The 57,671-nt window shown below is 68.1% G+C and carries 57 protein-coding genes and 1 pseudogene (1 of these 58 running past the window's edge); 54 read left to right on the top strand and 4 right to left on the bottom strand.

Going from position 1 to position 57,671, the window contains the following annotated elements; genetic code table 11:
- The 16 genes from B4M62_RS10395 to mutM all read left to right on the top strand — a co-directional run.
- A protein-coding gene (locus tag B4M62_RS10395; RefSeq protein WP_290707384.1) for a valine--tRNA ligase crosses the window boundary here: on the top strand, positions 1–1,010 show its final stretch. Its footprint begins 1,687 nt before the window's first position; only the last 1,010 of its 2,697 coding nucleotides appear in the window; its start codon lies beyond the left edge, outside the window; its stop codon occupies positions 1,008–1,010.
- On the top strand, positions 995–2,407 hold the full coding sequence (gene folC / locus B4M62_RS10390) for a bifunctional tetrahydrofolate synthase/dihydrofolate synthase (protein WP_414651822.1): 1,413 nt from the start codon (positions 995–997) through the stop codon (positions 2,405–2,407). The genes B4M62_RS10395 and folC overlap by 16 nt, the downstream gene beginning before the upstream one ends.
- Positions 2,404–2,808: a DUF4233 domain-containing protein gene (locus tag B4M62_RS10385; protein ID WP_290707380.1), complete on the top strand. Its 405-nt coding sequence runs from the start codon at positions 2,404–2,406 to the stop codon at positions 2,806–2,808. Before folC ends, B4M62_RS10385 begins: the two co-directional genes overlap by 4 nt.
- 48 nt (positions 2,809–2,856) lie before the next feature.
- Positions 2,857–3,267 carry a nucleoside-diphosphate kinase gene (gene ndk / locus B4M62_RS10380; RefSeq protein ID WP_290707378.1) on the top strand — a complete coding sequence of 137 codons (411 nt, stop codon included), beginning with the start codon at positions 2,857–2,859 and terminating at the stop codon, positions 3,265–3,267.
- A 395-nt stretch (positions 3,268–3,662) separates the two neighbouring features.
- Entirely contained in the window at positions 3,663–6,593 is a 2,931-nt protein-coding gene (locus B4M62_RS10375; RefSeq protein ID WP_290707376.1) for a translation initiation factor IF-2 N-terminal domain-containing protein, read from the top strand.
- A gap of 135 nt (positions 6,594–6,728) precedes the next feature.
- On the top strand, positions 6,729–7,040 hold the full coding sequence (rplU, locus tag B4M62_RS10370; RefSeq protein WP_290707374.1) for a 50S ribosomal protein L21: 312 nt from the start codon (positions 6,729–6,731) through the stop codon (positions 7,038–7,040).
- Between the two features lie 12 nt (positions 7,041–7,052).
- Positions 7,053–7,316 carry a 50S ribosomal protein L27 gene (gene rpmA, locus B4M62_RS10365; RefSeq protein ID WP_290707372.1) on the top strand — a complete coding sequence of 88 codons (264 nt, stop codon included), beginning with the start codon at positions 7,053–7,055 and terminating at the stop codon, positions 7,314–7,316.
- Between the two features lie 92 nt (positions 7,317–7,408).
- Positions 7,409–8,962, top strand: coding sequence for a GTPase ObgE (gene obgE / locus B4M62_RS10360; RefSeq protein ID WP_290707370.1), 1,554 nt, complete (start codon positions 7,409–7,411; stop codon positions 8,960–8,962).
- Positions 8,959–10,089, top strand: coding sequence for a glutamate 5-kinase (gene proB, locus B4M62_RS10355; protein WP_290707368.1), 1,131 nt, complete (start codon positions 8,959–8,961; stop codon positions 10,087–10,089). Before obgE ends, proB begins: the two co-directional genes overlap by 4 nt.
- Positions 10,089–10,634 carry a 16S rRNA (guanine(966)-N(2))-methyltransferase RsmD gene (gene rsmD / locus B4M62_RS10350; RefSeq protein ID WP_290707366.1) on the top strand — a complete coding sequence of 182 codons (546 nt, stop codon included), beginning with the start codon at positions 10,089–10,091 and terminating at the stop codon, positions 10,632–10,634. Before proB ends, rsmD begins: the two co-directional genes overlap by 1 nt.
- Positions 10,631–11,953, top strand: a complete 1,323-nt coding sequence (locus tag B4M62_RS10345) for a glycoside hydrolase family 125 protein (protein WP_290707363.1) — start codon at positions 10,631–10,633, stop codon at positions 11,951–11,953. The genes rsmD and B4M62_RS10345 overlap by 4 nt, the downstream gene beginning before the upstream one ends.
- Complete coding sequence (coaD, locus tag B4M62_RS10340; RefSeq protein WP_290707360.1) at positions 11,950–12,438, top strand: pantetheine-phosphate adenylyltransferase; 489 nt, start codon at positions 11,950–11,952, stop codon at positions 12,436–12,438. Before B4M62_RS10345 ends, coaD begins: the two co-directional genes overlap by 4 nt.
- 153 nt (positions 12,439–12,591) lie before the next feature.
- Positions 12,592–13,377 (top strand): DivIVA domain-containing protein, encoded by a 786-nt coding sequence (locus tag B4M62_RS10335; protein WP_290707359.1) that lies wholly within the window; start codon positions 12,592–12,594, stop codon positions 13,375–13,377.
- Between the two features lie 46 nt (positions 13,378–13,423).
- Positions 13,424–13,996, top strand: coding sequence for a DUF177 domain-containing protein (locus tag B4M62_RS10330; protein ID WP_344716709.1), 573 nt, complete (start codon positions 13,424–13,426; stop codon positions 13,994–13,996).
- Positions 13,983–14,723, top strand: coding sequence for a ribonuclease III (rnc, locus tag B4M62_RS10325; RefSeq protein WP_290707355.1), 741 nt, complete (start codon positions 13,983–13,985; stop codon positions 14,721–14,723). The genes B4M62_RS10330 and rnc overlap by 14 nt, the downstream gene beginning before the upstream one ends.
- Complete coding sequence (mutM, locus tag B4M62_RS10320) at positions 14,716–15,606, top strand: bifunctional DNA-formamidopyrimidine glycosylase/DNA-(apurinic or apyrimidinic site) lyase (protein WP_290707353.1); 891 nt, start codon at positions 14,716–14,718, stop codon at positions 15,604–15,606. Before rnc ends, mutM begins: the two co-directional genes overlap by 8 nt.
- A gap of 52 nt (positions 15,607–15,658) precedes the next feature.
- Here mutM and B4M62_RS10315 read toward each other — a convergent pair whose 3' ends face one another.
- Positions 15,659–16,657: an HNH endonuclease gene (locus B4M62_RS10315; RefSeq protein ID WP_290707351.1), complete on the bottom strand. Its 999-nt coding sequence runs from the start codon at positions 16,655–16,657 to the stop codon at positions 15,659–15,661.
- A gap of 439 nt (positions 16,658–17,096) precedes the next feature.
- Here B4M62_RS10315 and B4M62_RS10310 point away from each other — a divergent pair.
- The 12 genes and pseudogenes from B4M62_RS10310 to B4M62_RS10255 all read left to right on the top strand — a co-directional run.
- Positions 17,097–17,261 (top strand): annotated as a pseudogene (locus B4M62_RS10310) (zinc finger domain-containing protein); the annotation flags it as partial.
- Positions 17,262–17,511: 250 nt separating this feature from the next.
- On the top strand, positions 17,512–18,165 hold the full coding sequence (locus B4M62_RS10305; protein ID WP_290707349.1) for a hypothetical protein: 654 nt from the start codon (positions 17,512–17,514) through the stop codon (positions 18,163–18,165).
- A gap of 372 nt (positions 18,166–18,537) precedes the next feature.
- Positions 18,538–18,840 (top strand): hypothetical protein, encoded by a 303-nt coding sequence (locus B4M62_RS10300; RefSeq protein ID WP_290707347.1) that lies wholly within the window; start codon positions 18,538–18,540, stop codon positions 18,838–18,840.
- A gap of 175 nt (positions 18,841–19,015) precedes the next feature.
- A complete protein-coding gene (locus tag B4M62_RS10295; RefSeq protein ID WP_290707345.1) occupies positions 19,016–19,423 on the top strand; it encodes an OsmC family protein in 408 nt (135 codons plus the stop codon).
- 7 nt (positions 19,424–19,430) lie between these two features.
- On the top strand, positions 19,431–19,712 hold the full coding sequence (locus B4M62_RS10290) for an acylphosphatase (RefSeq protein WP_290707343.1): 282 nt from the start codon (positions 19,431–19,433) through the stop codon (positions 19,710–19,712).
- A gap of 19 nt (positions 19,713–19,731) precedes the next feature.
- Positions 19,732–23,346: a chromosome segregation protein SMC gene (gene smc, locus B4M62_RS10285; RefSeq protein WP_290707341.1), complete on the top strand. Its 3,615-nt coding sequence runs from the start codon at positions 19,732–19,734 to the stop codon at positions 23,344–23,346.
- Positions 23,347–23,356: 10 nt separating this feature from the next.
- The gene (gene ftsY, locus B4M62_RS10280; protein WP_290707339.1) at positions 23,357–24,610 is read left to right on the top strand and encodes a signal recognition particle-docking protein FtsY; all 1,254 of its coding nucleotides are present in this window, start codon (positions 23,357–23,359) and stop codon (positions 24,608–24,610) included.
- A gap of 258 nt (positions 24,611–24,868) precedes the next feature.
- Positions 24,869–26,209, top strand: a complete 1,341-nt coding sequence (locus tag B4M62_RS10275) for an ammonium transporter (RefSeq protein ID WP_290707455.1) — start codon at positions 24,869–24,871, stop codon at positions 26,207–26,209.
- A 42-nt stretch (positions 26,210–26,251) separates the two neighbouring features.
- Positions 26,252–26,590 carry a P-II family nitrogen regulator gene (locus tag B4M62_RS10270; protein WP_290707337.1) on the top strand — a complete coding sequence of 113 codons (339 nt, stop codon included), beginning with the start codon at positions 26,252–26,254 and terminating at the stop codon, positions 26,588–26,590.
- A gap of 31 nt (positions 26,591–26,621) precedes the next feature.
- Positions 26,622–29,060 carry a [protein-PII] uridylyltransferase gene (locus B4M62_RS10265; RefSeq protein WP_290707335.1) on the top strand — a complete coding sequence of 813 codons (2,439 nt, stop codon included), beginning with the start codon at positions 26,622–26,624 and terminating at the stop codon, positions 29,058–29,060.
- Positions 29,061–29,073: 13 nt separating this feature from the next.
- Positions 29,074–30,636, top strand: coding sequence for a signal recognition particle protein (ffh, locus tag B4M62_RS10260; RefSeq protein ID WP_290707333.1), 1,563 nt, complete (start codon positions 29,074–29,076; stop codon positions 30,634–30,636).
- A gap of 8 nt (positions 30,637–30,644) precedes the next feature.
- Positions 30,645–31,730, top strand: coding sequence for an amidohydrolase family protein (locus tag B4M62_RS10255; protein ID WP_290707331.1), 1,086 nt, complete (start codon positions 30,645–30,647; stop codon positions 31,728–31,730).
- Between the two features lie 15 nt (positions 31,731–31,745).
- Here B4M62_RS10255 and B4M62_RS10250 read toward each other — a convergent pair whose 3' ends face one another.
- Positions 31,746–32,747, bottom strand: a complete 1,002-nt coding sequence (locus B4M62_RS10250; RefSeq protein ID WP_290707329.1) for an AraC family transcriptional regulator — start codon at positions 32,745–32,747, stop codon at positions 31,746–31,748.
- 128 nt (positions 32,748–32,875) lie between these two features.
- Between B4M62_RS10250 and B4M62_RS10245 the strand changes: the two genes are divergently transcribed.
- From B4M62_RS10245 to B4M62_RS10165, 17 genes are all read left to right on the top strand, one after another.
- Complete coding sequence (locus tag B4M62_RS10245) at positions 32,876–35,302, top strand: arylsulfatase (RefSeq protein ID WP_290707453.1); 2,427 nt, start codon at positions 32,876–32,878, stop codon at positions 35,300–35,302.
- Positions 35,303–35,494: 192 nt separating this feature from the next.
- Positions 35,495–36,052, top strand: a complete 558-nt coding sequence (rpsP, locus tag B4M62_RS10240) for a 30S ribosomal protein S16 (protein ID WP_290707327.1) — start codon at positions 35,495–35,497, stop codon at positions 36,050–36,052.
- The gene (locus tag B4M62_RS10235) at positions 36,049–36,294 is read left to right on the top strand and encodes an RNA-binding protein (RefSeq protein ID WP_290707325.1); all 246 of its coding nucleotides are present in this window, start codon (positions 36,049–36,051) and stop codon (positions 36,292–36,294) included. The genes rpsP and B4M62_RS10235 overlap by 4 nt, the downstream gene beginning before the upstream one ends.
- Positions 36,295–36,313: 19 nt before the next feature.
- A complete protein-coding gene (gene rimM, locus B4M62_RS10230; RefSeq protein ID WP_290707323.1) occupies positions 36,314–36,847 on the top strand; it encodes a ribosome maturation factor RimM in 534 nt (177 codons plus the stop codon).
- Between the two features lie 2 nt (positions 36,848–36,849).
- Positions 36,850–37,557, top strand: a complete 708-nt coding sequence (gene trmD / locus B4M62_RS10225) for a tRNA (guanosine(37)-N1)-methyltransferase TrmD (RefSeq protein WP_290707321.1) — start codon at positions 36,850–36,852, stop codon at positions 37,555–37,557.
- Between the two features lie 145 nt (positions 37,558–37,702).
- Positions 37,703–38,044 carry a 50S ribosomal protein L19 gene (rplS, locus tag B4M62_RS10220; protein WP_290707320.1) on the top strand — a complete coding sequence of 114 codons (342 nt, stop codon included), beginning with the start codon at positions 37,703–37,705 and terminating at the stop codon, positions 38,042–38,044.
- Positions 38,045–38,098: 54 nt separating this feature from the next.
- Entirely contained in the window at positions 38,099–38,863 is a 765-nt protein-coding gene (gene lepB / locus B4M62_RS10215; RefSeq protein ID WP_290707318.1) for a signal peptidase I, read from the top strand.
- A gap of 11 nt (positions 38,864–38,874) precedes the next feature.
- Positions 38,875–39,552 (top strand): ribonuclease HII, encoded by a 678-nt coding sequence (locus tag B4M62_RS10210; RefSeq protein ID WP_290707316.1) that lies wholly within the window; start codon positions 38,875–38,877, stop codon positions 39,550–39,552.
- A complete protein-coding gene (locus B4M62_RS10205; RefSeq protein ID WP_290707314.1) occupies positions 39,549–39,854 on the top strand; it encodes a DUF2469 domain-containing protein in 306 nt (101 codons plus the stop codon). The genes B4M62_RS10210 and B4M62_RS10205 overlap by 4 nt, the downstream gene beginning before the upstream one ends.
- 40 nt (positions 39,855–39,894) lie before the next feature.
- The gene (locus B4M62_RS10200; protein WP_290707312.1) at positions 39,895–40,452 is read left to right on the top strand and encodes a TetR/AcrR family transcriptional regulator; all 558 of its coding nucleotides are present in this window, start codon (positions 39,895–39,897) and stop codon (positions 40,450–40,452) included.
- Positions 40,453–40,560: 108 nt separating this feature from the next.
- Positions 40,561–42,153, top strand: a complete 1,593-nt coding sequence (locus tag B4M62_RS10195; protein WP_290707310.1) for a GMC oxidoreductase — start codon at positions 40,561–40,563, stop codon at positions 42,151–42,153.
- Positions 42,154–42,248: 95 nt separating this feature from the next.
- Positions 42,249–42,650, top strand: a complete 402-nt coding sequence (locus B4M62_RS10190) for a YraN family protein (RefSeq protein ID WP_290707308.1) — start codon at positions 42,249–42,251, stop codon at positions 42,648–42,650.
- A complete protein-coding gene (locus B4M62_RS10185) occupies positions 42,650–44,167 on the top strand; it encodes a YifB family Mg chelatase-like AAA ATPase (RefSeq protein WP_290707306.1) in 1,518 nt (505 codons plus the stop codon). Before B4M62_RS10190 ends, B4M62_RS10185 begins: the two co-directional genes overlap by 1 nt.
- Positions 44,164–45,297, top strand: coding sequence for a DNA-processing protein DprA (dprA, locus tag B4M62_RS10180; RefSeq protein ID WP_414651820.1), 1,134 nt, complete (start codon positions 44,164–44,166; stop codon positions 45,295–45,297). The genes B4M62_RS10185 and dprA overlap by 4 nt, the downstream gene beginning before the upstream one ends.
- Positions 45,298–45,340: 43 nt before the next feature.
- A complete protein-coding gene (locus tag B4M62_RS10175) occupies positions 45,341–46,210 on the top strand; it encodes a siderophore-interacting protein (RefSeq protein WP_290707304.1) in 870 nt (289 codons plus the stop codon).
- A gap of 85 nt (positions 46,211–46,295) precedes the next feature.
- Positions 46,296–47,213, top strand: coding sequence for a tyrosine recombinase XerC (locus B4M62_RS10170; RefSeq protein ID WP_290707302.1), 918 nt, complete (start codon positions 46,296–46,298; stop codon positions 47,211–47,213).
- Positions 47,214–47,226: 13 nt separating this feature from the next.
- Positions 47,227–47,895: a M15 family metallopeptidase gene (locus B4M62_RS10165; RefSeq protein ID WP_290707300.1), complete on the top strand. Its 669-nt coding sequence runs from the start codon at positions 47,227–47,229 to the stop codon at positions 47,893–47,895.
- Positions 47,896–47,939: 44 nt separating this feature from the next.
- On the opposite strand, the gene B4M62_RS10160 is transcribed toward B4M62_RS10165, so the two are convergent.
- Positions 47,940–48,431 (bottom strand): M23 family metallopeptidase, encoded by a 492-nt coding sequence (locus tag B4M62_RS10160; protein WP_414651819.1) that lies wholly within the window; start codon positions 48,429–48,431, stop codon positions 47,940–47,942.
- Between the two features lie 270 nt (positions 48,432–48,701).
- Between B4M62_RS10160 and rpsB the strand changes: the two genes are divergently transcribed.
- From rpsB to rlmN, 6 genes are all read left to right on the top strand, one after another.
- A complete protein-coding gene (gene rpsB / locus B4M62_RS10155) occupies positions 48,702–49,547 on the top strand; it encodes a 30S ribosomal protein S2 (protein WP_290707296.1) in 846 nt (281 codons plus the stop codon).
- Between the two features lie 54 nt (positions 49,548–49,601).
- On the top strand, positions 49,602–50,426 hold the full coding sequence (tsf, locus tag B4M62_RS10150) for a translation elongation factor Ts (RefSeq protein ID WP_290707295.1): 825 nt from the start codon (positions 49,602–49,604) through the stop codon (positions 50,424–50,426).
- Between the two features lie 180 nt (positions 50,427–50,606).
- Positions 50,607–51,341 (top strand): UMP kinase, encoded by a 735-nt coding sequence (gene pyrH / locus B4M62_RS10145; RefSeq protein WP_290707293.1) that lies wholly within the window; start codon positions 50,607–50,609, stop codon positions 51,339–51,341.
- Between the two features lie 17 nt (positions 51,342–51,358).
- Positions 51,359–51,916, top strand: a complete 558-nt coding sequence (gene frr, locus B4M62_RS10140; protein WP_290707291.1) for a ribosome recycling factor — start codon at positions 51,359–51,361, stop codon at positions 51,914–51,916.
- Between the two features lie 12 nt (positions 51,917–51,928).
- Entirely contained in the window at positions 51,929–52,792 is an 864-nt protein-coding gene (locus B4M62_RS10135; RefSeq protein WP_290707289.1) for a phosphatidate cytidylyltransferase, read from the top strand.
- A 161-nt stretch (positions 52,793–52,953) separates the two neighbouring features.
- Positions 52,954–54,057, top strand: coding sequence for a 23S rRNA (adenine(2503)-C(2))-methyltransferase RlmN (gene rlmN / locus B4M62_RS10130; RefSeq protein ID WP_290707287.1), 1,104 nt, complete (start codon positions 52,954–52,956; stop codon positions 54,055–54,057).
- A 73-nt stretch (positions 54,058–54,130) separates the two neighbouring features.
- Here the strand turns inward: rlmN and B4M62_RS10125 are convergent, their stop codons facing one another.
- The gene (locus B4M62_RS10125; RefSeq protein ID WP_290707285.1) at positions 54,131–54,391 is read right to left on the bottom strand and encodes a DUF2631 domain-containing protein; all 261 of its coding nucleotides are present in this window, start codon (positions 54,389–54,391) and stop codon (positions 54,131–54,133) included.
- A 68-nt stretch (positions 54,392–54,459) separates the two neighbouring features.
- Here B4M62_RS10125 and dxr point away from each other — a divergent pair, with 68 nt between their 5' ends.
- The 3 genes from dxr to ispG form a co-directional block, all read left to right on the top strand.
- Positions 54,460–55,638 carry a 1-deoxy-D-xylulose-5-phosphate reductoisomerase gene (gene dxr, locus B4M62_RS10120; protein ID WP_414651818.1) on the top strand — a complete coding sequence of 393 codons (1,179 nt, stop codon included), beginning with the start codon at positions 54,460–54,462 and terminating at the stop codon, positions 55,636–55,638.
- A gap of 34 nt (positions 55,639–55,672) precedes the next feature.
- The gene (locus B4M62_RS10115) at positions 55,673–56,893 is read left to right on the top strand and encodes a M50 family metallopeptidase (RefSeq protein ID WP_290707281.1); all 1,221 of its coding nucleotides are present in this window, start codon (positions 55,673–55,675) and stop codon (positions 56,891–56,893) included.
- A gap of 11 nt (positions 56,894–56,904) precedes the next feature.
- Positions 56,905–57,671: flavodoxin-dependent (E)-4-hydroxy-3-methylbut-2-enyl-diphosphate synthase (gene ispG, locus B4M62_RS10110; RefSeq protein WP_290707279.1), on the top strand; the 767-nt coding region annotated here is incomplete at its 3' end.

The following is a 57,671-nucleotide window of genomic DNA, read 5'->3' as shown; positions in this document are numbered from 1 at the left end:
CGCTGGCGCGCGGTGCCAACCCGGGCAGCGACATCTCCGTCGGTGAGGACCACGCGCAGAGTTCGCGAAACTTCGCCACCAAGCTGTTCAACGCCACCAAGTTCGCCCTCCTGAACTCCGCGACCGCGGTGGGCGACCTGCCGCCGCGGGCATCGTTGACCGAGGCCGACCGCTGGATCCTCGACCGGCTCGACGAGGTGCTCGCCGTCGCCGACGAGGGTTTCGAGTCGTACGAGTTCGCCAAGGCATGCGAGGCGCTGTACCACTTCGCCTGGGACGAGGTGTGCGACTGGTATCTGGAACTGGCAAAGGTTCAGTTGGCCGACGACGAGCGCAAGGCGTCGACGGCCCGCGTACTGGGGGCCGTTCTCGACCCGTTGCTGCGCGCCCTGTCGCCGGTGATGCCGTTCGTCACCGAGACGCTCTGGCGTGCGCTCACCGGTGGCGAGTCCGTCGTCGTCGCGCAGTGGCCGGTGTCTTCCGGTGCCGGGACCGACGGCGAGCGGGCCGAAGCGCCTCGGCGGATCGAGCGCGACGACCACGCCGCCACTCATATCGACGACCTGCAGAAGCTCGTCACCGAGGTGCGCCGCTTCCGCAGCGACCAGGGACTGCGCCCGGGCCAGCGGGTGGCCGCCACGCTCAGCGGCCTCGACGCGGCGGGCCTCGCACCCTCGCGCCACTACCTCGATGCGCTTGCCCGGCTCGATCGGGCCGACGACCGTTTCACTGCCACCGCCTCCATTGAGGTTCGGCTGAGCGGGGCCACCGTGACCGTCGACCTCGACACGTCCGGAACGGTTGATGTCGAGGCGGAGAAGCGGCGCGTCGCCAAGGACCTTGCCGTCGCCGAGAAGGAGATGGCGACGACGACGGCGAAACTGGGCAACGAGCAGTTCCTGGGGAAGGCTCCCGACGAAGTGGTCGCGAAGATCCGGGGGCGGCAGGCGGTCGCACGCGAGGAAATCGAACGGCTGGGGGCCAAGCTGGCGGCATTGGGGGGCGCGTGAGCACCCTCGATCCGGCCGATATTGCCGAGCTCGCCGACGTCGAGGCCGAGCTTGATACCCGTTGGCCGGAGACGAAGATCGAGCCGTCGCTGACGCGGATCAGCGCCCTGCTCGATCTGCTCGGCTCGCCGCAGAACTCCTATCCATCGATCCACATCGCCGGCACCAACGGCAAGACGTCGGTTACCCGGATGATCGACGCGCTGCTCACCGCCATGCACCGGCGAACAGGCCGAATCACCAGCCCGCATCTGCAGCTGGCGACCGAGCGGATCTCCGTCGACAACGCGCCCATCAGCCCGCGCGTCTACATCGACGCCTACCGCGAACTCGAACCGTTCATCACGATGGTCGACGACTCGTCGACCGCGGCCGGGGGACCGCGGATGAGCAAGTTCGAGGTGCTGACCGCGATGGCCTACGCGGTGTTCGCCGAGGCGCCGGTCGACGTCGCCGTCGTTGAGACGGGCATGGGGGGGCGCTGGGATGCGACCAACGTCATCGCTTCGCAGGTCGCGGTGATCACGCCGATCGCCATGGACCACGCCGACTATCTGGGCGACACCCTGGCCGCGATTGCGGGCGAGAAGGCCGGAATCATCAAGGGCGCCGACGCCGATCAGATCGTGCCGTTGGATCCGGTGACCATTCTCGCGCGCCAAGAGCCAGAAGTGGCCGACGTTCTGCTGCGCGCCACCGTCGAGGCCGGGACCGTCGTGGCCCGCCAGGACGCTGAATTCGCCGTGCTCGATTCGCGGACCGCCGTGGGCGGACAGCTCCTAGAGCTGCAAGGACTCGGCGGCGTCTATCCGGAGATATTCCTGCCGCTGCACGGCTCCCACCAGGGCGCCAACGCGTCACTGGCGCTGGCCGCCGTTGAAGCGTTCTTCGGTGCCGGGCCGGACCGGCAGCTCGACATCGAAGCGGTGCGCACCGGCTTCGCATCGGTGACCAGCCCGGGCCGGTTGGAGCGGGTGCGCAGTGCGCCGACGGTGTATCTCGACGCGGCCCACAACCCGCACGGTGCCCGGGCCCTGGCCGCCGCACTGCGCGACGAGTTCGATTTCCAGCGGCTGATCGGCGTGGTGGCGGTGTTGGGCGACAAGGATGTCCTGGGTCTGTTGGAGGCCCTGGAACCGGTGCTCGACACGATCGTGTTGACCAACAACGGCTCACCCCGCGCGTTGTCCACCGAACTGCTGGAGGAGGCGGCCACACCGATTTTTGGCGAGGACCGCGTCGTCGTCGCACCGTTTCTGCCCGATGCCGTTGAACAGGCGATCGCCCTGGCAGAGGCGGACGAGGGAGCTCCCTTGTCCGGGGCCGGCGTCGTCATCACCGGCTCGGTGGTCACCGCGGGCGCAGCCCGATCGCTCTTCGGAAAGGACCCGGCATGACCAGCGCCCACCCCGGCTTCACCGCGCCGACGGCAGACCCGTGGAAGGGGTTGCGCGGCGTCATGTCCGGTCTGCTGATCTTGCAGGCCATCGTCGTCGGGTTGGCGTTCCCGGTTGTTGCGAAGATCGGCGGCGGGTTGACGCCATCCAGCGTCGCCTACCTGAGCACCCTGATCGTGGCGCTCGTCCTCGCCTGCGGGTATCAGAGCCGCCGGTGGGCGCTGCCCCTAAATTGCGGGCTGACGCTGCTCACGATCGTCGGCGGTGTGTTCCACTGGTCGATCGCCGTCATCGGCCTCATCTTCGCGCTGGTCTGGGCATACATCATCTACATCAAGCGCGATGTCTCCCAGCGCATGGCCAACGGTCAGCTGCCCGGTCAGGAACCGATCGGGGATTGACGCCCCCGCGCGCGGCGCACCGACGATCGGTGTCGCTACTATTTCCGCGTGACTGAACGCACTCTCGTCCTCATCAAGCCCGACGGCGTCTCCCGCGGACTCATCGGCGAAATCATCCGGCGAATCGAGCGCAAGGGCCTGGCTCTTGTCGCACTCGACTTGCGAAACGCCACGCGTGAGGTGGCGGCCGGCCACTACGCCGAGCACGAGGGCAAGCCGTTCTACGGTGATCTTCTCGATTTCATCACTTCCGGGCCTGTGGTCGCGGCAATCGTCGAGGGTCCGCGTGCCATCGCGGCCTGGCGTCAGATTGCCGGCGGTACCGATCCCGTCGAGAAGGCCACCCCGGGGACCATTCGCGGTGACTTTGCCCTCGAAACCCAGAACAACCTCGTCCACGGTTCGGATTCGCCGGAGTCGGCTGCGCGCGAGATCGCGCTGTGGTTCCCGGGCCGGTAGCCGACACCGGCACCGGGTCGTCGGCGCGGGATTCTCCCTAATCGCGCCCGATGTGGGATACTGACCTGTGTTGCGGCCGACACACTCGTCTCGACCCGCGACACACGGTGACGGTTCACCGCCCGCGATCAGAGAGTTTGGCTGCGCTCGCGAGCAGGGTCTCCCCACGGCGATAGGTCTCCCAGAGATGCGCCGCGGCGTCGAGGTCCGTGGCCACGTTCACCACGAGGCGCGCATCGCATGTCTGGCCGGAACCCCGGTCAGGCGGCGGGCGCACCGAAAGACCAGCCAGGCGGTCGACGCCGGTCCTCCGACGCGACCCACAACCGCATACCGCATGAGCCTCCGAGTGGCCGCGTTGTTGTTCGACGCGCCCGGGGGCGCAAGGAGAATACGTGACCGAGAACGGGTCGCCGGCCGACGCACACGCGTCGACTCCGGCAACAGAACTTCCCGACAAGATGCGCGTCCACGCACTGGCTCGACTGTTGGGGTCGACCAGTCGCGAGGTGCTCAATCATCTTGAGGCCCTGGGCTCTGCCGTGCGCAGTGCCTCGTCCACCATCAACCGCGAAGTCGCCGAGCAAGTCGTGGCACGCGTAGGCGGGCCGGCCGTGGATGCCGTGGCGCCGGCCGTCGACGCGCCCGCTGCGCTGTTCTCTGCCGCATCGGCGACTACCGACACGCCGATTCAGGCAGCCGCTGCGGAAGCGGTTAATCCGCTGTTCCTGCCGCCGCAGGCTCCCGAGCCGACGGCGCGCCCCTCTTCCGGGTCCGACGCCGACTCCGATGAGTCCGCTGCCGGGTCCGCGGGGCAAACAGACTCCGCGGCCGCTGAATCCGGCGACGACGATGAGTCCGCCGATCAGTCGGGTCGTGCACGACGCCGCCGCCGGGGCCGCCGTGGCCGTGGCCGCGGGCGCGGCGAGTCCGACGAAACCGGGACCGATGCGTCGGAGGGGGCGCCCGCGGGTCAACAAGATTCGGACAGTGGCGGCACTGTTGCCGGCAGCGATCAGCAGGGTGGCGGTCACCAGCAGAGCGAGGCCGAAGGAGAGTCCGACGGGGCCGACTCCGATGGGGCCGACTCCGATGGGGCCGACTCCGATGGGGTCGACTCCGATGGGGTCGACTCCGATGGGGCCGACGACGAGGCGAGCGCCACGTCGAAGCGCCGTCGACGCCGTCGGCGCCGCAAGGGCGGCGGCGCGGGGGCCGATGAGGCGTCCGTCGACGATCCGCCGAACACCGTCGTGCACGAGCGGGAGCCGCGCAGCAAACGCGTACGCGACGAGGTGCAGGGCATCTCCGGCTCCACTCGCCTCGAAGCGAAGCGGCAACGTCGCCGCGATGGCCGCGATGCCGGTCGGCGGCGCCCCCCGATCTTGAGTGAATCGGAGTTTCTGGCGCGTCGCGAAGCGGTTGAGCGCGTCATGGTGGTGCGCGAGAAGGTGCACACCGCTGCCGAGCGCGATGCCGGGGCCGCCGAGGACTACACGCAGGTAGCCGTCCTCGAGGATGGTGTGCTGGTGGAGCACTTCGTGACCACGGCCACCTCGACGTCGATGGTCGGCAACATCTATCTCGGCCGCGTGCAGAACGTTCTGCCGGGTATGGAGGCCGCATTCGTCGACATCGGCCGCGGCCGCAACGGCGTGCTCTACGCCGGTGAGGTCAACTGGGAGGCCGCCGGCCTCGATGGCGGTTCGCGCAAAATCGAGCAGGCCCTAAAGCCGGGCGACAACGTTCTGGTTCAGGTGTCCAAGGACCCGGTCGGGCACAAGGGTGCACGGTTGACGACGCAGATCTCGCTGGCCGGCCGCTACCTGGTGTATGTGCCGGGCGGTTCGTCGACCGGCATTAGCCGCAAACTGCCCGATGTCGAGCGCAAGCGACTCAAGTCGATTCTGGGCAAGATCGTTCCCGAGGGCGCCGGTGTGATCATCCGCACCGCGTCTGAAGGCGTCAGCGCCGACGAGCTCGAAGCCGATATCAAGCGACTCGAAGTCCAGTGGACGACTATCGAGTCGGCCGCGCAGGACGCGACAGGCACGTCGGGCAAGGCCAAGTCGGTGGCACCCAAGGCGCTCTACGAAGAGCCGGATCTGCTGGTCCGGGTCGTCCGGGACCTGTTCAATGAGGACTTCTCCAAGCTTGTGGTTGAGGGTCGGGCCGCGTGGAGTCTGGTCGAGGGCTATGTCAACGGGGTCGCGCCCGACCTTCTTGCCCGCGTCGAGCAGTTTGAGAAGACCGGCCCCGACGCACCGGATGCCTTCGTCACCTATCGGATCGACGAACAGCTGGCGAAGGCGCTGGACCGCAAGGTGTGGCTGCCGTCGGGCGGCACGCTGATCATCGAGCACACCGAGGCGATGACGGTCGTCGACGTCAACACCGGCAAGTTCACCGGCTCCGGGGGCAACCTCGAGGAGACTGTGACGCGCAACAATCTTGAGGCCGCCGAGGAAATCGTGCGCCAGATGAGGCTGCGCGATCTTGGCGGCATGATCGTGGTCGACTTCATCGACATGGTCCTCGAGTCCAACCGGGACCTGGTATTGCGTCGCCTCACCGAGGCTCTCGCGCGTGATCGCACGCGGCATCAGGTCTCGGAGGTGACTTCGCTGGGGCTGGTGCAAATGACCCGGAAGCGGTTGGGCACCGGTCTGCTCGAGGCGTTCTCGACTACCTGCACCCAGTGCGCGGGCCGCGGCGTCATCGTCCATGCCGAACCCGTTGAGGTGCGTCCCGGCGACGACTCCGTCCGCGACGGCGCCAAGCGGACCCGGCGCAAGAAGGGCAAGTCCGAGGTTGTCGCGCCTGAGGCCAAGGCGCCCGCGCACGACCCGGCTCAGCACCCGCTGTTCCGGGCGATGCACGCGCATATCCATGAAAACGATGAGGCGGACGTCGTCGAGGTCGACTTGGTCGACGGTGAGCCGGCCGCGGCCGACCCAGCCGCTGTCGAGGTGCCCGCTGTCGAGACGCCTGCCGTCGAGGTGCCTGCTGTCGAGACGCCTGCTGTCGAGGTGCCCGGGGTGGAGAAGGCGGGGGCTGCGGCGGGCGCCGAGCCCGCACCGAAGACCAGGCACCGGCGGGTTCGCCGGGCGCCGGTATCCACCGGGGCGGGCGCCACGATCGTCATCGGTGCGGGTGAGCGAGACGACGCGCGGGCGACGGTGACGGCGACGACCACCGGTCCGGCCTCCGCGCCCTCCGATGGGGTAGTCGTGGGAGTGGTCCGGCGTCCACGTCGACGGGCGGCAAGCCGGCCGTCGGGGGCGCCACAGGCTGGTGCTGATAGCGCACTCCCGGATGATGCGTGAGCCTCCTCACAGTGGGCTTCGGCCTGTCGGTTTGACCGGGGCCAAGGCGCTCCCGTAACCTTGGAAAGTCGCCTACCTGCAGCGCAACGCGGGCGGGCATTTTATTTGTGACAACGAAGATTGAGGGAATACCCGATGACTACGTACGCGATCGTCAAGACCGGCGGTAAGCAGTACAAGGTCGCCGAAGGCGACTTGGTGAAGGTCGAGAAGCTCGACGGTGAGCCCGGCAGCACCGTGGCACTTCCCGTCGCGCTGGTCGTCGACGGTGCCAAGCTGACCACCGAGGCCGCTGATCTGGCCAAGGTGTCGGTCAACGCCGAGGTCGTCGAGCATGTCAAGGGCCCGAAGATCCGGATCCACAAGTTCAAGAACAAGACCGGCTACCACAAGCGCCAGGGTCACCGTCAGCAGCTGACGGTGCTCAAGGTCACCGGAATCAAGTAGGAGTAGCACGACATGGCACATAAGAAGGGCGCATCGAGCTCTCGCAACGGTCGCGATTCCAACGCGCAACGCCTCGGCGTGAAGCGTTTCGGCGGCCAGCAGGTCAGCGCAGGAGAGATCCTGGTCCGTCAGCGTGGCACCCACATCCACCCCGGAGTGAATGTCGGTCGCGGTGGCGACGACACCCTGTTCGCCCTGGCTGCGGGTGCGGTCGAGTTCGGCAGCAAGCGTGGCCGCAAGACCGTCAACATCGTCCCGGAAGCCGCTGCGGTCTGATCCGCGCGCATAAGCTCTACGCAGGGCGGGCGGGGATCACTGATCCCTCACCCCGCCCTGTTTTGTATCCACCGTCCCGGTAGGAGGCGCCGATGTCGCGGTTTGTTGACCAGGTGACGATTCACGTGACCGCCGGTAACGGTGGCCACGGGTGCTCGTCGGTGCACCGGGAGAAGTTCAAGCCACTCGGGGGGCCCGACGGCGGTAACGGTGGACGCGGCGGCGATGTGCGCCTCGTCGTCGATCCGCAGGTCCACACGCTCCTCGACTTTCATTTCCGGCCGCATGCAAATGCCGGCAACGGCAAACCGGGCATGGGCGACAACCGCAGCGGTGCCAATGGGGACGACCTCGAACTCGCCATTCCCGACGGCACGGTGATCCTCGACGAGAACGGCGCCATCGTGGCCGACATGGTCGGCACCGGGACCACCTTCGTGGCGGCCCAGGGCGGCCGCGGCGGGCTGGGCAATGCGGCGCTGGCGTCGAAGGCGCGTAAGGCGCCCGGTTTCGCCCTCCTCGGTGAACCGGGGCAAGAGCGCGAACTCGTTCTCGAACTGAAGTCGGTCGCCGATGTCGGGTTGGTCGGCTTTCCGTCGGCGGGGAAGTCGTCGCTGGTGTCGGTCCTGTCCGCGGCCAAGCCGAAGATTGCCGACTACCCTTTCACGACGCTGGCCCCGAACCTGGGCGTCGTGCAGACCGTGCCGGGGCGCGTCGGCGAACGGCTGGCGGCAATCGACGCGTTCACGATCGCCGACGTGCCCGGTCTGATTCCGGGTGCTTCGGAGGGCCGTGGGCTCGGGTTGGACTTCTTGCGCCACATTGAACGGTGTGCGGTGCTCGCTCACGTCGTCGACTGCGCGACGCTGGAGCCCGATCGGGATCCGGTGGCCGATATCGAGGTGCTGGAGGCGGAGTTGGCCGCCTATCAGCCGGCGCTCGACGACGATCACGGACTCGGCGACCTCGCGCACCGTCCGCGGATCATCATTCTGAACAAGACCGACATTCCCGAGGCGGCCGACCTGGCCGACATCGTCGAAGCAGACCTGGCCGCATTCGGCTGGCCGATCTACCGGGTTTCGGCGGTCAGTCGTGAGGGCCTGCGCGAACTCGCCTTCGCCTTGGCCAAGCAGGTCCGGGAGTACCGCGAAGCCAATCCGAAGCAGGAGGCGCGGCGGGCGGTGATCCGGCCGAAGGCCGTCGATGCCGCGGAGTTCACCGTTGCCCCCGATCCCCAGGTGCCGGGCGGCTTCATTGTGCGCGGCGATCGCCCGGAACGCTGGATCCGGCAGACCCAGTTCGACAACGACGAGGCGGTTGGCTATCTCGCCGACCGGCTGAACCGGCTGGGCGTCGAGGACGAGTTGATGCGACTGGGCGCCGAGCCCGGCGCTCCGGTGACCGTCGGCGACGTGAGTTTCGATTGGGAACCGACGACGCCAACGGGCGATGACGTGCCGGTCACTGGGCGCGGTACCGATATCCGCCTGGACCGTTCGGACCGGATCGGCGCGACCGAGCGCAGGGCGGCCCGCAAACTGCGGCGCGAGCACCACGAGGAATGGGATCACCTCGGCGGCGGCGGCGGCGGTGACGATCGAGCCGATGACGATCACGATGTGGATGGGGAGAGCGGCCGGTGAGTTCGGGCGCGGTCTGGACGTCGCCCACCCGGGACGCGATCGCGGGTGCCCGCAGCGTTGTCGTGAAGATCGGCTCCGCCGCGCTGACCGATCTTGACGACGGACTCAACCTCGCTCGCCTTGATCGGCTCGCCGATGCACTCGAGCATCGGATGCGATCGGGCACCGACGTCATCGTGGTGTCGTCGGGCGCGATCGGCGCCGGCCTCGCGCCCCTGCGACTGCGCAAACGACCGGCGGATCTCGCCACCAAACAGGCGGCCGCGAGCGTCGGCCAGTTGGCTTTGGCGCACGCGTGGGGGACCTCGTTCCGCCGCTATGACCGGGTCGTCGGCCAAGTTCTGCTCACGGCGCACGACATCTCCCGGCGGTCCCACCACGCCAATGCGCAGCGGACGCTGGACCGGCTGCGCTCGTTGGGCGCGGTCGCCGTGGTGAATGAGAACGATGCGGTCGCGACCAACGAGATCCGGTTTGGTGACAATGATCGGCTCGCCGCCCTCGTCGCCCATCTTGCCGGTGCGGAGGCACTCGTTCTGCTATCGGACATCGACGGTCTTTACGACGGCGATCCGCGCAAGGCCACTGCCGGCCAGCCGGCCCGGTTCATTCCGGAGGTCGCCGGGCCCGAGGACCTGGCCGGGGTGATCGCGGGATCGGGCGGATCGTTGGGTACCGGCGGCATGGCCTCGAAACTTGCCTCTGCGCGGCTCGCCGCCGATGGCGGGGTCCCCGTGCTGCTCGCGGCCGCCGCCGACGCGGATGCGGCGCTGCGCGACGCGTCGGTCGGCACCGCTTTCGCACCGAGCGGGGAGCGCCTGTCGGCTAGGCGGTTCTGGCTGCGCCACGCGGCCGAGACACACGGGCGGCTTGTCCTCGACGACGGGGCGGTGGCGGCCGTCGGGCGACGACGGTCACTGCTTGCTGCGGGGATCGTCGCTGTAACCGGCGTGTTCTCGGCCGGCGATGTCGTCGAACTCGTCGACCAGCGCGGTGAATTGTGCGCCCGCGGCGTCGCCGGGTTCGCCACCGACGAGGTGACCCGGATGATCGGCCGCAGCACCGGCGACCTGCCCGCCGACTTGCGCGCGCCCGTCGTCCACGCCGACGACCTCGCGCTGCTCTGATGCCCAGAATCATCGCCGGCGAGTTCGGCGGTCGCCGCCTCGCTGTGGCGTCGGATGCGACCCGCCCGACCTCTGATCGGGTGCGCGAGGCGGTGTTCGCGGCCCTCGACGCACGGGTGGACCTGGCCGGAATGACCGTACTGGACTTGTTCGCGGGCACGGGGGCGCTGGGCCTCGAAGCGGTCTCGCGCGGGGCTGCGTCGGCCGTCTTCGTCGACGACGACGGGCGTGCTGCCGAAGGGCTCAAGCGCAACATCGCCACGTGCGGGGCGGGCCAGCGGGCTAAGGTGGTGCGGCGCGCGGTCGACGACTTCCTGCGCTCGACCACGGATCGGTACGACCTGGTGTTCTGCGATCCGCCCTACGGCATTCCCGATGACGAGCTCGCCGCCGTCCTGGCCCTGGTGGCGCCCCTGCTCGGTGACGGCTACCTGGTTCTCGAACGGGCCAGGCGCACGGCAGACACGAGCTGGCCGCCAACGCTGCGCCCGGTGGTGGCGAAGAGGTACGGCGATACCCGAGTCGAGTGGGCCGAGCCTCGTTGAGCAGCGATACAGGAATGGTCCGGCCCGATCCGGACGAACTCCTGCCGCCGCCCATCGTGCGGCGCTGGACCGAACGGATCGATCGCTTCGCCGGGGCCGAGTGTGCCGACCTGTTCGCGGTGGCGATACGGCGCACGCTGGCCCGGACGCTGCACCGGCTCGACGACGGGACTGTCTTCGTCGTCACCGGCGATATTCCCGCCATGTGGCTGCGTGATGCGGCGACCCAGATGCGGCCCTATCTCGCGCTGCTGGGTGCGACCGGCCCGGGTGAGCTGCCGGGCCTGGCCGAAATGATCGGCGGCGTCGTCCGCCGTCAGTTCGCCTACATCGCCCACGATCCGTACGCGAACGCGTTCAACGCCGCGCCCAACGGCAACTGCCACGAGCCCCGCGACCTCGGGGACGACCCGTGGTTGTGGGAGCGGAAGTATGAGATCGACTCGCTGTGCTTCCCGTTTCAGCTGGCAGATCAGCTGGCCCGGGCCACCGCCGATACGGCGCATTTCACCGCGGCGTTCCGGGCTGCGGCCGGGACGGCCGTCGATACGCTCACCGTCGAACTCGACCACGAGAACCTCTCGTCGTACCGCTTCGTCCGTCCCGACACGATCCCCCAGGACACCCTCCCGCGGGACGGGCGCGGGGCGCCGGTCGCCGTCACCGGGATGACCTGGTCGGCGTTCCGTCCGTCCGATGATGCCTGTGTGCACGGGTACCTGGTGCCGGCGAATCTGATGGCCGCGCACACCCTCGACCTTATTGCCGCCCGGCTGGGGGTGGCCGATGAGTTGGCGGTGCGGGCCCGATCGCTGGCGGCGATTTTGCGCGCCGGGGTCGAGGCGCACGGCGTCGTCGCCCATCCACACCACGGCGAGATCTGGGCCTATGAGGTAGACGGACTCGGGGCGACCCTGCTCGCCGACGACGCGAACATGCCCAGTCTGCTGTCGTTACCGCTGGTGGCGGGGATCGATCCGGCCGACGCGCGCTATGCCCGCACGCGCGGCTTCGTCCTGTCGCCGGACAACCCCTACTTCTACCGCGGTGCGCTCGCGGCAGGGCCGGGCAGTCCGCACACCCCCGTCGACCACGTATGGCCGATCGCGCTCGCCGTCGCCGGGCTGACCACCGCCGACCGTTCGGAGTCGTTGAGGTTGCTGCGCACGATCGCCGCGACCACGGCCGGCACGGGGCACGTGCACGAGAGCTTTCACGTCGACGACGACACGCGATTCACCCGGGACTGGTTCAGCTGGGCCGACTCGATGTACTGCGAGCTCGCGCTGCGGGTGGCCGGGTACCCTCAGGCGCTATGAGCATCGCACTGTGTCCGGGTTCCTTCGATCCGTTCACGCTCGGGCATCGTTTCGTCGTCGAACGTGCCGCGGCCCGGTTCGACGAGGTCATCGTCACCGTCGTTGTCAATCCGAATAAGCAGGGCATGTTCACGGTTGACGAGCGGCTTGACCTCATCGCCGCCAGTTGCGCCGATCTGCCCAACGTCCGGGTGGACCGGTGGCGCGGTTTGCTGGTGGATTATATGCGCAACGAGGGGGTGACCACGATGCTCAAGGGGCTGCGGTCGAGCAGCGACTTCGAGTACGAGGTTCCGATGGCGCAGATGAACCGGGAGCTTGCGGACGTCGAAACGCTCTTCCTGTGGACCGATCCGCGCTACGCACACTTGTCTAGTTCCCTGGTGAAAGAGGTCGCGAGATTGGGCGGTGATGTCCAGCCCTTCCTGCCCCCGGTGGTCTACCGCGCGGTGATGGCGAAGATCAACGGCGAGCTGAGCGCCTAGTTGCCGAGTGGCCGGCCGAGTGGATGGCAACCGAGTGGATGGCGCCGACACGCCGACCAAAAAAGCATCCCCAATCACATCAGTAACATTCGGCACAATGGTCACAGAAGCCACGGAGGTGGTGTTCTGCCACTGCGAGATAGGGGTGTTGCTGTGTACCGCGTATTCGAAGCCCTCGATGAGCTGGTCGCGATCGTGGAGGAGGCGCGCGCCGTTCCGATGACGGCGGGCTGCATGGTTCCGCGCGGTGACGTGCTCGAACTGCTCGACGACATCAAAGGCTCCATCCCCGCCGAACTCGACGATGCCCAGGACGTACTCGATCAGCGCGACGCGCTCGTCGGGAACGCTCGGCAGAATGCCGACTCCACCGTCGCCCAGGCGAGGGGCGACGCCGACGCGATGGTCGCCGCCGCCCAGGCCGAAGCCGACCGACTGGTCGCCGAGGCGCGGGCGGCCGCCGACCGGATGGTCGACGACGCGTCGAACCACAGCCGTTCGATGATCTCCGACGCCACCGAGGAAGCCCACCGGCTCGTCACCAGCGCCGCTCGGGAGCACGAGTCGGTCACCGGCCGCGCGCGGTCCGAGGCGGGGCGGATCATCGAGAACGCCAACGCACACTATGAGCGCTCGGTCGCCGACGGCATCGCCGAACAGCAGCGCCTCGTTGCCGACGACGAGGTCGTGGCGGCCGCCAAATCGGAGGCCCAGCGGGTCATCGACGCGGCACACGCCGAGGCCGACCGTCTGCGCGGCGAGTGCGACATTTACGTCGACAAGAAACTCGCCGATTTCGAGGAGATCCTCACCGGCACACTGCGCTCGGTCGGACGCGGACGTCAGCAACTGCGCACCGGCGCCGGTACGCACGACTATGTCGAGTACCCCCGCGCCGTGGACGAGAAGCAACAGCGCGAGGCTCCGCTCGCGGGATAGCGGCGGGCCGCGTTTGACCGCGGTGCCTCCGGCGTATGGTGACGGTGTGGCCCAAGCAGTTGACGCACCGTTCCGCTATGACATCAGGTCGCTCGGACGCCGACCCGGCAGCATGATCGAGTCGCACCGCACCGTCGTCACCCCCATTCGCATCGGCACCGAAATGGTGGCTATCGAGCCGGGTACCGAGATGGATCTCGACCTGCGGATGGAGTCGGTATCCGAAGGGGTTCTCGTGACGGGCACCGCGTGCGGCGAGACCGCCGGCCAGTGTTCACGCTGCCTCGAGCCCATCGAGGGCACGGTCACGGTCTTCCTCACCGAGTTGTACGCCTACCCCGACAGTGAGACCGACAAGACGACCGCCGACGAAGAGGTCCATCGGGTCGACAACGATTACATCGATCTCGAGCAGGCGCTCATCGACGCGATCGGCTTGGAGTTGCCCATGTCACCACTGTGCCGTGCGGATTGCCAGGGCCTCTGCCCCGATTGTGGCGTGGTCTTGGCCGTGGCGGAGCCCGGCCACTCCCACGAGAAGATCGATCCGCGCTGGGCCGGACTCGCCGACAAGCTGGACGCCATTGGCGACGAGAATCGCGGCGATGGCTCAAGGTAGGCGCGACACCAAGGCGCTCCTCGGCGCACTCGGGGCCGCCCTCGACGACGACCTCCTCACCCTCGCCCTCACCCACCGGTCGTACGCCTATGAGAACGGCGGGCTCCCCACCAATGAGCGACTCGAATTCCTCGGCGATTCGGTACTCGGCGTGGTCATCACCGAGAAGCTCTACCTCGACTATCCCGACCGCCCCGAGGGCGAGCTGGCCAAGATCCGGGCCAGCGTGGTCAACGGACAGGCGCTGGCCCGGCTGGCGCGGACACTGGGAACCGGCGGATTGGGGCGGCACCTGTATCTCGGGCGCGGCGAGGAGATGACCGGCGGGCGTGACAAGGACAGCATCCTGGCCGACGGGATGGAGGCCTTACTGGGCGCGGTCTACCTCGAGCACGGCTTCGCCGGAACCCGGCAGGTGATCCTCGCACTGTTCGACGACGTGGTCGCCGACGCCGGGCGGCTGGGCGCTGGTCTCGACTGGAAGACGTCGTTGCAGGAGCTATCGGCGGCGCGCCTGCTCGGACCGCCGGCCTACCTCATCAGTTCGACCGGCCCCGACCATGACAAAGAGTTCACCGCGACTGCCGTCGTCGGCGGTGAGGAACTCGGCACCGGCATCGGCCGGTCGAAGAAGGAGGCCGAACAGATCGCCGCGCAGGAGGCCTGGCGGGTGCTCGACGACCGGGACGCCGCCACCGGGGAGTCAGCCGAGCGCCCGGGTGCCTGAACTCCCAGAAGTCGAGACCGTCCGGCTCGGTGTCGACAAGCACGTGGTGGGTGCTGCTTTCACCGATGTGTCCGTGCTCCACGACCGTGCGGTGCGCCGACAGGCCGGCGGGGCGGCCGAACTGATCGGGCGGCTGCGTGGCCAGACCGCGGTCGCCGCCCGTCGTCGCGGCAAATACCTGTGGCTCGATTTGGCCGACCGGGCGGGCGTCTCCGACGAGGCGCTGGTCATTCATCTCGGTATGAGTGGGCAACTGCGGATCGTTGACTCCGACGACGCGAACACCACCACCAAGCACCTCCGAATCCGCGCGCGACTCGGCGCTCGCGAGTTCTGGTTCATCGATCAGCGGACCTTCGGTGGCTGGCAGGTCGACGAACTTGTACCAGATCCGCACAATCGGGCCGGCCGGGTTCCCTCGATTGTCGCGCACATCGCACCTGATCCTTTCGACCAAGCCTTTGACGCCGATGCGGTCGCACTGCGGATGGCGGGCAAGCGAACCGAGATCAAGCGGGCACTGCTCGACCAGACGCTGGTGTCGGGGATCGGCAACATCTACGCCGACGAATCGCTGTGGCGAGCCCGGCTGCGCGGCACCCGGCTGACCGATTCGATCTCCCACGCCAAGCTGGTCGAGTTGTTGGGCCATGCGCGCGAGGTCATGGCATCGGCCCTGGCCGTCGGCGGAACATCCTTCGATGAGCTCTATGTCAACGTCAACGGGGAGTCGGGGTACTTTTCCCGATCCCTTGACGTTTATGGCCGGACTGGCGAGCCTTGTAATCGGTGTGAAACGCCGATCGTGCGCGAGCAATTCATGAACCGCAGCTCGCACTTCTGCCCCCGGTGTCAGAGGAGACCATCCACGCCGAGCACCTGACCGGCGAGCGGGGTTCCCCGTCAATGAGGCGCTCGTGCGTGTAGAGGAGAAGTTATGCGGGCATCTTCGCGCCCTTGGTGCGGTTACAGCGCCAACACAGCGTCTGGAGGTTCTCGGGCTCGCTGAGGCCACCTTTGGAGACGGGGATGATGTGATCGACTTCGAGGAGCAGGTTCGGCTCTATAGCGACCGAGACGCCACACCGGGGGTTCTGGCAGGTGTGGTGGTCACGGTCCTTGATCCAGCCGCGCAGCCTGGCGGTCATTAGCGCACGCTGACCGGCAGCCGACTTCGCCCAGCGAATCTTCTGCACGAGCGTCTCAGAGAGCGCGTCGAGCGTCGGGGTGTTCAGATCGATGTTTACGGTCTGTCCGCTGTTGCCGCCGGCGGAGACGTACTGGAACTTGTATTTCGGGTACGGCACCGTGATCGGCGAGAGCTGCACGCCAACGAGGCTCCAGAACTCGTCCGCGTACCGCTGGAGGATGAACGCGGGCGGGTTCATCATCGTGACGATCTCGGCCTCGCGGCGCTGCACATTGGCGACGGCCTCCTCCAGCCGCGAAATGTCCACGGCCACCCGCTGCACGCCGGCCAGCGTCTCCTGGTTTGCGTTGATCCCGAAGTACTTCATCAAGTACTTGATCGGATCCATGCTCGCATTACGCACGACCTGAAGCGATGCGTTATGAACGTGGGGCGCATATTCGGCGACGTTGCGGTCACGCTGGTAGTTCCAGTTCGAGGTGTTCTCGAAGTTCGCGAGGTGCGCGTACTGGCCGGTGGACGACGCGCCCAGCTCGAATGCACCCTGGCCGCGAATCTCCGCGACGTAGTTCACGACCTCGTTGTGCTCGGCGACGACCGATGCGATTTGAGCGCGGAGCCGTTGGAACTCCTCGCTGTTGAAGTACTTGTTCTTCCGGTACGTCCAGATGATCGGGTTCGTGATCAGCACCCCGGCGAGAGCGAGAAAGAACAGGATCGGGTGAATCGCGCCGAAAAGGAGCGGCAGCGCGATGAGCAACGTAACAAAGAGCCACTTGGGCAATGGTCTTCCTCCTGAGTAGAGCTAGGCGGTTTCAACCTGTGAAGTCTATTCGCAGGCTATCGAGCACCCCCGACACAGTGGCGGAGCTGCTCACTCTCGGTAGCCGTGACTTCGGTCGCGCTGAGGCGCGTGCACAGGGCTTCGTTGGGATGCGACATGGTGAGCTTTGTCTGCGCGGCGGTCGTACGGTCTCGCTAAGGCTCAGCTTCCCGACCGGCTGCCCCCTGGCGCGCGAGCTTCGCGTGCTTCCCGCGCGCCCAGTCCGCGAACGCCTCGTGCATCGTGGTGCCGGCCGTCGTCGTAGCTCGGCGGCTGCGGCGCGGTCTCCTGGTCGCGCCGGTCGGGATCAGCCTCTAGGGCGTCGAGCTGGGCGCGGTCATAGGCGATCTTGGCCCGGTCATACTCGGACTATGTCGGATATGAACGCTAGAAACTGTGGCAGTCGGGGTACTTCGCACGAGAGCTCAGTGCGTATGGGCGCGAAGGTCTTCCGTGTCGCCGGTGCGGCACCACAATGCGGCGCGAATCGTTCATGAACCGAAGTTCCTTCTACTGTCCGCAGTGTCAGCGAGCGCCACGGCGGGTGAGCGCTACCGCCCGCTGAGCGCCGGCGGTAGGGCCGCCAACAGAATGACCTCCCCGAACCGATCGAGGAGGGTCACTCATGCCGGCGCCCACCATTCCGCTCACCATCCGCGTCGAGCATCGGGTTTCGTCCTGTTCACGCTTTCCAGAGCGAGCGATCCGAATTGGTCGGGTAAGGCTCGGCGCAACCGGGGCAGGCATGCGATTGGGAAGGTCGTCGATCGGCGTTGCTCCTGTCGGGCTCAACCAGGTGGGAAGGAGTCGGAACCATGACAGCGACGACGGTCCGCGACGCGGCCGAATTGGCCAGCGCCATCATTGAGGGCGCGACGGAGATCGAGGTCGAGGGAGTGATCACCGGCTCGCCGATGATCACGCTGCCGCCCGGGACGACCCTGCGCGGAGGCACCCTGCGGTTCCAGGCCCGCGGCGTCCGGCTGACCTCGGACAACACCCTCGAGGACGTGGTGGTCGAGGTACCCGAGCACGAGACGGCCATCCTCAACGACACCACGGTGGCCGATCTCGGAACGCTGACGCTGCGCAACGTCACCACCCGCGGCCAGATCGCGCTCCTCGCCGAGGACCGGGTGCGCTCCGGTCACATCCAGGCTGAAGCGGTGTACGTCGTCGTCGCTGATGTCTGTGGGCGCTACCACCGCCCCCACGGGTTCGGCGTGGACGCACTCCAGGGTGGGTTCACCCTGTGGAACCGGCAGGCCGACCCGGCGGTGCGGCTCACCGCCGAGCTCCTTGATTTCTCCGCCGGCAGCGCCGAGGAGCCCGTGCGCGGTTCCGGGGTGTTCGTCGGCGGCCACGGGGACTGGAACGGCACGGCGGACGGCGGGACCGTTCACGTCACGCAGCTGCGCACCGGTCAGATCCACACCGACGGCCGCATCCCCGGGGCACCCCGGACCTGATCTCCGGTGGCGTATTCGTGATTGTCGGAGCCGAAGTCGACGAGGTGATTTCCGCGGGCCCGGTCACCACCCGCGGGCCGAACGACATGGTGCTGGACAACTGGGGCACTGTGCGCACCTGGACCGTGACCGCACCGGTGACCTCGCACGGACCCAGCGGCATCGGATTCGTGAACTTCGGCGCCATCGGCCTCCTCGACGTCCAGGCGCCCATCGTCACTACCGGCAAGGGCGCACGGGGGTTCAACCTCTACGACGGTAGCCTGGACGAGGCCCGGTTCGTCAGCATCGCCACCACCGGCGATGGTTCGATGGGCATCCAGGTCAGCAAACCGCTGCGCCGGCTCGTGGTCACCGGTGACGTGACCACCAGTGGCGGGCGAGGGCCTCAGTCTCGTCAAGGGCGTGCAGGTCACGTTGCAGGCCGTCGCCCTGAGCATCAAGGCGGACGGCAACATCGAATCGCTGGAGATCGGGGGCCGACTCGGCACCGAAGGCAGGCACGTCACCACGCTCGAGATCGAGGGCGCCGTGGGGTCCTGCAGAATCGACGGCGGCGTGCGGGCCAGCGGCGAGGGCTCGGACGCGGTGCACCTCATCGGCGACGCCCCGAACCTCGACGGGCTGGCACTCACCGCGGAACACGGCGAACTGATCCGCCGCACCGCCACCTGAACCAGGCGTAGTCTTCGCACGGGAACTCGACCCGTATGGGCGCGAAGGTCTTCCGGGTCGCCGGATCCGGATCCGGGTCCGGCACCAGCGCCTGGACCCAACGCGGCCCCGGTGAGTCCGGCGAGCGCGAGTAGCGGATGAGCCAGTACGCGCCACGGGCGTGTTGAATGGAACCATGACCGAACTTTGGGTACAGCGCACCGGCCCGCGGCGTTACGTCGGGCACAGCTCGCGCGGGGCGAGCGTCCAGGTCGGCTCCGAAGACGTCGAGGGCGTCTTCACGCCGGGCGAGTTGCTGAAGATCGCGCTGGCCGCCTGCAGCGGCATGGCATCGGATGTGCCGCTGGCCCGCCGACTCGGCGACGACTACGACGCGACGGTCCGGGTGAGTGGCACGGCTGACCGCGCGACGGAGACGTACCCGGTTCTCGACGAGACTCTCCAACTCGACCTCTCTGAACTCGATGCCGACGCCGTGCAGCGCCTTCTCGTCGTCGCGCAACGCGCCATCGACCGGAGCTGCACCGTCGGGCGCACCTTGAAGGCCGGCACCCAGGTCAACCTCACCATCGAGACGGATTGATCCGGCCGTGCACCCATCGCCGCAGCGGCTCAGCGCGTTTGTGCACGGTCACGTCCAGGGTGTCGGATTCCGCTGGTCAACACGGGTGCGCGCACTCGAGCTGGGGCTCGTCGGCTACGCGGCGAACCTCGCCGACGGCCGAGTGCACGTCGTGGCCGAGGGCCCGCACGCCGAGCTCGAGCAGCTGCTGGCCTTCCTGCGCGGGCCGGACACCCCCGGTCGCGTCGACACCGTCGTCGAGCGATTCGATCCGGCACGCGGCGAACTCCGCGGATTTGTCGAACGCTAGATAGGTAGTCTGTACGGTCGTGCATCTGAAATCCCTGACTCTGAAAGGGTTCAAGTCGTTCGCGTCGGCCACGACGCTGCGTTTTGAGCCCGGGATCACCTGTGTGGTGGGTCCCAACGGGTCGGGGAAGTCGAATGTCGTCGACGCGCTCGCCTGGGTCATGGGGGAGCAGGGCGCGAAGACGCTGCGCGGCGGCAAGATGGAGGACGTCATCTTCGCCGGGACGTCTGGGCGACCCCCGTTGGGTCGTGCCGAGGTCACGTTGACCATCGACAATTCCGACGGCGCGCTGCCCATCGACTACGCCGAGGTGTCGATCACGCGGCGCATGTTCCGCGACGGTGCCGGCGAGTACGAGATCAACGGCCAATCCTGCCGACTGATGGACGTCCAGGAGTTGCTCAGCGACTCGGGTATCGGCCGTGAGATGCACGTCATCGTCGGGCAGGGACGGCTCGCGGCGATACTCGAGTCGCGCCCGGAGGACCGTCGGGCCTTCATCGAAGAGGCCGCCGGTGTCCTCAAACACCGCAAGCGCAAAGAGAAGGCCGTCCGCAAGCTGGACTCGATGCAGGCGAACCTGGCCAGGCTGACCGACCTCACCTCCGAGCTGCGGCGCCAACTCAAACCGCTGGGCCGGCAGGCCGACGTCGCCCGCCGGGCCGCCACGGTCCAAGCGGACCTGCGTGACGCCCGCCTGCGCCTGGCCGCCGACGACCTGGTGGCGCGTCGAACCGAGATGGCCGAACAGTCTGCGCTGGAGGACACCATTCGCCGCCAGCAGTCCGAGGTGGCCGCGGCCCTCGACGCCGCAACCAGCAGGCTCGCCGGCCGGGACGCACAGCTCGCCGAGATCGAACCAGCGGCGCAGACCGCCGGCCAGGGCTGGTTCCGGTTGTCCGCACTGGCGGAACGGATCGATGCGACGATCCGCGTCGCCGCCGAGCGCAGCAAGCATTTGGCGACCCCGACGACGGTTGCGACCGGCCCCGATCCCGAGGAACTCGAGGCGCAGGCACAACGGGCCGCCGAGCAGGAGGCCGAACTCGCGGCCCGGGTCGAGCAGACCGGCACCGCGCTCGGTGAGGTCAAGGAGCGGCTCGTCGCAGCAGAGACCCACGCCGATGCGGTGGAGCGCGCCCACACGGCCGCCATGGCCGCCGTCGCCGATCGTCGGGAGGGCCTGGCCCGCCTCGAAGGAGAGGTCGCGAATCTGACCACCCGAGCCGATTCGGTCGATGCCGAGACATCCCGGTTGTCCGGGGCGATCGCAGCCGCCGCCGAGCGTGCGGCCAAAGCACAGTCCGAGATGGACGCCGTTTCGGCCTCGGTGGCCGAGTTGGAAGCGGCCGAGCAGGGCCTCGACGAGCACCACGAGCGCTGGACGGCCGCGGCCACCGACGCCGACGAGCGGGTTGAGGCGCTGCGCGGTCAGGAGCGCGAAGCAGAACAACGAATCGCCTCCCTCACCGCCCGGATCGAGGCGTTGGCAGTGGGCTTGGAGCGCAACGACGGCGGGGCGTGGCTGTTGGAGCGCGCTGCCGAAGGACTGCTGGCGCCGGTCTCGGATCTGCTCACCGTCGACGCAGGATTCGAGACCGGCGTTGCGGGCGCCCTGGGGCCGACCGTCGACGCGATCGCGACCGTCGATGCCCTGGCGGCCGCCCGCGCCGTGGAGGCGCTGAAAGCCGGTGACGGTGGTCGGGCGGCACTCCTGGTCGGCGGCTTGCGGCCCCTCCCGCCCCCGGCGGCCGTCGCGCTGCCGACCGGGGCGCGCTGGGCACGCGCCGCCGTCACCTGTCCGGCGTCGATCCGCGGCGCCATCGACACCCTCCTCGACGGCGTTGTCCTCCTCGGCGCCGACGTCGCCGACCCCACCGCAGTGGGTAGCGCGCTGGTCGCCGAGCATCCCGCCCTGTCCGTTGTCACCGCTGCCGGAGACCGCATCACCGCCGCGGCCGTCGAAGGCGGATCGTCGCGGCGAACGTCGAGTCTCGAGGTGCAGTCCGCGATCGACGCGGCAACCGCCGAACTGGCGCAGGCCAGTCGCACCGCCGAAGAGTTGAGCGCGGCGCTATCCGGCGCGCTCACCGAACAGGTCGATCGCCGCGAAGCCGCCGATGAGGCGCTGGCTGCCCTGCACGAGTCGGATTCGTCGCTGGGGGCCGCCTATGAGCACCTCGCACGATTGGGCCAGGACATTCGGGCCGCGCAGGACGAGGCGGACCGTCTCACCCGCCAGCGTCAGCTCGCCGAAGAAGGTCACGCCGACACGGTCGAACGGCTGGCCGCGCTGTCCGAGCGCCTCCGAATCGCCCGCGAAGAACCAACAGCCGAGGGTGGCGCGGCAGTCGACGACGGCCGGCGCACCGCGGCCGGACAGGCGGTCGCCGCCGTCCGGGCGGCCGAGGTGGAGGCCCGGTTGACGCTGCGCACCGCGGAGGAGCGGCTGGCGTCGGTCCGCGGCCGGGCAGACGGTCTGCGGCGCGCCGCCCGCCAAGAGCGCGAGGCCCGCGAGCGGGCGCGCCGCGCCGACGCCGCACGCCGACACTCAGCCACCGTGGCCGCCGCCGTTGCCGAGTCTGGCGCGGCTGTCGCAAGCCGGCTCGCCGGTGCCGTCGAGCGCGCCCAGGCCGCACGCGACCACCTCGAGACGGTCCGCACCGAGCACACCGCCGCCGTTGCCGAACTGAAGACACAGGTCGGCCGATTGACTGCCCAACTCGACGGGCTGCGTGATGCCGTGCATCGCGACGAAATGGCCAAGGCGCAGGCGGCGATGCGCATCGAGCAGCTCGAGGAGCAGATCGCCGAACAGTTCGCGATCAATTCCGACGACCTGATCGCCGAGTACGGGCCGGACGTGCCGATGCCGCCGTCGGCCCTGGAAGTGGCCGAATACGAGGACGCCAAGTCGCGCGGCGAACTCGTCGTCGCGCCGGCCCCGATGCCCTACGACCGCGCCACGCAGGAACGGCGGGCCAAACAGGCGCAGAAGGACCTCACCACGCTCGGCAAGGTGAATCCGCTGGCACTCGAGGAGTTCGCCGCACTCGAGGAGCGCTACAACTTCCTGTCCGCACAGCTCGAAGACGTGAAGGCCGCTCGGGCGGACCTGCTGCAGGTCGTCGAGGATGTCGACGCGCGCATCCTCGAGGTGTTTGCGCAGGCCTACGCCGATGTTGAGCGGGAATTCTCCGGCGTATTCGGCCGGCTGTTCCCCGGCGGCGAGGGCCGGCTGGTGCTGACTGATCCAGCAGACATGCTGGCGACCGGCGTCGAGGTGGAAGCGCGTCCGCCGGGCAAGAAGGTCAAGCGCCTGTCGCTGTTGTCCGGTGGCGAGAAGTCGCTGACCGCCGTTGCCATGCTCGTGGCCATCTTCCGCGCGCGTCCGTCGCCGTTCTACGTCATGGACGAGGTCGAGGCGGCGCTCGACGATACCAACCTGCAGCGGCTCATCGGCCTGTTCGAGGAGCTGCGGGAGCGGTCGCAGCTCATCGTTATCACCCACCAGAAGCCCACGATGGAAGTCGCCGACGCCCTCTACGGTGTCAGTATGCGCGGCGACGGGATCACCCAGGTGATCTCGCAGCGCCTGCGCGGGCAGAACCTGATCAACAGCTCCGCAGATTAAGGGAACAGTCTTGGAAACTCCGGTCATCATCGGAATCGTTGTCGTCGTCGCACTCCTGGCGATCCTCGCGCTCGGCCTGGTCCTTGCGCGCCGTCGCCGCGTCTCGCTCGGGTCTGCGGTGGACAAGGCCGTCGAGTCGTCGCCGGCAGCGGGCGGCTACCAGACCCGGGCCGGCTTCGACTTCGGTTCGGGCGGTGACACTGCCACGCTGGACCGGCCGGCGGACCCGGTCGATGAGCCTGCGACTGCAGCGCCGGTCGCGGTGCCAGTCGATGCTGCCGACCTGAGCACCGGACTCGGCGACCTGGTTGCCGAACCGCCCGCCGAGCGCCAGCTCGATCAGATCGCCCCGACCGCCGGCCGGTTGGGCAGGCTGCGCGGCCGCCTCGCCCGGTCGCAAGGGGCACTGGGCACGAGCGTGCTCGGACTGCTCGGCGGCGGCGACCTCGACGAAGACTCCTGGGAGCAGATCGAGGACACACTGCTGATGGCGGACGTGGGCACCGCGGCCACCATGGCGATCACCGACAAGCTGCGCGGCGAACTCGCGGTCCAGACCGTCCGCGATCCCCAGGCGGCTCGGGCACTACTCAAGCGCGTCCTCACCGAGCAGCTGCACCCCGGGCTCGACCGTGCCGTCAACGCCCTGCCGCACGACGGCCGCCCAGCGGTCGTGCTGGTCGTCGGCGTCAACGGCACCGGCAAGACCACCACCACCGGCAAGCTGGCCCGCGTCCTGGTCGCCGACGGCCGGCGGGTGCTGCTGGGAGCGGCCGATACGTTCCGTGCCGCTGCCGCCGATCAGCTGCAGACCTGGGGGGAGCGCGTCGGAGCGGACACCGTGCGAGGCAAAACCGGCGCCGACCCCGCCTCGGTCGCCTTCGATGCGGTGGCGAGCGGCATCGATACCGGTGTGGACGTCGTCATCGTCGACACCGCCGGGCGCCTGCACACCAAGACCGGCTTGATGGATGAGCTGGACAAGGTCAAGCGCGTCGTGGAGAAGAAGGCCGCCGTCGATGAGGTGCTGCTGGTGCTCGATGCCACCATCGGGCAGAACGGGCTCACCCAGGCCCGGGTGTTCGCCGAAGTCGTCGACATCACCGGCGTCGTGCTGACCAAACTCGACGGCACCGCCAAGGGCGGCATCGTCTTCGCCGTCCAGGAGGAGCTCGGGGTGCCGGTCAAACTGGTCGGCCTCGGCGAGGGCGCCGACGACCTGGCGCCGTTCGACCCGGCAGCCTTTGTCGACGCGCTGCTGTAGCGCCGTTGGCCTTGCCCCGGTGTCACGGGGTTCGTCGTCCGCGACCTGCTCGCTTGGGTGCTGGGGCGATCCGCACCGCCATTCGCGGTTCGGGGGCCTGATCCACGTAACGCGACCGAAACACCACCGATGGCAGCGTTCACCGCGGCGAAACACGGCGGGCACCGCGGCAGAAACAGCGGACTAGCACTCTATGTCTCATCACTGGAACACCCAGCTGAGTGAGAGCAAGGAGGACGGCCCGTGGTGGCACAAACCATGATGGCACTGCCGGACAATGTGTTCGGTACTGCTGATACCGGCGACACGTCGTGGATTCTGATCAGCGCATCCCTGGTGCTGCTGATGACACCCGCGCTGGCCTTCTTCTATGGCGGTCTCTCGCGCGGAAAATCTGTACTGAACATGATGATGATGTCGTTCGGGTCGATCGGCGTGGTCGGCATCATCTACGTGCTGTGGGGCTTCTCGATGTCCTTCGGCAACAAGATCACCGGCGGCTCGGACATCGCCGGGGTGATCGCGAATCCCTTCAGCCTCTTCGGGTCCGATCAACTGATGCAGACCCGGACAGTTGGCGACGCCACCCACACCGTGATGGCCGGCGCGGGCAGTTCCATCCCCGCGATCGTCTTTCTCGCATTCCAGCTGACATTCGCGGTGATCGCGGTCGCGCTGATCAGCGGTGCCCTCGCCGAGCGCGTGTCCTTCGGTACCTGGCTGGTGTTCTCGGCGATCTGGGCGACGCTGGTCTACTTCCCGCTGGCTCACATGGTGTGGGGTGGGGGAGTGCTATCGGATTCGCCCAACGGACTGGCCGCGGCCCTGTTCGGCAAGAATCAGGCCGGGGACGCCGCGGCAGTGGCACCGATCGACTTCGCCGGTGGCACCGTGGTCCACATCAACGCCGGAATGGCCGCCCTCGTCCTCGTCTTGATCATCGGGGCGCGCCGCGGCTTCGGGAAGATGGCCTACCGGCCGCACAACATCCCGTTCGTCATGCTCGGCGCCGCCCTGCTGTGGTTCGGCTGGTTCGGTTTCAACGCGGGATCTGAACTCGCCGCGAACGGCAACGCCGGGCTGGTCTGGGTCAACACGACCGTCGCCACCGCCGCTGCAATGGTCGGCTGGCTCGCGGTGGAATGGATTCGCGACCGCCACCCGACGAGCGTCGGCGCGGCCTCGGGAATCGTGGCGGGTCTCGTCGCCATCACCCCAGCGTGTGCCGCCCTGACTCCGGTCGGCTCGATCGCCCTCGGCGGCGTCGCCGGTGTGCTCTCGGCGCTGGCCATCTCGCTGAAGACCAAACTGGGCTACGACGACTCACTCGACGTCGTCGGCGTTCACCTCGTCTCCGGACTCTGGGGCACCATCGGGATCGGCCTGCTGGCCAAGGAGTCGGGGCTGCTCTACGGCCACGATCTCAAGCAGCTGGCCGTACAGACGGTGATCGCGCTGGCAGCGCTCGTGTTCACCGGCATCATGACGGCGATCATCGCGCTCATCCTCAAGCCGCTGGGCTGGCGGATCAGCCCCGAGGACGAGATGAACGGTATCGACGAATCGTCACACGCCGAGACCGCCTACGACTTGGCATGACCCACAACTAGGCTGAACAGGGACCGAGAGGGACTAACACAGATGAAACTGATTACCGCAATCGTCAAACCATTCACCTTGGAGGACATCAAGGCGGGGCTGGAGCAGTCCGGGATCGTCGGCATGACCGTCAGCGAAGTCCAGGGCTACGGCCGACAGAAGGGGCACACCGAGGTGTACCGCGGCGCGGAGTACTCGGTGGACTTCGTGCCGAAGGTGCGCATCGAGGTCGTCGTCGACGACGCGATCGTCGACTCGGTGGTGGACACCATTGTCGACGCCGCGCGCACCGGAAAGATTGGCGACGGCAAGGTGTGGGTGTCACCGGTGGAATCCGTGGTGCGCGTGCGCACCGGCGAACGCGGACCGGAGGCGCTCTAGCCCTCGGGGCCGGGGCGGCTGGGCGCAAGCGATGAGCGCGGAACCGACCACCAACCCGGCCGCCGCCCTGACCCGGGCGCGGGCAGCGCTGATCGGAAATCCCCGGCTCGGGCCGGACAAACGGCCAGTCCCCGACGCGGCGGCGCTGCGCCGGGCACTGGGCGATCTGTTCGAGTTGTGGCTGATCGGTGCGGCCACCCGGGCAGGGCTGAGCACTGCCGGCGGCTTCGCGGTGGTGGCCGTCGGCGGGCTGGCACGCGGGGAGATGCTGCCGTACTCCGATCTGGACCTGGTCCTACTGCACGACGGGGACCAGGCCGAGCGGGTGCAGACGGTGGCCGACCAGCTGTGGTATCCGATCTGGGATGCCAATATCGGCCTCGACCACAGTGTGCGGACGGTTCCCGATGCGCTCGGCGTCGCCCGGGAGGACCTGTCGGCCGCGCTCGGACTGCTCGACGCCCGGCACATCGCCGGGGACGAGGACCTGTCTGATCTCATGATCGGCGAGATTCGTCAACAGTGGCGCAAGGAGGCGCCGCGACGCCTGCCGCAGCTGATCGAGCACGCGGAGCAGCGCTGGGCGCGGGCCGGCGAGGTCGCCCACCGCAGCGAACCCGATGTCAAGAATGGCCGAGGCGGACTGCGGGACGTCCAGTTGCTCAACGCGCTGGCGCTCGCGCACCTCACCGACGGTTTGCGGCTCGCCGGCGACAGCGCTCCCGGCGGGGGACTGGGCACCGCCTATCGTCGGCTGCTCGACGTCCGAACCGAATTGCACCGGGTGGCCGGCCGGGGACGCGAACAGCTGCGCGCCCAGGACGCCGACGAGATCGCGGTGGCGCTGAACCTGGGTGACCGGTTCGCGCTGTCACGGCTCATCTCCGACGAGGCGCGCACCATCAGCTACGCCGTCGACGTCGGCCTGCGCACCGCCCGCGGCGCCACTCCGCGTCGCGGACTGTCGGTGCGGGCGCTGATCCCGACGCGGCGGCCACTGGACGAAGGGGTCGTCGAGCACGCGGGGGAGGTCGTGTTGGCGCGCGACGCGCTACCCAGTCAGGATGCTGGGCTGGTCCTGCGCGTGGGGGCGGCCGCCGCTCGCTCGGGGTTGCCGATCTCCAGTTCGACGCTGCACCGGCTCGCCGACTATTCCCCCGAAATTCGCGGCACCTGGCCGAGCGCCACCCGCGATAGTCTGCTCGACCTGCTCGCCACCGGACCGGCCATGCTGGCGCCGGTCGAAGCGCTGGACCGGATGGGGCTGTGGGGCCGACTTTTCCCCGAGTGGGACTTCGTGCGAGATCTGCCGCCCCGCGACGCCGTGCACGTCTGGACGGTGGACCGGCACCTGCTCGAGACAGTCGCGCGCGCCGCGCCGCTCACCACTCGCGTGTCGCGGCCCGACCTGCTGCTCCTCGGCGCCCTGGTGCACGACATCGGCAAGGGCCGGGGCGGCGACCACAGCGAGACGGGCGCCCGGATGGCCCGCGTCATCGGGACCCGACTCGGCCTGTGGCCGAGCGAGGTCGACCTGCTCGCAGACATCGTCACCCACCATCTCCTGTTGGCGCGCACCATTGCCCGCCGTGACGTCGATGACCCGCAAACGGCCGACTATGTGGCGGCCAAGGTCGGCGGCAGCCCGGTTCTACTCGAGATCCTCGGCGCGCTCGCGCAGGCAGACGCGCTGGCCACCGGTCCGGGCGTCTGGAGTGACTGGAAACAGACGCTGACGGCCAGGCTCGTCGCCAACACGGCGATGACGATCGCCGGCCTCGACGTCGTCGAACCGGCGCCGCTCTCGGCCGAGGAGGTGGCGCGCTTCAGCGGTGACGAGGTCGTCGTCGAGATCGCACCCACCGATCAGGCTTACCGATTCGAGGTGACGATGGCGGCACCGGATTCGCCGGGCCTGTTGGCCAAGATGGCCGGGGTGCTCGCGTTCTCCAACCTGCGCGTCCTGCAGGCCACGGTCCGCTCGGTCGACGACCGGGCGATTAACACGTTCACCGTCGCACCGTTCTATGGCGACCCGCCGGCGGTCGGCCTGTTGCGCCAGCGCCTGGTCGGCGCGCGGACCGGGGCGATCGACGTTGAGGCCAGGTTGGCGGCGATGCGCTCGGGGCCCCGCCCCGCCGCCGGGCGCGACGGTGTGCCGGGGCAGGCGGTTCTCGCCCCGCCGATCGTCCGCTGGGTGCAGGACGACATCGCAACGATGGAGGTGCGCGCGACGGATCGGCCCGGGCTGCTGTCGGCGGTGTCGTCGGTGATCGAGCGGAACGGCGGATCGATTCGCTGGGCGTCGGTCACCACGCTCGGCGGGACCGTCGTCGACACCTTCGCGCTGACGTGGGAGTCGGCGGTCGACGAGCGGCGCCGCCGGCTCATCGCCGAGCAGGTGGGCGGGGCCTGCGCGCTGCCCGGAGGCGTCGCGCCCGGCGAGGCGGGGACCGCCACCGGAATGTGAAAGACTGGACGCCATGTTTGACTCGCTGTCCGACCGGTTGACCGGTGCGCTCAAAGACCTGCGCGGCAAAGGCCGCCTGACTGATTCCGATATCGACGCGACGGCCCGCGAGATCCGGCTCGCACTCCTGGAAGCCGACGTCGCCCTGCCCGTCGTGCGGACGTTCGTCGACCGCATCAAGACGCGGGCGAAGGGTGCGGAAGTCTCCGGTGCGCTCAATCCGGCGCAACAGGTGGTCAAGATCGTCAATGAGGAGCTCGTCAGCATCCTCGGTGGCGAGACCCGCCGGATCGCACTGGCCAAGACACCGCCCACGGTGATCATGCTTGCCGGCCTGCAGGGTGCCGGTAAGACCACGTTGGCGGGCAAGCTCGCTGCGTGGCTCGGAAAGCAAGGTCACACCCCCCTTCTCGTGGCGTGCGACCTCCAGCGCCCCGGGGCCGTCAATCAGCTGCAAGTCGTCGGCGAACGGGCCGGCGTGCCGGTGTACGCCCCCCAGCCGGGTACCAGTGTGGGCGGCGAAGGGGAGATGGGGGTCTCCGCCGGCGACCCGGTCGAGGTCGCGCGCGGCGGCGTCGAACACGCCCGCGCCAGCCACTTCGACACGGTCATCATCGACACCGCCGGCCGACTCGGCGTCGACGACGAGTTGATGCGGCAGGCCGCGGATGTGCGCGCGGCGACCGATCCCGACGAGGTCCTCTTCGTTGTCGACGCGATGATCGGCCAGGACGCGGTGACCACCGCGCAGGCCTTCGCCGAGGGTGTCGGCTTCACCGGTGTCGTATTGACCAAGCTCGACGGCGATGCCCGCGGCGGTGCCGCGCTCAGCGTCCGGGAGGTGACCGGAGCGCCCATCCTGTTCGCGTCGACCGGTGAGAAGCTCGAGGACTTCGACGTCTTCCACCCCGACCGGATGGCCAGTCGGATCCTCGGCATGGGCGACGTGTTGTCGCTGATCGAGCAGGCCGAGGAGCATTGGGACGCCAAGCAGGCGGAAGAGGCCGCGACCAAGATCATGGGCGGCGAGCTGACGCTGGAGGACTTCCTGCAGCAAATGCTGATGATTCGCAAGATGGGACCCATTGGAAACCTGCTCGGCATGCTGCCCGGTGCGGGACAGATGAAAGATGCCCTCGCGCAGGTCGACGATTCACAGCTCGACCGCGTGCAGGCCATCATCCGCGGCATGACACCGGCCGAACGGGCCGATCCCAAGATCATCAACGGTTCACGACGGCTGCGCATCGCCAACGGCTCGGGGGTGTCGGTCTCGGAGGTCAACCAGCTCGTCGACCGATTCTTCGAGGCGCGCAAGCAGATGGCGGCGATGACCGGCCGGCTGGGCGGCCCCGGCGGCAGCCGCAAGAACACCCGCAAGAAGGGCAAGAAGGGCAAGGGCCGCGGCCGCGGCCCGACGCCGCCGAAGGCCCGCGGCGGATTCCCCGGAATGCCCCCGGGTGGGTTCGGCGGTATGCCCGACCTGTCGTCGATGCCGCCCGGGCTCGACGAGTTGCCGCCGGGCCTCGCCGACATCGACTTCTCCCAATTCGCCCCGCACAGCAAGAAGAAGTAGGCCCAGACGTGGCCGGCGAGGGCGGCGCCCTGCACATCGGTGGGCGCGATGCGCTGACCGGGGAGCGGCTCGACCGCTGGATCGTCGACGGTAGGTTCGTCACCGATTCCGTCCCCAACGCCACATCTGTCGTCGACGACGGCTGGCTGCTTCCCGGACTGGTCGACGCCCACAACCACGTCGGTATCGCGCCCGGGCTCGGTGTCACTATTGAGCAGGCGCGCGCGTTCGCCTATGCCGATGTCGCCGCGGGGACGACGCTGATCCGCGAAGTCGGCTCACCCCTGGACACTCACCGGCTTGACGACGATCCGCGGTGCCCGCAGTTCATCCGGTCGGGCAAACACATCGCGCGCCCCAAGCGCTACCTGCGCGGCTATGGTGTCGACCTCGCCGATCCCGACGAACTCGCCACCGAAGTCGCACGGCAGGCGTCGGCGGGGGACGGCTGGGTCAAGATCGTCGGCGACTGGATCGATCGGGACGCGGGCGATCTCGCCCCGCTGTGGACCCGGACCCAACTTGATACGGCCGTCGCGGCCGCTCACGACGCCGGCGCAAGGATCACCGCGCACGTGTTCGGCTATGACGCACTGCCCGACCTGATCGGTGCCGGTTTCGACTGCATCGAACATGGAACCGGTCTGACCGGCGACCTCATCGACGAGATGGTCCGGCGCGACACGGCGCTGGTTCCGACGATGATCCAGGTGGAGAACTTTCCGGGTATCGCCGACGGTGCCGATCGATTCCCGCGCTATCAGGCGAACATGCTCGGGCTGTATGCGCGTGCCGGTGAGGTGCTGGCGGCAGCGCGCGAGGCGGGGGTGCGGATCTTTGCGGGGACCGACGCGGGCGGCTTTGTCGAGCACGGGCGAATCGTCGACGAAGTCGACGCGCTCGTGGCGCTCGGCATGCCTGCGGGCGCGGCGCTCGACGCCGCCAGCGCCGGTGCGCGGCGCTGGCTGGGTGCCGGGGTGTTCGACGACGGTGATCGGGCCGACGTGCTCGTGCTCGACGCCGATCCGCGCGAGGATCTATCGACGCTGCGTCGCCCGCGCGAGATCATCTGCGCCGGGATCCCGGTGGTATAGCCGCATTTCCCTGCCCTATCCGGTCGTCCGCCGTTTGCGGTATGCGGTCGGCCCGGCGCCAAACCACCGGCGACAGGACCGGGTGAGCACGCTCTGATCGGCATAGCCCAGCTCATGTGCCACCCGCGCCACCGGCATCGTGGTATCGCGCAACAGTCGCCGCGCCGTGTCGCGCCGGATGCCGTCGACCATCGCCGCGAAGGTGAGCCCAGACTCGGCGAGGCGCCGCTGGAGCGTTTTCGGGTGCATTCGCAGCTGGGTGGCGACGAGAACGAGACTCACCCGGCCGGTGGGTAGTAGCTGGCGGATCAGGGCGCGGGTCGCAGTAACCGCACCGGGGTCGGTCGCGAGCAGACTGTGCAGGTAGCCCACCGCGACCCGGTGGGCAACCTCATCCTGGGCCAGCGGGCGCCGCAGGTCGATTTCGCGGATGGTCATGGCGATCACCGGCGCGCTGAAGCGGACCGGGCAGCCGAAATAGTGGACGTAGTCGGATACCGGAACCAGTGGCTCGTGCGGCAGGAGCACCAGTACTGGCCGGTATAGCTCGCTGATCAGCTGGTGGACGACGCGCAGAATGACCCCGAGGGCCAGTTCGGCATGCTGCGGCGTCACCGGCACTTCAGGGTCGACGATCTCGTAGGTCAGCTGGCAGTTACCGGTTGCGGTAGCGCCGCTGACGGTGAAGCCGATACCCGAACTGTGGATCGTGACGAACTCCTCGAAGATCGACAGAGCATCGGCGACGGTGCGGGCTGATTGAGCGGCCACGCCGACGGGTCCAAGGATCTCGATGCCCTGCCGCCGCGCGAGGCGCCGCCCCAAATCGGGTGTGGCCGTCGAGGTGGCGGCGGTCTCCAGCACGGCGACGGCCCGGCCCAGGGGGATGTGTGCGTCGGGGCGGCCGACGAGGGCGGGATCGATCCCGGCCGCCACCAGTAGTTCGTCCGGGTGGCCGCCGGCTTCGCGGACGACTTCGGGAAAGTTCGACAACGCGGTTGCGCGGGCATCCGACATGTTCACGCAGCCTAGGACGATGTCCGCAAATGTCAAGTATGGGCCGCTGAGGGGCGGTGGGACGGTCGTACCATCGGATCTGGATCGTGCGGGACGCCGCTGTGTCAGCGGCGTCGGCTCCGTCGTCCATCGGTCCGGCAGCAACGACGCAGGAGGCTTTTGTGGATCGCAGCAAACTACCCATCGCCGACCCGCCTTTCACAGGCACGATTGGTCGTACCGTGGGCGAATCGTCGCCGGATTGGGGGGCCATCGCGCCCGTCGCGCCGCCCGACGGTGCGCCGAACGTGCTCATCGTCCTCATTGACGACGCCGGCTTCGGCGGGCCGGACACCTTCGGTGGGGCGATCAGCACCCCGACGCTGACTCGGGTGGCGAGCGAGGGGCTGACGTACAACCGGTTCCACGTGACCGCGGTGTGTTCGCCGACTCGGGCGGCGCTGCTGACCGGTCGCAATCACCATCGCTGCGGGTTCGGCTCGATCGCCGAGTACCCGGGACCGTTTCCGGGATATTCGGCGACGTTGCCGCGCAGCTGCGGGCCGCTGCCCCGAGTCCTGAAAGAGAACGGCTACGTTACCGGCGGTTTCGGCAAGTGGCATCTGACCCCCGACGATGTGCAGGGCGCGGCCGGCCCGTTCGACCGGTGGCCGCAGGGCTGGGGATTCGACCACTGGTGGGGCTTCCTGTCCGGCGCGGCCGGCCAGTACGACCCGGTCATCACCCAGGACAATGCGGTGGTCGGGGTGCCGGCGGGTACTGAGGGCAAGCCCTACTACTTCCCGGACGACCTGACCGACAAAGCGGTCGACTGGCTGCACGCGGTGCGGGCCCAGGACGCCGAGAAGCCGTGGATGATGTACTACTCCACCGGCGCGACGCACGCGCCCCACCATGTGTTCCACGAGTGGGCCGACAAGTACGCCGGCAAGTTCGACGGCGGCTGGGACGTCTACCGCGAGCAGACACTGGAGCGCCAGAAGTCGCTCGGCCTCGTGCCGCCGGACACCGAGCTGACCGATCGGCCGGACCTGTTCCCGGCCTGGGATACCTTGACCGACGATGAGAAGGAGCTCTACGCCCGCCAGATGGAGGTCTTCGCCGGGTACTCCGAGAACGCCGACTGGAATGTCGGGCGCCTGCTCGACGCCGTCGACGAACTCGGCGAGCGCGACAACACGCTGGTCGTGTTCATCTGGGGCGACAACGGTGCCTCGATGGAGGGGACGATCACCGGCTCGTTCAACGAGATGACCTTCCTCAACGGCGTCGTACTCGAGCCCGACCAGCAGTTGGCCCTCATCGAGCAGTACGGCGGCGTCGAGGCGCTCGGCAGCGACAAGACCGCCCCGCACTTCGCGGCGGCCTGGGCCCACGCCAACAACACGCCGTTCCAGTGGGGCAAGCAGATGGCCAGCCACCTGGGCGGCACGCGGGACCCGATGGTGATCTCGTGGCCGGCGCGCATCACCCCTGATGCGACGCCCCGGAGCCAGTTCACCCATTGCATCGACGTCGCTCCCACCATTCTGGCGGCCATCGGCCTGCCGGTTCCCGACAGCGTCGACGGCATCGACCAGGAACCGATGGACGGCACCAGCTTCCTGGCGACCTTCACCGACTCTGACGCCCCCGAACTGCACACCGTGCAGTACTTCGAGATGTTCGGCAGCCGGGCGATCTATCGGGACGGTTGGTGGGCCTGCACCCGGCTGGACAAGGCGCCGTGGGACTTTTCACCGGCCACCCTCGCGCGGTATGCGCCCGGGAAGTACGACCCCGACGCCGACGTGTGGGAGTTGTACTACCTGCCCGACGATTTCTCCCAGGCGAACAACGTCGCCGATAAGCACCCTGAGAAGGTCGCCGAGCTGGTCGACCTGTGGTGGAAAGAGGCAGAGCGCAACCGGGCCCTGCCCCTGCTCGGCGGGATGTCGGTGTTCTTCGGGATCGTTCCGCCGATGCCGCCGACGACACGGTTCTCCTTCCGTGGCGGTGTGGAGAACATCCAGCGGGGCATGACTCCACGGATCCAGGGGCGCTCCTATTCGATCGAGGCGCGGCTGACCATCCCCGAGGGCGGCGCCGAGGGGGTTGTTGTGGCGAACGCGGACTTCATCGGCGGCTACGGACTCTGGGTGGACGCCGAGCACCTGCTCCACCACACCTACTCGTTCCTCGGTGTGGAGACGTATCGCCAGGTCGCCACCAAACCGCTGCCCACCGGGGACGTCACCGTCAAGATGCTGTTCGAGAGCGATTCGCCCACACCGGGCTCCGGCGGCACCGTGACGCTGTGGGCCAACGATGAACAGATCGGCGCCGGGCCGATGGCCAAGACGGTGCCGGTGGCGTTCACGTCGTACGCGGGCATGGACATCGGCTGCGACAACGGCCTCGTCGTCGATCGGGCCTACGAGCAGCAGGCGCCCTATCGGTTCACCGGGACCGTGCACGAGGTTGTCTTCGATCTGCACCCGATCGACCCGCAGGCGGAGCAGGCGCTGCACCAGCACGCGGCCATCCAGGCGGTCGCCGACGGCGCTGCCGGCTGATTCCGGCCGGGCGGTCCCGCCGGTCGGTGGGACCGCCCGGTTTGGGTGGGCGTGGCCCACCTGGCACAATGGGGGGTCGGTTCGCCGGACCCGGTTACGCACCGGCCGGCGGTCACACCGAAGCAAACGCAAAACCGGACCCGCGCACCAGGTGGGGGTCGCTGAATTGCGCTGTGACCAACTGAAGGAAACATGGCTGTCAAAATCAAGCTCGCCCGTCTCGGCAAGATCCGCCAACCGCAGTACCGCATCGTCATCGCCGACGCTCGCACGCGCCGCAACGGCCGCGTCATCGAGACCATCGGCAAGTACCACCCGAAGGAAGATCCCTCGTTCATCGAGGTCGACTCCGACCGCGCGCAGTACTGGCTCGGTGTCGGCGCGCAGCCGACCGAGTCGGTGGCCGCGATCCTGAAGATCACCGGTGACTGGCAGAAGTTCAAGGGCCTGCCGGGCACCGAGGGCACCCTGAAGGTCGCTGAGCCGAAGGTGAGCAAGCAGGATCTGTTCAACGCCGCGCTGGCCGCCGCTGACAACGAGCCCGCCGCCGCGGCCACCACACCCAAGAAGAAGGCCGCCGCCAAGAAGAAGGCCGACACGGTCGAGGCCGCGCAGGAAGCGCAGGACGAGGCCACTGCTTCGAAGGCGCCGGAGACCGCTGAGCCCGAGACCGAGGCCGTCAAGGAAGATCTGGCCGCCGACGGCGAGACCGTGCCGGAGGTGCTCGCCGAGTCCGAGGACAAGGCGTGAGTGCCGTAGTCGCCGACGCTGTCGAACACCTGGTGCGCGGTATCGTCGCCAACCCCGACGATGTGCGCGTCGAACTGCTCTCCGGTGGGCGCGGCGGCCGACTGATCGAGGTGCATGTGCACCCCGAGGATCTCGGCAAGGTGATCGGCCGCAACGGCCGCACCGCCACCGCGCTGCGCACCCTCGTCTCCGGTATCGGCGGCCGTGGACTGCGCGTCGACATCGTCGACACCGACCGCTGAACGAAGCTGGGGGATACGCGTGGACCTGGTGATCGGCCGCGTGGCCAAGCCCCACGGAATTCGCGGCGAACTGATCGTCGACGTCCGAACCGACGATCCTGAGCTTCGGTTCGTGCCCGGTACCTCGCTACGCGGTCAGTTGCCGCGTGCCAAGGGAGCCAAGCGCACCGAGGAACGCCGGTTCACCATCACAGCCGCCCGGAATCATTCCGGGCGGCTGTTAGTGTCGCTGGAGGGCGTCGATGACCGCACGGCCGCCGACGATCTACGCGGCCTGCTCTTCCTCATCGATGCCGCCGACGTGGATTCCGGCGACGATCCGGACGCGTTTTATGATCACGAACTCATCGGGTTGCCCGTGCGCACGATTGCTGGTGACGATGTCGGGGTGGTGCGCGACGTGATTCACCTGCCCGGCTCCGACCTGCTTGTCGTCACCGCCGCGGACGATGGACGCGAGATCCTGGTTCCGTTCGTCAGTGAGATCGTCCCAACCATCACGCGGGGCGACAGCGTCCTCATCGATCCGCCCGACGGGTTGTTGGAGGCCTAGGCGTGCGGTTGAGCATCGTGACGATCTTTCCCGACTATGTCGCACCGCTTCGCGAAGCGCTGTTGGGGAAGGCGATCGGGAAGGGCCTCGTCTCCCTCGACGTGCACGATCTGCGCGACTGGACCCGCGATGTGCACCGCAGCGTCGACGACTCCCCGTACGGCGGCGGTCCCGGGATGGTGATGAAGCCCCAGGTGTGGGGCGAGGCGCTCGACGACGTGTGCGGTGTCGATTCCGACCTGGTGAGCGGCCCGATCCTGGTGGTGCCGACGCCGGCCGGTGTCCCGTTCACCCAGGCCACCGCCCAGCGCTGGAGCACCCAGGACCACCTGGTCTTCGCATGCGGCCGCTACGAGGGCATCGACCAGCGCGTCGTCGACGACGCGGCCCGGCGCATGCGCGTCGAAGAGGTGTCGATCGGCGACTTCGTCCTGATCGGGGGAGAGGTTGCGGCCATGGCGATGATCGAGGCCACGGCCCGATTGATCGACGGAGTCCTCGGCAACCCGGTGTCCCATCAAGATGATTCCTTCTCCGACGGCCTGCTCGAGGGGCCCAGCTACACGCGGCCGGTGTCCTGGCGCGGGCTTGAGGTCCCCGAGGTACTGCTGTCGGGAGATCACGCGAAGGTTGCGGCGTGGCGCCGCGATCAAGCGCAGCACCGCACGGCGGAGCGGCGACCCGATTTGCTGCCGCCCGACCGCTCCTGACACAATGGAGCGGTTGCCACGCGGCAGGTCAGGCCCATGCCGGCCCCGCGTCGACACCATAACGCTCGGAGCATGAACCGGTTGATCCAGATAGCTGGCCGCCAGGTTCCTCTACTCACGCACACGCCAGATTGGACGACCGACAATGAACACCCTGGACTCACTCGACAAGCAGTCCCTCCGCGACGACCTGCCCGACTTCGGCCCCGGTGACACCCTCGACGTACACGTCAAGGTCATCGAAGGCTCCAAGGAGCGCGTCCAGGTCTTCAAGGGCGTCGTGATCCGCCGCCAGGGTGGCGGTGTGCGTGAGACCTTCACCGTCCGCAAGGTGTCCTTCGGCGTGGGCGTGGAGCGCACCTTCCCGGTGCACAGCCCCACCATCGCCAAGATCGATGTCGTCACCCGTGGTGACGTCCGTCGGGCAAAGCTCTACTACCTGCGCGACCTGCGCGGCAAGGCTGCCAAGATCAAGGAAAAGCGCTGACGCGGCTTACCGCGTGCGGTGCTTCGGGCGCCCAGACCGGTAGGCTGTGGAGTCGTGTCCGACGATAACGACGATAACGATTCCGATGTCCGTCCCTGGGGTTCTAAGAAGGACGACGAACCTCAGGAGAAGCGCTCATTCTGGCGCGAACTGGCGATCATCATCGGGATCGTACTGCTGATCAGCTGGGTCGGGCAGACCTTCCTATTCCGTCAGTACGTGGTGCCGTCGGAGTCGATGGAATCCACCCTCATCGGCTGCGCGGGCTGCTCCAACGACCGAATCGTCATCGACAAGCTGGTTTATCGCTTCGGCGACCCGAAGCCCGGCGACGTGGTGGTCTTCAAGGCGCCCAGCGAATCCTGGGACAGCGGCGGGGCGCCGCGTTCGTCGGAGGGGCTGCGGGGCAAGTTCCTCGATGTGCTCTCGTGGTTCGGATACGCGCCGCCCAACGAGTACAGCCTGGTCAAGCGCGTTATCGCGACCGGCGGGCAGACCGTCGAATGTCGTGCCGCGGAGAACGTCGGCATCAAAGTCGACGGCAAGGCGCTGCGCGAGCCGTATGTGAACCGTGAGCTGCAGTCCCGCGTCCCCGATGCCGGTCCGTGCCTGGGTCCCGACTTCGGTCCGATCACCGTGCCGGCGGGCAACTACTGGGTGATGGGCGACAACCGGACGTATTCGGCCGACTCACGCTTTCATACCGAGGACGAGTTCCACGGCACAGTTCCCAAATCCGATATCCGCGGCAAGGTTCGATTCGTCATCTGGCCGATCTCGCGCATCGGCGGGGTCGGATCGGAGAATCCGCAGCAGTAGTGGGCCCCACGATGCCGGCTTCACTGCGCTGGCCGCCGCGTTCACCGGTGCGGCGGGCCGCGTCGCTGCGCACCTACGAGTTCGCGCTGCACAACAGCGGGCTGGGCCCGGTCGCCGGAGTCGACGAGGCCGGGCGCGGTGCCTGTGCGGGCCCGCTCGTCGTCGCCGCCTGCGTGCTCAAGCCGAACCAGCTGCGCGCGCTGGCCGATCTGAACGACTCTAAGAAGGTCGCGCCGCCGCGGCGCCGCCGGCTGTACGGCGCGATCCGCAAGTACGCCCAGGCGTATTCGGTGGTGGTCATCGAGGCGGCGGAAGTCGATCGGATCGGCATCCACGTGGCCAATATCGAGGGTATGCGGCGGGCGGTCGCGGCATTGCGCCCGGCGCCCGGTTATGTGTTGTCCGACGGCTTCGTCGTCCCCGGACTGCCGGTGCCGTCATTGCCGATCATCGCCGGCGACGCCAGTGCGGCGTGCATCGCCGCTGCGAGCATCCTCGCCAAAGTGACGCGCGACGACATCATGACCGGCCTCGACGAGGAGATTCCCGGCTATGACTTCGCGGTGCACAAGGGGTACTCGACCGGTCACCACATGGCACGGGTCGCCGAACTCGGGCCGTCGCCCCAGCATCGCATGTCCTATCGCAACGTCGCCGCACATGCGGTGCGCGATACCCTGAATCCATGAGCCCCGACGATCTCGAGAACTATGAAGCCGAGTTGGAGCTGTCGCTGTACCGCGAGTACAAGGACATCGTCGGCCAGTTCACCTACCTGGTGGAGACCGACCGCCGGATGTACCTGGCGAACGGCGTCGATATGGCGCCGCGCAATGCCGATGGTGAGGTCTACTTCGAACTGCGGTTGACCGATGCCTGGGCGTGGGACCTGCACCGTCCGTCGCGCTTCGTCAAGCAGGTCCGGATTATCACGTTCAAGGACGTGAACATCGAGGAGATCGAGCAGCCCGAGCTTCGGCTGCCCGAGTAGCCTCGCCCGTTGGGCCGGCGTCCCGGCGATCAGGGTTTGCGTGGCTGATACTGGCATGGTGCGCTCACGGGGAAAGATCATCGACGCCACCCTCGATCTCATCGCTCGAGATGGCTTCGAGGGTGTCACGATCGCTGCGGCTGCCGGCCTCGCCGGGGTCTCACGGCAAACGGTGCATTCGATCTTCGGTACCCGCGAGGCGTTGGTATCGGAGGCGATGGCCGATCTCACCCGCGCCGCGACGGACGATCTTCGGGCCGCGACCGGTCGAACTGGGAACCCGGTCGACTTCGTTGTCGAGCTGATCGTCGGCGGCGTCGGTTTCGCCCGCAGCACGCCGGCGATCGCCGCCATGATCGGGGTCGGCGGCGGCAATCCACTCTTCGATCCGGGGGTGCTCACCCGTGCCAAGGTGGTGGCCCTGGAGTTTCTTGAGCCGATCGCGAAGGATTTCGACCGCATCGACGAGGTGGCCGAGGTTGCGACGCACTTGAGCTTGACCTTCTTCCTTTTCGGCGAGCCCGATCAGCGGCCGGAGGAATTGCGGGCACTACTTGGGCGCTGGCTCGTTCCGGCCTTGACCGAACTTGCGCGTTAGTCGGCCGCTTCGATAAGCCCAACCGGGAAAACTTGACACATTTACGAGGTGGTGTCAAGGTTTGGATCTCCATCCATCGAGATTCAGCTCACATCCCGGGACGAACATATGCCTGCTCACCCCAGCCTGACTCGCCGAACCTTCGTCGTCGGTGCCGCCGCAACTCTGACGGCTGCCGCCGGCGCACCGTCGCTGGTCCATGCCGCTCCTCGACGGCGAGTGCGAACCGTTCGGGAAGAGCACCGCGTGATCGTCGTCGGGTCGGGCTTCGGCGGTGGGGTCGCGGCGCTGCGGTTGGCTCAAGCCGGTGTGCGGGTGGTGGTACTCGAACGTGGCCGACGATGGCCGACGGGGCCCAACGCCACAACTTTTCCGAGTGCCACCGACCCAGACCGGCGGATGCTGTGGTATCGGTCGGCCGCGGAGATCCTCGGGCGTCCCGTTCGCGTCGACCCGTATCTGGGCTTGGTTGAGTCGGTAGTCGGGGAGAACATGACGGCGCTGTGCCCGGCCGGCGTCGGCGGCGGATCGCTCGTCTATCAGGGCATGTCGCTGCAACCGAGCCGCGAAGTGTTCAACACCCACTTCCCCGAGCAGTTGGACTGGGACCTGATGAACCGCGTCCACTATCGGCGAGTGGCGTCCATGCTGCACCTGGCGACGGCGCCGAACGCGTTGATCAACTCACCGAACTACCGTGCAGCGCGGTGTTTTGCCCGCCAGGTGCGCCAGGCCGGCCTGCCGCTGTCGAAGATTCCGATGCCGATTGACTGGAACTTCGCGCTCGCCGAACTGCGGGGCGAGATGCGGCCGTCGTATACGACCGGTGAGGGTGCGATGGGTGTCAACAACGGCGGAAAGTTCAGCGTCGACGTCACCTACATCAAGGCGGCGGAGGCGACCGGCAAGGCTGCGGTGTGGACCCAGCACAACGTCACCGAGGTGTATCGGACTCCGCGCGGCCAATGGGAACTGCATGTCGACCGGCTAGACGACACCGGTCGCGTTCTGCAGAAAAAGATCCTCACCACGCGCAGCCTGATCATGTCGGCAGGAAGCGTCAACACCACCAAAGTCCTGGTTCGTGCAGGTGCGCTTGGGCACATCGGCGAATTGCCCGATGAGCTCGGTCAAGGGTGGGGGACCAACGCCGATCGAATCTACAACTGGACCGATCCCGAGGCGGACTTCGGGCCGGTGCAGGGCGGACCAGTGGTGTACGGCAGCCTCAACTGGTCCGACCCCGCATCGGCCTTCACCGTGATCCAGGCGTCGATGCCGCCCACTCCCGCGTCCTCCCGGTCGACCATGCTGGTCGGGTATGGCGTCAGCGCCAGTCGGGGCCGGTTCACCTATGACGCGTCGCGAGACGAAGCATCCCTGCATTGGCCGGCGACGGGTGACTCCGTGATCCAGAACCGGTACATCGGTCCGGCGGTGCGCCGGATCGTTGGTCCCCGGTCGACGCTGGTCGACACGAATCGGACCGTGAACTCGACCTGGCATTCGCTCGGTGGGGCAAACATGGGCACGGTCTGTGATCTGGAGGGACGGGTGCGCGGTCAACGCGGCCTCTATGTGATCGACGGTGCCCTGCTGCCCGGAAACTGCGCGGCGTGCAATCCGTCGATGACGATCGCGGCGGTGGCCGAGCGGGCGTTAGATCGGCTCGTCGCCACCGACGTCGGCACCACGCTCTGACCGTCGTATTCCACAGTTCCACCTCATCCCCAGGGTGGCGGCGGTGCGGCGCTGAGTGGGGCCCGGCGGCCGGTGGGTGCGGCACGCTCGCTGTTGTGACTGGGAATCGACAGCGACTCGGAGCGGTGGGCGAAGGCATCGCCGCGGACTACCTGGCGACGCTGGGATGGCATGTCTGCGCCCGCAACTGGCGCACCAGGTACGGGGAACTCGACCTGATCGCGCGGGAGCCCAACCCGTCCGGCGGCGCCGACATCCTGGTCGTCGTCGAGGTTAAGACGCGCCGCAACGGTGCCGTTTACGACGACCCGGTGGCCGCCGTGACCGAGGACAAGCTGGCGCGGATGACGAGACTCGCCTGGATGTGGATCGGTGAACAACGGGAGTTCGGTGAGCTGGAGTACTTCGACTCGCTGCGTTACGACGTCATCTCCATCCGGATGGACGGGGCAGCCGGCGCACCGCTGCTGCGCCACCACCGTGGAGTGGTGGACTGATGGCGCTGGGGCGGGCGTTCTCGGTCGGACTCAATGCCTTCGCTCCGCGCGTGGTCGAGGTTCAGGCAAACACGAGCCGGGGCACCCCCGGCTTCTCGATCACCGGGCTCGCCGATACCGCGCTGCGCGAGGCCCGTGATCGGGTGCGGCCGGCCGTCGTCAACTCCGGCTTCAAGTTTCCGGATCTGAAGGTCGTCGTCGCTCTCGCTCCTGCGAATATGCCAAAGTCTGGGCCGGTCTACGACCTCGCCATGGCGGTGAGCATTGTGCTGGCGGTGCCGGACAACAAAGTCTCCAGCGAGAAGGTGCCGTCGACGGTCTTCCTCGGCGAGCTGGGCCTCGACGGTGCCATCCGGCCGGTGCGCGGTGTGCTGCCGTGCCTGATTGAGGCGCGGCGGGCCGGCTTCGCCCGCGCGGTCGTCCCGATGGCCAACACCGCCGAGGCCGCCCTGGTCGCCGAGATCGAGATCAACGGGGCGAGCACCCTCGGCGAGGTGTGTCGGTGGTTGAACGGTGAGTTCGTGCTCGACACCTCGGCGCCGCTGGTCGACGACACCGGGCCTGTGGTGCCGGATATGACCGACGTCGTGGGGCAGAGTCAGGCGCGCCGGGCCCTGGAGATCGCGGCGGCGGGGAGGCATCACGTGCTGATGACCGGCCCGCCGGGCATCGGCAAGACGATGCTGGCCCGCCGGCTGCCGGGGATACTTCCGTCGCTGGGCTCGGATGATTCGCTGGAGGTCACGGCGATTCACTCAATCGCCGGTACCCTGCCGCCCGCGCGGCCGCTCATCGTCGAACCACCGTTCATCGCGCCACACCACTCGGTGTCGATGACGGCACTGCTCGGTGGTGGGACCGGGATCGCCGGGCCGGGGGTCCTGTCGCTCGCCCATCGGGGGGTGTTGTTTCTCGACGAGTGCGCCGAGATGGGGGCCAAGGCGCTAGACGCCCTGCGACAGCCGTTGGAGGAAGGGGAGGTCCGGGTGTCGCGGCGGGACGGGGTGGCAACCTATCCCGCGCGGATTCAGTTGGTGCTGGCCGCCAACCCGTGTCCCTGTGCGCCCGCGCACGACGTCGACTGCGTGTGCTCGGTGGTCACTCGGCGTCGCTACCTGGGTCGGCTGTCCGGCCCGCTGATGGACCGCATCGACATTCGGGTCCGAATGAACCCGCCGGGCAATGCCGCGCTGCTCACCGAAGCGGGCGAGCCCAGCGCGGCGGTGCGTGCGCGCGTCGTCGCCGCCCGCGCCGCCGCCATCGCACGGTGGGCGCAGCATGGGTGGCGCACCAACGGGGAGGTCCCCGGGCCGGCGTTGCGCGGCGAATTCCGGCTCGTACCGGCCGCGATGCGTCCGGTCGAGCTCTTTCTGCGTGACGGCCGGGTGACGGCCCGGGGCGCGGACCGCGCGCTAAGGCTTAGCTGGACGTTGGCCGACCTACGGGGCGCGGACCACCCGGTCGAGGACGATGTGGCCCAGGCCCTGCTGTACCGCGATCGAGGGGGATTCGCGTGAGCGCCGACGAGGCGACGCTGCGGGCGTGGGCCTATCTGTCTCGCGTGGCCGAGCCCCCGCACACCGGGCTGCGCGAGCTCGTCGAGGCCGAGGGGCCACGTGCGGCGGCGGCCGCCATCCGGGCGCGGCGCCTGCCAGCCGGCTACGTGGGCCTGTTGGGTGCCACCGCGGCCCGGGCCGATTGTGATATCGCGGCTGCCGACCTGGACCGAGCAGCGCAGATCGGGGCTCGGCTGGTGACCCCCGACGACGAGGAGTGGCCAGGGTGGCAGCTGTGGGGCCTGCGGTCGGCCGACACTAGGGAGCGCGGGGGGCCGCCACTGGCGCTGTGGCTCCGGGGGCCCAAGAATCTGGCTGCGGAAGTGGCCACCGGAATCGGCGTCGTCGGGTCGCGCAACTCGACGTCGTACGGGGAGTATGTGACCGGGCAGATCGTCGGCGGGCTCGTCGGGGCGGGCTGGACGGTGATCTCCGGCGGCGCATTCGGCATCGACGGGACCGCCCACCGGGCCTGCTTGGGCAGTGGCGGCGCCACGGTGGCCGTAATGGCGTGTGGAATCGACGTCGACTACCCGGCGTCGCACGCGCAGCTCTTCGCGGCTATCGCCCGTGACGGACTGATTGTCAGCGAGTATCCGCCGGGGACTACGGCCGCCCGGCACCGTTTCCTCACCCGCAACCGGTTGGTCGCGGCCCTTTCCGCGGCGGTCCTCGTCGTCGAAGCCGGCCGGCGCAGCGGGGCGGCGAATACCGCGGCCTGGGCGCACAAGCTCGGCCGACCGTTGGGTGCGGTTCCCGGGCCGGTGACGTCGTCGATGTCGGTGGGGTGCAACCGGATGATCGCCGACGACCAGGCGGCCCTCATTGTCGACGCGCAGGCCCTCATCTCCCTCGCCGCCCCGGACGGTGAAGGCGGGCCCAACCGTGGGCCGGTGCGAAGGGTCGACGCACTGACCGGTGAGCGGCAACTCGTCTACGAGGCGATTCCGGGGTCCGGGACGATCACGGTCGATGAAATTGCTGTCGGGTCGGGGGTGGACGTCGGCCGGGTGTTGGCCGCGCTGGCCGGGCTGGAGGTCGACGGCTTCGTCACCGCGGTCGGCAGTGGATGGGCGCTGATTCCTGGTTAGGCTGATCTGCGTAGGCTGGCGGAACGATCGTGGGAAGGGACAGATGGCCAAGCGGCAGAACACGATGCGGGTGCTGCGGACCGAGCGACTGAGTCCGCATTTCGTCCGCGTGCACCTCGGCGGCGACGGATTCGACGGCTTCGTGCCGGTGCGTGGACACGATGATGTGAGCACCGACTGGGACACCGACATGTACATCAAGATCGTGTTCATGCCCGACGGGTCGCCAGTGCCGGACGACATCGACGCGACCGCCCTGCGCGGTGGTTCGGGCGAACCTGATCGGGCGGTCTTGCGCACCTACACCGTGCGCAGCTACGACCCGGTCAGCCGGGAACTCGCGGTCGACTTCGTCGTCCACGGCGACGAGGGCCTCGCCGGCCCGTGGGCCCTGCGCGCCCAACCGGGGGAGGCCGTGCGATTCGTCGGCCCCGGGAGTGGCTATCGTCCCCGCCCCGACGCGCCGTGGCATCTATTCGCCTGCGACGAGGCCGGCCTGCCCGCCGTCGCGGCGGCCCTGGAGTCCTTGCCAGCCGACGCGCGCGGCCAGGCATTCATCGAGGTCGCTGACGCCGGCGACGAACTGACGCTGACGGCTCCCGCCGGCGTTGAGATCAGCTGGATTCACCGCGGCGGGGGCGCCGGTGAGGTCGGCGACGAGGTGGCCGGAGACAACGCTCCGCTGATTGCCGCGGTCCGTGCCGCGCCCTGGTGGGACGGCGAGCCACAGGTCTTCATCCACGGGGAGGCGCAGGCGGTGATGCACAACCTTCGTGGCTATATCCGGCGGGTGCGCGGAGTGAGCGCCGCTAACGCGTCGATTTCCGGGTATTGGCGCCGCGGCCGAACCGAAGAAGGGTTCCGGCAGTGGAAGGCCGAACTCCGCAAGACCGAAGAGCAGCCCCCCGGCTGATCGGCGCACGACGTCCGGTAACGGTCTGATCGCGGCCGAGCGAGCCGGATTGCACGGTCGCGCCCGGCGGCGTGGACTGGTCGACATGGGTGAGCAGCACGGTGTCATCGACGAGTTCGCGATACACCTGCGCCTGGAGAAGGCGCGCAGCGAACACACCGTCCGCGCCTATACCGGCGATATCCGCGGGCTGGTCGCCTTCGCAGGCGCGCGCGGTGTCGCCGTCGCCGACCTCGACCTCGCGCTGCTGCGGGCGTGGCTGGCCGAACAGACGCGGCGCGGCATCGCCCGCACGACCATCGCCCGGCAGGTGTCGAGCGCGAAGACCTTCGGCGCGTGGGCGGCACGCGAGGGAATCCTCGCCGCCGATCCGGCGGTGCGACTGCAGGCACCGAAGTCGCATCGCATCCTTCCGCACGTCTTGTCGCCGGAGCAGGCACGGGCCGTCGCCCAGGCGCCGGTGGCCGCCGGGGACCAGGCGATCGGCGAACCTCCGTCGGCGATGCAGCAGCGCGACCGCCTCATCGTGGAACTGCTGTACGCCAGTGGGATCCGGGTCGGCGAGTTGTGCGGTCTCGATATCGACGATGTCGACGACTCCCGGTCGGTCATCCGGGTCACCGGGAAGGGCAACAAGCAGCGAACCGTGCCGTATGGCCGCCCGGCCGCGCAAGCGCTCGCCGGCTGGCTGCGCGACGGTCGGCCACAGGTGGCCACCGCGGCCTCGGGGGCGGCGCTGCTTCTCGGCGCCCGGGGCGGGCGGCTTGATCAGCGAATGGCGCGGTCGGTCGTCACCCGGGCCGTCGAGGCGGTCGGCGGACCCGCCATGGGACCGCATGGGCTGCGCCACAGCGCCGCCACCCACCTGCTGGAGGGTGGTGCGGACCTGCGCATCGTGCAAGAGTTGCTCGGGCACTCGTCATTGGCCACGACCCAGCTCTACACCCACGTCAGCGTTGAGCGGCTTCGCGCGGTCCACGCGCAAGCCCACCCCAGGGCATAGGGTGGTCGCCGTGATGAGACCGAGTCTTCGTGCCGCCGTCTTCGCCGCAACCGCGCTCGCCGTGGCGGGGTCCTCCTTCGGCGGCTTGTCCTCGCCGGCACACGCGGTGCCACCGGTCAGCCCGGCCGCCGCGGCTGACGGCCTCGTCGACGTGCGCACGGTGGTTCCTGGCGCGATCGTCGATCTGCGCTATGCGACGAGCGACAACTTCACCAAGACCAGGCTGTATCCGAGTGATGCGCGCTGTCTGGTGCACCGGTCGATGGCGCCAGGGCTGGCCAAGGCGGCTGCCCAGCTCCGAGATAAGGGATTGCGCCTGGTGTTCTGGGACTGCTACCGGCCGCATTCGGCGCAGGTGAAGATGTGGCAGGTCGTGCCCAATCCGGCGTGGGTTGCCAAGCCCGGCGGCAAGGCGACCAGCCACGAAGCGGGGCGATCCGTCGATGTCACACTGGCCGCCCGTGCCGGCCGTCGCCTCGACATGGGTACCGGCTTTGACGACTTCACCCCCGCCTCGCATGCCAACGCCAGTGGGATCAGCGCCGTCGCCCAGCGGAACCGTGCGACGTTGCGCCAAGCTATGGCATCGGGCGGGATCGCGCAGTACGAAGGTGAGTGGTGGCACTACGACGGTCCCGGATCGGGCTCGCCGCGCCCACATCTGCGTGCGCCGGTCAACTAGGACGCGGGGCAGCGGCCCTCGCACCGGCGACGGTTGCCAACTGTTCACGAGACCGGAAAGAGCCGTACGCGCAAGTGTCCCACCAGGCCCAATGGGTTGCGGTAGCCGCCGCCCGCACCGGGACCGGTGCGGGCACCCCAATGCAGGCAGGCACTGACCGGACAGCCCTCATGGCCGGCGTGGACGGCCCCGATGACGTCGCCGCGGCGCACGGTGTCGCCCTCGCGGACCTGCGCTTCCACCGGTTCGTAGGTTGTCCACAGGGTGGCCGAATGCCGAATCGATACCACTGGTCTGCCGCCGACCTGCCCGGCGAAGGTGACTGTGCCGTCGCCGGCCGACGTGACCGGTTGCCCGGCACTGGCTGCCAGATCGACACCGCGGTGGCCGGGCAGCCAGCGCTGCGCGGGCGGGTCATAGCCGGTGACCACTGGTGGTCGCGGCTGCAGGGGCCAGCCGTAGCGAGCCGCCGCATCCGCGTGCGGCGCCACGAAGAGGGCAACGAGCAGACATCCGGGAATTATCGGCGAGCGCATGTGAAGTTGGACGCACCGCGCCGACACGCGGTTCCCGCGAGTGCTCTGAAACGTCGATTTGGTAGCCGCGACCTGCGCCATTAGACTTGACCACGCACTTCATCACGGCTTGTGCCAGATGACGTGACTTCGCATGCTCGCTACCGATCTTCGCTGGTCGGCGCGGCACGGGCAGTCCCGAGAGTTCGGGCCCGTCGCCGTGGCAAGCATCAGGATCATCCGCCAAACCCGGCGGGCGATGACAACTGCAAAAGAATTGGAGTCTCGACCATGGCTGTCGTGACCATGAAGCAGCTGCTGGACAGCGGCGCGCATTTCGGACATCAGACCCGCCGGTGGAACCCGAAGATGAAGCGTTTCATCTTCACCGACCGCAACGGCATCTACATCATCGATCTGCAGCAGACGCTGACCTTCATCGACCGTGCCTACGAGTTCGTCAAGGAGACCGTCGCCCACGGCGGCACCGTCCTTTTCGTCGGCACCAAGAAGCAGGCGCAGGAATCGATCGCCGACGAGGCGACCCGAGTCGGCATGCCGTATGTCAACCAGCGCTGGCTCGGCGGCATGCTCACCAACTTCTCGACCGTTCACAAGCGCCTGCAGCGCATGAAGGAACTCGAGACCATGGAGCAGACCGGCGGCTTCGAGGGACGCACCAAGAAGGAAATCTTGATGCTCACCCGCGAGAAGAACAAGCTTGAGCGCACGCTCGGCGGTATCCGCGACATGGCCAAGGTGCCCTCGGCCATCTGGGTCGTCGACACCAACAAGGAGCACATCGCCGTCGGCGAGGCGCGCAAGCTCAACATCCCGGTCATCGCGATCCTCGACACCAACTGCGACCCGGACCTCGTCGACTACCCGATCCCGGGCAACGACGATGCGATCCGCAGCGCGGCGCTGCTGACCCGGGTGGTCGCCTCGGCCGTTGCCGAAGGCGTGCAGGCCCGGGCCGGACAGTCCGCCGGCGACGACAAGCCGGCCGCCGGCGAGCCGCTTGCCGAGTGGGAGCAGGAACTACTTGCCGAGGCCACTGCTTCGACCGACGCACCTGCTGCCGAGGCAACCGCCGCCACCGAGGCGCCGGCCACCGAGGCACCCGTCGCAGAGTAGTCGCGGCGCGTACGACTATCCATCCAGCCAATCCAACAAGGAGGCTCGCCACCCATGGCGAACTACACCGCAGCCGACGTCAAACGGCTTCGTGAGCTCACCGGCTCGGGCATGCTAGATTGCAAGAACGCCCTGGCCAACAATGACGGCGACTTCGACAAGGCCGTTGAGGAACTGCGCATCAAGGGTGCCAAAGACGTCGGCAAGCGTGCTGAGCGATCGACGGCCGAGGGCCTGGTCGCCGCTCGCGGCGGCGCGATGATCGAGCTCAACAGCGAGACCGACTTCGTCGCCAAGAACGACGAGTTCCAGGCGCTCGCCGATCAGGTCCTCGAGGCCGCGCTGGTGGCACAGACCAGCAACGTCGACGAGCTCCAGGCCGCCAAGCTGGGCGACGGCACTGTCGCCGACGCGATTGCAGCCCTCTCGGCCAAGATCGGCGAGAAGCTCGTATTGCGCCGCGTCGCCTACTACGGTGGCCCGGTCGCGGTCTACCTGCACAAGCGTGCGTCGGATCTGCCTCCGGGCGTCGGCGTGCTGGTGTCCTATGACGGTGACGGCGATGCTGCTGCCGAGGTCGCGCGCGGGGCCGCCATGCAGGTCGCCGCACTCAAGGCCCGCTACGCGAGTCGTGATGAGGTACCCGCGGAGGTTCAGGCCGATGAACGCCGGATCGCCGAGCAGACCGCTCGCGAGGAGGGCAAGCCGGAGCAGGCGCTGGCCAAGATCGTCGAGGGCCGCCTGACCGGTTTCTTCAAGGACGTCGTCTTGATCGACCAGCCGTCGGTCACCGACTCCAAGAAGACCGTCGGCGCGATTCTCGCCGACGCCGGCGTCACGGTGAAAGGCTTCACCCGGTTCGAGGTGGGGCAGTCCTAGCCGGACCGCAACAGCCAACCGCAACAGCCGCTGGGCCCCGCCAATCCGTCCGACCGGTCGGGGGCGGGGCCCAGTGGCGTGCAGCCTAAGATGAGACCAGTGCGCGCTGCCGGTATCCACCGGTACGGGTTCTGGAACAGTCTGAGCCGGCCCAGTCGGGTCGCGGAAGCGAGGAGTCACATGTCGGGGTCGGGAGACAGTACTGCTCGGCACGGATACAAGCGGGTCCTACTGAAGCTGGGCGGGGAGATGTTCGGCGGCGGCAAGGTGGGGCTCGACCCGGATGTGGTCGCCGCGGTCGCCGACCAAATCGCCGCGGTCGTGCGCGACGGTGCCCAGATCGCGGTCGTCATCGGCGGCGGCAACTTCTTTCGCGGCGCCGAACTGCAACAGCGCGGCCTCGACCGGTCCCGCTCGGACTACATGGGCATGTTGGGCACCGTCATGAATTGCCTGGCCCTGCAGGACTTTCTAGAGAAGCGTGGGGTGACCACCCGGGTGCAGACCGCGATCACGATGGGGCAGGTCGCCGAGCCGTACCTGCCGCTGCGCGCCGTCCGCCACCTGGAGAAGGGGCGCGTGGTGATCTTCGGAGCCGGCATGGGAATGCCCTACTTCTCCACCGACACCACCGCCGCGCAGCGTGCAGTGGAGATCAAGGCCGAGGTCGTGCTGATGGCCAAAGCCGTTGACGGCGTGTTCACCGCGGATCCCCGGGATGACCCGGAAGCGACGATGTTCAGCGAGATCAGCCATCGAGAGGTGCTGGAAAAGGAACTCAAAGTCGCCGACGCGACCGCGTTCAGCCTCTGTATGGACAACAAGATGCCGATGTTGGTGTTCAATCTGTTGACTGAGGGCAACATCGCGCGCGCCATCGCGGGCGAGCGCATCGGCACCCTCGTGACGACCTAGGAGAAACGTAGATACCGATGATTGACGACGCGCTGCTCGACGCCGAGGAGAAGATGGAGAAGGCTCTGTCGCGGGCGAAGGACGACATGGGTTCGATCCGAACGGGGCGGGCAAACCCGTCGATGTTCAACCGTGTGGTCATCGACTACTACGGTTCGCCGACGCCGATCACCCAGGTTGCCAGTATCGCGACCCCGGAGGCCCGGCTCGTCGTCATCAAACCCTACGAGCAGTCCTCGCTCGGCGACATCGAGACGGCCATCCGCAATTCCGATCTGGGCGTCAACCCCACCAACGACGGTCACATCATCCGGGTGGCGATTCCGCAGTTGACCGAGGACCGTCGTAAGGAATTGGTCAAACAGGCCAAGACGAAGGGGGAGGACGCCAAGGTTGCGATCCGCAACGTGCGGCGCAAGGCGGCCGAAGAACTCAGGCGCATCCAGAAAGATGGCGAGGCCGGTGAGGACGAGGTTGTGCGCGCCGAGAAGGAACTGGACAAGACGACCTCGACCTACGTCGCGCACGTCGACGAGATCGTCAAACACAAGGAAGGCGAGCTGCTCGAAGTCTGAGCGGACACCTCGATGACCACTACGCCACCGCCGCCCGCCGCCGCCGCCGATAAGAAGCCGTCGAAGGCCGGACGTAACCTGCCCGCCGCGATCGGCTTCGGCGCCTCCCTCGGCGGCCTGTGCATCGCCGTCCTGCTGCTCGCGCCGGCGTGGTGGTACGTCGTGGTTGGCGTCGCCATGGTGATTGCCACGTGGGAGCTCGTCAAGCGGCTGCGGGAGAACGGCTTCGCCGTCCCCGTCGTTCCGTTGCTGGTCGGCTGCGCCGCAATCATCGCATCATCGTGGCAGTGGGGAACCACGGGCGTCCTCGTGGCACTCGTGGCGACAGTGCTGGTCACGATGGTGTGGCGGTTGCTGAGCCAGGGACTGACGGCGGCGCCGGTGAACTACCTGCCAGACCTCTCCGCCTCCGTCCTGGTGTTGCTGTGGATCCCGGTGCTCGCCTCGTTCGGAGCTGCGATGGTGCTGCAGGATCATGGTCCGCAGCGTGTTTTCACACTGATCATCGTCGTCGTGTGCTCCGATGTCGGCGGCTACACCGCCGGTGTGCTGTTCGGCAAGCACCCCATGGTCCCGGCGATCAGCCCGAAGAAGTCGTGGGAGGGGCTCGCCGGTTCGTTGACTTTCGGCGTGGTGGGTGCGATTTGCTGCGTTGTCTTCCTGCTCGACAGTCACTGGTGGATCGGGATGATCCTTGGGGCGGTCCTGGTGTTCTGTGCGACGCTCGGCGACCTCGTCGAATCCCAGGTCAAACGCGACCTGGCGATCAAAGACATGGGCACTTTGCTGCCCGGTCACGGGGGCATCATGGATCGCCTCGATTCACTGCTGCCGTCGGCTTTCATCGTATGGGCGGTGTTGTCCGCGCTGCTCTGACTGGGCCCCGAAGTGCAGTGGATCAGTCACTAGCCGATGACCGTGGCCGACCCGAGGGCGCGCGGTGGGCCGGCGTTCGTCGCCGGGGGCTCGGGTGCGGACGGGAGCCGTCGGGCGCATCGGGTTGGTGTGGCCCGGCTCCGACGTGGGAGAATCGGCCCATGACTTCCTTGCCGCTGGTGTTCGACGCGCCCAAGCGTGGCAAGCCGCCCACCCATTTCGCCGACCTTTCCCCCGACGAGGCTGCAACCGTGGTCGAGCGACTCGGTCTGCCGAAGTTTCGGGCGAAGCAGTTGGCCAACCACTACTACGCGCGACTGTCCGCCGACGTCGCCGAGATGACCGACCTGCCCGCCGCCGTTCGCGACGACGTCGGTGAGCAACTCTTCCCGGCGTTGATGACGCCGGTCCGGGCCATCGACACCGACGACCACACCACGCGCAAGACACTGTGGCGCCTGCACGACGGCACGCTGCTGGAAAGCGTTCTGATGCGCTACCCGGAGCGCAACACGCTGTGCATCTCCTCGCAGGCCGGCTGTGGAATGGCCTGTCCCTTCTGTGCGACCGGGCAGGGCGGGCTCGACCGCAACCTGTCGACCGCCGAGATCGTCGACCAGGTCAGGTCGGCGGCACGCACCCTGCGGGACGGCGAGTTCGGTGCGCCCGGGCGGCTGTCCAACGTCGTCTTCATGGGCATGGGGGAGCCGCTGGCCAACTACCGGCGCGTCGTCGACGCGGTGCGCAAGATCGTGTCACCCATACCCCAGGGTCTGGGCATCTCGGCGCGATCGGTCACCGTGTCGACGGTCGGACTGGCCCCCGCGATCCGGCGGTTGGCCGACGAGGGGCTGGCTGTCACCCTCGCGGTGTCCTTGCACACTCCCGACGACGAGTTGCGCGACACGCTGGTTCCGGTGAACAACCGCTGGTCGGTGGCCGAGGTACTCGATGCGGCCCGTTACTACGCCGACACCACGGGCCGGCGCGTCTCCATCGAGTACGCACTGATCCGCGACGTCAACGATCAGCCGTGGCGAGCGGACCTGCTCGGTGTGAAACTGCGCGATGCGCTGGGCTCGCTGGTTCACGTCAATCTGATTCCGCTCAACCCGACGCCGGGATCAGAATGGGACGCGAGTCCTAAACCGGTAGAGCGGGAGTTCGTGGCGCGGGTGCGTGCGCAGGGCGTTTCCTGCACCGTGCGCGACACGCGTGGTCAAGAGATCGCCGCCGCCTGCGGACAGCTGGCGGCGGAGGGCTAGCTCCAGCGGAGGGCTGGGGCTAGCGGAGGGCTAGCTCCAGCGGAGGGTTGGGCGGGATATTGGGCCGAGTCGACTATCGGCGACTCGGCGCCAGGGTGTTCTTGAGAAGGACGAACGCCAAACCGATGGCGATACATACCAGGAAGACGTCCTCGACCTTGCCGGTGTGATTGCCGATCGTCATGCCGAGCAGGGCGATGACGACCACCCAGCCGGCGATGGCGGCGGTCTTACGGCCGAATCCGTGCCATCCGAAACGCGCCGACGGCGCATCGGCCGGCTCGCGGACCCAACCGGTGTCAACGCTGGGGTGATCGACCTCGGTGCTAGCCACTTGACGACTCCTTCGACGGTACGGACTGTTGGCAGTCATCATAACCGGCGCGCGGTCGCTTTCCATGGATGGGGGAGAATGTCGGAGTGAGCACTCGTGTACTGATTCTCGGCTCGACCGGGTCGATCGGCACCCAGGCATTGGAAGTGATCGCCGAGCATCCGGAGCGCTTCACCGTCGTCGGGCTCGGTGCGGGCGGTGCCAACGCTGCGATGTTGATCACGCAGGCGCGCGACTTCGGCGTGCCGTCGACGGCGATCGCCGTGGCCGACGAGACGGCCGCGGCGCAGGTCGTCGAGGCGGTTGGTCCGGGTGTGCACGCCGGTCCCGCCGCGATGGTCGATCTCGTCGAGGCGGTGCCCGCCGACATCATACTCAACGCCGTCGTCGGCGCGCGCGGCCTGGCGCCGAGTCTGGCGGTACTGGGAGCGGGGGCGCGGCTGGCATTGGCCAACAAGGAGTCCCTGGTGGCCGGCGGGTCACTGGTGATGGACGCCGCGGCGCCCGGGCAGATCGTCCCCGTCGACTCCGAGCACTCGGCCATCGCCCAGTGCCTGCGCGGCGGCAGTGCGGCCGAGGTCGACCGACTGGTCTTGACTGCGTCGGGCGGGCCGTTTCGCGGCTGGAGTGCAGCACAGTTGCGCGATGTCACGCCGGAGCAGGCGGGCAATCATCCGACCTGGTCAATGGGGCCGATGATCACGTTGAACTCGGCCACCCTGGTCAACAAGGCGCTGGAGGTGATCGAAGCGCACCTGCTGTTCGGCGTGCCCTATGACCGGATCGACGTCACGGTCCACCCGCAGTCGATCGTCCACTCGATGGTCACCTTCGTCGATGGCGCGACCATCGCGAAGGCGTCGCCGCCGTCGATGAAACTGCCCATTGCCCTCGCCCTCGGCTGGCCCGATCGAGTACCCGGATCATCGGCTGCCTGCGACTTCGCCACTGCGTCGCAATGGACGTTCGAACCCGTCGACGACGAGGTGTTCCCGGCGATCGCCCTTGCCCGCGCGGCGGGCACGGCCGGGGGGAGTCTGACGGCCGTCTACAACGCCGCCAACGAGATCGCCGCGCAGGCATTCCTCGACGGCCGATTGCGGTTCGACCGCATCGTGCCGACCATCGCCGAAGTGCTCGCCACGGCCGACGAGTGGCGGGCGCAGCCAGGTACTGTGGACGAGGTATATGCCGCCGACCGGTGGGCCCGGGCCCGGGCCGCCGCGGTGTTAGAACAACGGTGCTAAGCGCAGCGGTGGTTAGAGCAACGGAGTCGAACCAGTGAGTTTTGCCCTCGGGGTCGCGGGATTCGCGATCGCATTGGTGCTGTCGGTGGCCTGGCACGAGTGTGGCCACATGTGGGCCGCGCAGGCCACCGGCATGAAGGTTCGCCGCTTCTTCGTCGGATTCGGCCCCACCTTGTGGTCGACCCGTCGCGGCGAGACCGAGTACGGCTTCAAAGCCATTCCCGCCGGTGGGTTCTGCGACATCGCCGGGATGACGCCCTATGACGAACTGACTCCCGACGAGCAGTCGCGCGCGATGTACAAGCAGAAGCCGTGGAAGCGGCTCGTCGTGCTGCTGGCGGGTCCCCTGCAGAACTTCATCCTCGGCTTTGTGCTCATCGTCGTGCTCGCCGTCGGGTGGGGTCTGCCGAACCTCAAGCCCCAACCGACCCCGGCCGTGGTCGCCGCAACGTTCTGTGTGGCACCGCAACTCAACGAGAAGGGCGAGAACGCCGTGCCGTGTACCGGCGCCGGCCCCGCCGCCGAGGCCGGGCTGCGTCCGGGCGACACGATCGTCTCGGTGAATGGGAAGCCCGTCACCAAGGCGGCCGAGGTCACGCCGCTGCTCGGTAGTGCGAGCGGACCGGTCGCACTAGGGGTCGAGCGGGGCGGGCAACTGCTGAATCTGACCGTCACGCCGACACCGGTGACGATCACCGGTCCCGGCCCCAACGGCACGACGACGACCCAGAAGCGCCAGATGGTCGGCCTGAAGTACCCGGCCCCGCCCGTTCCGGAAAAATACGGCCTCGGGTCCGCGATTCCGGCGTCGGTCGTCTTCACCGGGCAGATGTTTGAGGCGACCTGGGACGCCCTGTGGTCGCTTCCGACGAAGATCGGCGCACTCTGGACCGCGGTGACCGGTGGCGAGCGCTCGGCGGACACCCCGATCAGCGTGTGGGGCGCATCGGTGATCGGCGGCGAAGCCGTCGAGCGCGGCGTGTGGGAGTTGTTCCTCGGTCTGCTGATCAGCATCAACTTCTTCCTCGGGCTGTTCAACCTGGTGCCGCTGCTGCCGCTCGACGGTGGGCACATGGCGGTGGCCGCGTACGAGAAGATCCGTGACACCGTGCGGCGCCGGCTCGGCAAGGTCGCCGCCGGCCCGGTCGACTACATGAAGCTGATGCCGCTGACCTATGGCGTCGTCGCCGTGATGGGCGCCTTCATGGTGTTGACCCTCGTTGCCGACATCATCAACCCGATCAAGCTGTTCTGAGGTTTCTGAAAATGACCAGCCCATCCTCGCCCGTTCCCATCGGACTCGGTATGCCCGCCGGCCCGCCGCCCACGCTCGCGCTCCGTCGGCAGACCCGGCAGATCCGCGTCGGCGACGTCGGGGTGGGCAGCGAGAGCCCGATCTCGGTGCAATCGATGACCACGACCAAGACGCACGACGTCAATGCGACGCTGCAGCAGATCGCGGAACTGACCGCGGCGGGCTGCGACATCGTCCGTGTCGCCTGTCCACGGCAGGAGGATGCCGACGCGCTGCCCGAGATCGCCCGGAAAGCCAATATCCCGGTGATCGCCGACATCCACTTCCAGCCGAAGTACATCTTCGCCGCGATCGATGCGGGCTGCGCAGCGGTGCGCGTCAACCCCGGCAACATCAAGGAATTCGACGGTCGGGTCAAAGAAGTCGCGCGCGCGGCCGGTGCCGCGGGTATCCCGATTCGCATCGGCGTCAACGCCGGATCGCTGGACAGCCGGATGATGGCGAAGTACGGGAAGGCCACCCCGGAGGCGCTCGTCGAGTCGGCCCTGTGGGAGGCATCGCTGTTCGAGGAGCACGGCTTCGGCGACATCAAGATTTCGGTCAAGCACAACGACCCCGTCATCATGGTCGAGGCCTACCGCCAGTTGGCTGCCCAGTGCGACTACCCGCTGCACCTCGGGGTGACCGAGGCGGGTCCGGCGTTCCAGGGCACCATCAAATCCGCGGTCGCGTTCGGCGCACTGCTGTCCGAGGGGATCGGCGACACCATCCGCGTCTC

Source organism: Gordonia sp. UBA5067 (assembly GCF_002414845.1).
Lineage (GTDB): Bacteria > Actinomycetota > Actinomycetes > Mycobacteriales > Mycobacteriaceae > Gordonia > Gordonia defluvii.
This window is presented reverse-complemented; position numbering and strand designations above follow the sequence as displayed.

Bases quoted from the DNA above. Each gene is read 5' to 3' on its own strand.
- B4M62_RS10385 (WP_290707380.1), top strand. From the start codon at position 2,404: ATGACCAGCGCCCACCCCGGCTTCACCGCGCCGACGGCAGACCCGTGG.
- rplU (WP_290707374.1), top strand. From the start codon at position 6,729: ATGACTACGTACGCGATCGTCAAGACCGGCGGTAAGCAGTACAAGGTC.
- rpmA (WP_290707372.1), top strand. From the start codon at position 7,053: ATGGCACATAAGAAGGGCGCATCGAGCTCTCGCAACGGTCGCGATTCC.
- obgE (WP_290707370.1), top strand. From the start codon at position 7,409: ATGTCGCGGTTTGTTGACCAGGTGACGATTCACGTGACCGCCGGTAAC.
- rsmD (WP_290707366.1), top strand. From the start codon at position 10,089: ATGCCCAGAATCATCGCCGGCGAGTTCGGCGGTCGCCGCCTCGCTGTG.
- coaD (WP_290707360.1), top strand. From the start codon at position 11,950: ATGAGCATCGCACTGTGTCCGGGTTCCTTCGATCCGTTCACGCTCGGG.
- rnc (WP_290707355.1), top strand. From the start codon at position 13,983: ATGGCTCAAGGTAGGCGCGACACCAAGGCGCTCCTCGGCGCACTCGGG.
- B4M62_RS10305 (WP_290707349.1), top strand. From the start codon at position 17,512: ATGACAGCGACGACGGTCCGCGACGCGGCCGAATTGGCCAGCGCCATC.
- B4M62_RS10295 (WP_290707345.1), top strand. From the start codon at position 19,016: ATGACCGAACTTTGGGTACAGCGCACCGGCCCGCGGCGTTACGTCGGG.
- B4M62_RS10275 (WP_290707455.1), top strand. From the start codon at position 24,869: ATGATGGCACTGCCGGACAATGTGTTCGGTACTGCTGATACCGGCGAC.
- B4M62_RS10270 (WP_290707337.1), top strand. From the start codon at position 26,252: ATGAAACTGATTACCGCAATCGTCAAACCATTCACCTTGGAGGACATC.
- B4M62_RS10265 (WP_290707335.1), top strand. From the start codon at position 26,622: ATGAGCGCGGAACCGACCACCAACCCGGCCGCCGCCCTGACCCGGGCG.
- ffh (WP_290707333.1), top strand. From the start codon at position 29,074: ATGTTTGACTCGCTGTCCGACCGGTTGACCGGTGCGCTCAAAGACCTG.
- B4M62_RS10250 (WP_290707329.1), bottom strand. From the start codon at position 32,747: ATGTCGGATGCCCGCGCAACCGCGTTGTCGAACTTTCCCGAAGTCGTC.
- rpsP (WP_290707327.1), top strand. From the start codon at position 35,495: ATGGCTGTCAAAATCAAGCTCGCCCGTCTCGGCAAGATCCGCCAACCG.
- rplS (WP_290707320.1), top strand. From the start codon at position 37,703: ATGAACACCCTGGACTCACTCGACAAGCAGTCCCTCCGCGACGACCTG.
- B4M62_RS10210 (WP_290707316.1), top strand. From the start codon at position 38,875: ATGCCGGCTTCACTGCGCTGGCCGCCGCGTTCACCGGTGCGGCGGGCC.
- B4M62_RS10205 (WP_290707314.1), top strand. From the start codon at position 39,549: ATGAGCCCCGACGATCTCGAGAACTATGAAGCCGAGTTGGAGCTGTCG.
- B4M62_RS10195 (WP_290707310.1), top strand. From the start codon at position 40,561: ATGCCTGCTCACCCCAGCCTGACTCGCCGAACCTTCGTCGTCGGTGCC.
- B4M62_RS10185 (WP_290707306.1), top strand. From the start codon at position 42,650: ATGGCGCTGGGGCGGGCGTTCTCGGTCGGACTCAATGCCTTCGCTCCG.
- B4M62_RS10175 (WP_290707304.1), top strand. From the start codon at position 45,341: ATGGCCAAGCGGCAGAACACGATGCGGGTGCTGCGGACCGAGCGACTG.
- B4M62_RS10170 (WP_290707302.1), top strand. From the start codon at position 46,296: ATGGGTGAGCAGCACGGTGTCATCGACGAGTTCGCGATACACCTGCGC.
- B4M62_RS10165 (WP_290707300.1), top strand. From the start codon at position 47,227: ATGAGACCGAGTCTTCGTGCCGCCGTCTTCGCCGCAACCGCGCTCGCC.
- B4M62_RS10160 (WP_414651819.1), bottom strand. From the start codon at position 48,431: ATGCGCTCGCCGATAATTCCCGGATGTCTGCTCGTTGCCCTCTTCGTG.
- rpsB (WP_290707296.1), top strand. From the start codon at position 48,702: ATGGCTGTCGTGACCATGAAGCAGCTGCTGGACAGCGGCGCGCATTTC.
- tsf (WP_290707295.1), top strand. From the start codon at position 49,602: ATGGCGAACTACACCGCAGCCGACGTCAAACGGCTTCGTGAGCTCACC.
- pyrH (WP_290707293.1), top strand. From the start codon at position 50,607: ATGTCGGGGTCGGGAGACAGTACTGCTCGGCACGGATACAAGCGGGTC.
- frr (WP_290707291.1), top strand. From the start codon at position 51,359: ATGATTGACGACGCGCTGCTCGACGCCGAGGAGAAGATGGAGAAGGCT.
- B4M62_RS10135 (WP_290707289.1), top strand. From the start codon at position 51,929: ATGACCACTACGCCACCGCCGCCCGCCGCCGCCGCCGATAAGAAGCCG.
- rlmN (WP_290707287.1), top strand. From the start codon at position 52,954: ATGACTTCCTTGCCGCTGGTGTTCGACGCGCCCAAGCGTGGCAAGCCG.
- dxr (WP_414651818.1), top strand. From the start codon at position 54,460: ATGGGGGAGAATGTCGGAGTGAGCACTCGTGTACTGATTCTCGGCTCG.